The sequence below is a fragment of the Microcoleus sp. PH2017_24_DOB_U_A genome (genome assembly GCF_020738205.1).
Taxonomy (GTDB): Bacteria; Cyanobacteriota; Cyanobacteriia; order Cyanobacteriales; family Microcoleaceae; genus Microcoleus.
In genome coordinates this window covers 27,620-85,290 of sequence record NZ_JAEQCT010000071.1, presented here as the reverse complement: position 1 = coordinate 85,290, position 57,671 = coordinate 27,620, and the positions used below count along the sequence as shown (strand labels likewise).

Sequence of the window (57,671 nt, the reverse complement as noted above, 5' to 3'; positions counted from 1 at the left end):
CTCACTACGAACCGAACCTTCGTTGGAAGTATTAAATATGAAAAAAAATGATTTTTGGCGCCAGATTATAACTATTATTAGCTTGTGCTTGTATCTAATCCTAGCTATTAGCCCGCCCGCCTTCGCCTCAATTCACAAATATCCAGAAAGAGCAGACAGAGTAATGTTCCGCTCCGTACAAAGCCTGCGCGACACTCATGATAGAGCATGGCAAGTGGTTTTGTATAAGCGAGTACAGTCGGGATTGGTAAACTCCTTTAACCTGAGATTAGTAGGATTTCCCGGCACAGAATTGCAGCATCCTGTAGCGCTAACTGTTGCTGCGGGCGATCGCAAAATTGGTAAAGCCAAGGATATTTGGAGCGAGTCGGATTTGCCGATCAATGTCGGAGAATATGATTTTAAATCAATAATTATACAACTGGAAAGCAATCAACCTTTAAGGTTGAGTTTGCCTGTGAAAGGTGAAAAAGAAACTGGGTTGCTGGTTCCTCCTTTTGGTGTCAGAGAATGGCGACTGTTGTTAAATACCAAGTAAATATACTTGTTTTATCCGGTCTAAAGTTAAAATTCCTAGAGTTGTGTGTATCAAAAGCTACTACCCTCAAGTACGCCTTAAGGTAGATTTAACCGTATTTCAAGGTAATTTTGAAACAAACTCAATGTAGAGTTGGTCAAGTGATAAAACTCCATTGTTTATAACGTGCGTGTCTTCAGGGTGAAATTACTATGAGTTTAATCAGTACAATTGTCCGAAAAGCTTTGGAAACGGGTTATTTAACGGTTGAGGCCGAGGAACTGTTGCGCCAGCAGTTGCAGATGACTAAGTACGGTTTAGAAGATTTTGAGGCTTTTATTACCTTGCAAACTGAGGTGATGGAAGGTAGGGTAAGACAGCAGGCTTTGGAATTATTGCGATCGAATAACTGTTCTGCTGCTGTGGCTTGAGTTAAGGGCGATCGCGCTTTTGGGTAGATCGCGCTTTTGGATAGAATTAAGTGCGATCGATCTTCGTATATCAATAAGCCTTTTAGGGGCGGGCAAGATGTCCACCCCACAAGAAAATCCACTCTTTGTGGAACAGGCATCTTGCCTGTTCATAAAAATGATCCGCCAAGCCTTGAAAAATGTTTCTACTGCATTCCTAGCTGTTGCTTTAACCCTTCTGGCACATTAACGGTTATATCTAAACCTCGAATATTCTCCCACTTGGTATTTTCATCCCATTGGATATCTCCAAAAGTGCAATTGGTGAGGTTTGCGTGGCTGAGGTTTACCTCGCTAAGATTTGCGCGACTAAAGTTTACCTCGCTAAGATTTGCGCGACTGAAGTTTACCTCGGTGAGATTTGCCTCGATAAGGTCTAGGCCACTTAGGTTTGCACCAATGAAGTTTACCCCACTGAGTTCTGCGCCACGGAAATTTGCGTCGTGGAGGTTTGCGCGGCTGAGGTTTGCGTCGCTGAGGTCTGCGTCGCTGAAGTTTACCCCACTGAGGTTTGCGCCGATAAGGTTTGCGCCGATGAGGTTTGCACCACTGAAGTTTACCCCACTGAGGTTTGCGTGCCAGAAGTCTGCACCGACGAGGTTTGCGCCGCTGAGGTTTGCACCGCTGAAAAATATTTCAACAATTTGGAGAAAGCCAGAATCCCCAACACAACAGCTATAAGCGATGAGACGCAACAACCGACTTGCATCGTCGAGTTTACCTTCAGTATTAGGTTTCCCACAGGGATAAAACACCATTGTGTCTTTCAATTCATCTCTCTGCTGACCGTAACGGTGCAACTCCAACAGCAAAATCATCACATTCAAACCAGCGTAAATATCTATTTGTCGCTGCCCTAATTCTTGAGTTTTCAATTGTCCTCGCAGCAGCCGCAGCTTCTTTTGAGGCAAACTTTCCGGCAGCATATCAATAAATTCCCCATCGCACCACCGCTGATAAAAATCTTCCAGACGCTGGAATAACTCCATAGGGCGAAACCGACTTGCTTCCTCCGCACCAACCGGAGTTGTTAACAACCCCATCAAATATTCCACAATTTCTGCCGTCAGCGCCCCATAACCCAACAAATCATAAATCTCCCAATCCATATCAGAGTCTTTAGTATTAAATCCTCTACCTTTCTTTCCCGGTTCCGTCCACTCTTCCAGACTTTCTTTCAATCGTTCCGCACACAGAAATTCACCAAAACTCTTGTGTACAAACTCCACAGAACCTTCTTTACTGCCTTGCTGAAGATAAAAAACCGCCAAAGCATTTCTCAGCGGATTATCGCCAATCCGTTTTTGTGCTTCCTCAAGTAATGCTTTAACCGAGTTATCTGCTTTCAATCGTTCCTCAATCATCGCTACAGAAGCGCATTCCCCTCCCGACTGCACCACGCACAACCCTGCTTCTGTCAAGATGCGCCGCAAATCCTCTGTTTCCAATTCTGTCAAATCGCGATTGAGCAATTTAGACCGCTGTTCAGTGAGTACCCAATTCACCGCTTGATTGTAAATCAAAATTTTTGCTTGAGTGCTGTTAGTTCCTTGAAAATTTTCAACTTTCAAGATTCCATCCCGGTGCATCGCTGCTAACAGATAAAGCAATAGCGGTTCTCGCGCCAAGTCTGATTTCACCTGTTCAGGACAGCATTCATCTTCCAAAAACTGCTGAAAAGCTGAGGTTTTTGCAGCCCCAAATTGCACTTCCCATTTCCTCAACCACTGTTTCTGTAGTTCGTCATCCATCACCTGAATTTGGACTCGCTCCAAGTTGTCTGGCATTTGCCTTTCAATCCCTTGCAAAGCTAAAGTTCTGCCAGTAATCAAAACTCGGTGTCCCATTTCCGAACTCTGCTGACAATCACGCTGAAATTGCCCTACTTGCTTGAGAAATTGCTCTAAGCCTCCGCTGTTTCTCCCTTCCATCAGCAACTCGTCAAAGCCATCTAAGAAAAACAAATATCGCGTATTTCTATCCGTCAACCAGCCATTATCGCTAGTAAAACCCGCATTAACCGCATCTTTAAGCGTTTGCAGAAAACTATTTTGCAATTTGGGAATATCTCGCAATCGAATTAACACCGGAGTCCAAATTGGAAATAAATGTTGTCGTACCCAGTCAGCAAACATCCGACAAAAAACGCTTTTCCCGCGTCCTGGTCCAGCTTCGACGAACATCACCATATCTTGTTTCTGTTCATCCTCAAGCAATTGCTTTGCCCAAGTTTCTAAATCGAAAGCTGCTGCATCATTTATGGGCTTGCCATTTTTATCGATCGGCTTTGCCTTCAGCGGTACGTAGATATCCTTAAATGTAAACTCTTCAGCAAATACTTTTTCTTTTGGCTTATCGGCAATCTGCTCTTCCAGGTATTCGTCAATACTTTGATATTTCTGCTGTTCCTCCCGCCATTCGCTGAAAGAAGGCTGTCCGAGATGTTTCATAGCATCGCCGGAAACTGCCCAAGCTTCGATTAAATAACGGTGAGTATTAGCAGCAACTCTCTTTGTCAAAATCTTAGCTTGACTGCCTTCTAGTCCGGCTTGTTCCAGCCGCTGTGACAGCACTGCGTTAAATTCCTGAGCTAACATCGAATCGCGGAAGCAAATCACAGTTTCTTTAGCTGCTTTATCGCTCAATTCCAAATCCGCCAGTTTCTTAAGCAACTGTTTGACTTTATCAGAAACTGGAGTTTGCCCGATGCGATTTAACAAGCTTGCGTCTTGTTCAATAAATCCCTTAAAACTTTCGAGATAAGCCGCCTGACTGACGAGGAAAATGCACTCAGCTAAAGTCGGCTGCTCTTGAGTTTTTTCCATGAAAAATACTAGCAGTTTCGCCGCCATCCCGACAAATGGCAATCCAGTTCCCACAACTTGAGCTAAGGGAGAGTTCAAAACTTCTAGCAGCAAATTGCTATTATCTAGCCCTTGTTCTTTGAACATTTTCGCCAATTCTGCGGCTGCTTTTCCTGCTTCTCCGATTCCCTCGGCTGCTTCGGCGGAACACAGTTCTTTAATATCAGTAGTTAAGAGTTTAAATATGCGATTTGCCATTTTTACCCGCCGCGCTTTAGAATAGAGAGTCTGAGAAATTCTACATTCAACTCTCTAAACATTCCGTAAATAAATAAAATAGGACTTATGCACAGGTGGTCAGAAACCGGGTTTTTGCCCTTGATGTCGGCTGTAACGAAGGATCTCCGAAAAAACCCGGTTTCTTTGGTTTTGATGCGTAAGTCCCAAATCAGAAAATATCAAGTGCGTTTTAACTTGACAAAAATACCCGAATCAGCAATAATTGTAGATTGTCTGTCTAAATCCGGCTCGGATCAGGTTAAGACATTCCAAAAGCTGGAGAGCAGTCCACAGCCAAAAGTTATTAACAATTGACAACTGTCAACTGTCAACTGTCAACTGTCAACTGACTACTCAGCTACCTGTACGGCAATCTCAACAACCATCCCATGACTTACGCAATCATTGAAACCGGCGGCAAACAATTTCGGGTAGAACCAGGCCGCTTCTACGACATCGAACTGCTTCACGTCGAAGCTGAATCCAAAGTCACGATCGACAAAGTATTTCTGATCCAGCACGAAGACGATGTTCACATCGGCCAGCCTCTGGTAGAAAATGCCACAGTAGAAGGAACTGTGCTGCGGCATTTCCGGGGCCGCAAAGTCCTCGTCTACAAGATGAAGCCGAAAAAGAAAACTCGGAAGAAAAAAGGGCACCGTCAAGAAACAACTCGTTTTATGATTGACTCTATTACAGTCAATGGTGTTGTTTTGGCAGCGAGAGATTTAACTCAAGAAGTTGTTGAAGCTCCCCAAACCGGCGAAATTGAATCAGAATAAACAATAGTAAATACAGTTTGAGGATACTATGGCCCACAAGAAAGGTACAGGCAGTACACGTAACGGACGCGATTCTAATTCTCAGCGTCTGGGTGTCAAAAAGTATGGCGGTCAAGTTGTCAAAGCTGGCAACATTTTGATTCGTCAACGCGGCACGAAAGTTCACCCTGGTAATAATGTTGGTATCGGCAGAGATGATACTCTTTTTGCTTTGGTTGATGGTGTGGTGACTTTTGAAAGAAAGGGTAAGACTCGCAAGAAAGTCAGTATTTATCCTGTTGTAGCAGCACCTGTGGCTGAAGCTGTAGCAGTTTAATTTTATGCGTTCCTGGGTTTTGCCTGGGAATTCATAATATAGCCCTCCAAATTCAGGTACGTTGTTGGGCTTTAGCCCTCCAAATTCAGGTACGTTGTTGGGCTTTAGCCCTCCAAATTCAGGTACGTTGTTGGGCTTTAGCCCTCCAAATTAAGGTACGTAGCCAGAAATGGGGTTGTTAGGCTAGTAATTTGCTTTTTTTACAAGTCGAAAGAGGGCTGAAGCCCAACAACGTACCTGGAAGAGGGCTGAAGCCCAACAACGTACCTGGAAGAGGGCTGAAGCCCAACAACGTACCTGGAAGAGGGCTGAAGCCCAACAACTTACCTGGAAGAGGGCTGAAGCCCAACAACTTATCGGTTAGCCTCCTCCGACGATTGTCACAACTTCTAGGATGTCGCCCTCTTGTATTTTTGTGGTTTCCCAAAATTGTTTGTGCAGGATTTCGCCGTTGTACTCCACAGCTACTAAGCGCGGGTTTAATCCTAATTGTTCTAGTAATTTTGGTAACGGTGTGTCGATCGCACAATTGCGATTTTCTCCGTTAACTTGCAGCGCAATTTGATTTGTCATCACTCAAATATTATCAGTTTCAGGGCGGGTTTTGTACAAAAATTATATTTTATCCACAGAATTCGTGCACGAAACCCGCCCGATAAATCGCCAATCAACCTAGGTTGTCGCCTGCAAAGCTTTCTGAGCTTTCAGATGCTGCATCCGAATCAACTGCGAGATGAAAAATTGCGTGACTAAAGTAGGCTGTTCTGCATCCATAATCGATCGCACTGTGGCAACCCTTTGAGCTCCGGCATTCAACACTTCATCGAGGTTGTTGATGTCAATTCCGCCGATCGCAAACCAAGGAACAGGCGACTTACTAGCAGCATACCGCACGTAGTCCAAACCCGTCGCCGGCTTGTTTGCCTTCGTTGGAGTTTCGTAAACTGGCCCAACTCCAATATAATCTGCTCCCGCATCAATCGCTCGCTGCATTTCTTCGCTATTCGTCGTGGAACTACCGATGATCCGTCCCGGGCCGAGCAACTTGCGCGCTTCCGCTACAGACAAATCTTGCTGTCCTAAGTGTACGCCGTCAGCATCCGCGGCGATCGCCAAATCCACGCGATCGTTCACAATCAACAAAGCATCGTAGCGGTGACAAAGTTCGCAAAGCTGCCGCACATTCGCCAGCTTTACCCCGTCGTCTGAGGCTTTGTCGCGGTACTGCACCAACGTCACTCCGCCTTGCAAAGCAGCTTCCACGATTGTTAAAAAGTTGTATTTGGGGGAGGTTACAAGGTATAACTGCGATCGAAGTAACTGTTGGTAGCGCCGGTAAGCCAGCAAATCGCTTTCGAGAGTATACCGGATCGTAAACTTTACCGTACTCTTCCAGTACCCGCAAAGCTTCCTCCACCCGACAAAAATTCGCCGCCAGTAGCTGCTGAATGCTGCCACGCTGTTCTTCCTGCGGGTGAGTCAACTCCGTACCCGGATCTGCCGGCGTATCCCTAGCGCTGCGTAATTCTGGGGTGTGCCAAAAAGCCAATTCCTGGCGCAATTGCTTGCACACGAGGGCTAAATCGGCGCTGTTGAGACCAAACCTGCACCATTCTTCAATAATTCTCAACCCTTCGCGCGATCGATCTAGATTTGCATCTAAAATCCGGCAGAGGGCTGGCTGTGCCGGTAAAGTTCTGTTTTGTTTCTCGGTCATTCAGAAAAATTGGTAGAAACCCCGTCGTTCTACGACGGCTTTACAAAGATTTTACATTGAGTCTAGCGTAATATCACAATCGAAATGCTAGACTGTAAATATGACACTAAAAGCCTTCAGCTATCGATTCTACCCAACGCCGGAACAAGAAAGTTTGTTGCGACGGACAATGGGTTGCGCTCGTTTAGTATATAACCGTGCCTTGGCTGTAAGAACCGAGGCATGGTACAAAGACCAAAAACGAGTAGGGTATGCTGAGACTTCTAGTATGCTAACAGAATGGAAGAAAACTGAAGAACTAGATTTTCTCAACGAAGTTAGTTGCGTACCGTTACAGCAGTGTTTGCGTCACTTACAAACTGCTTACACTAACTTTTTTGATGGGCGGGCAAAGTATCCTAACTTAAAAAAAAACGAAACGGTGGTAGTGCAGAGTTCACCAAGTCGGCATTTAAGTTCAAGAATGGACAAGTCTATTTAGCAAAATGCGCGCAAGCATTGCCTATTCGCTGGAGCCGAACATTGCCGACGAGTGCGACACCATCAACTATCACCGTAAAGCTTTCCCCGTCTGGCAGGTGGTCGGTTTCTCTATTGGTGGATGTTGAGATTGAGGCGTTACCTCCTTCAGGCAATCAAGTTGGTATTGACTTGGGCATTACAAGTTTACTTGCTCTTAGTACGGGCGAAAAGATTGCCAATCCCAAAGGATTCAAGGTAAAATATCGCAAGTTGAGAAGAGCGCATAAAGCTTTAAACCGAAAGCTCAAAGGGTCAAACAACCGAGACAAAGCACGGATTAAAGTAGCGAGAGTGCATCAAGAAATCGCCGATGCAAGAAAAGATAACCTTCACAAGTTAACAACGCGGTTGGTGCGCGAGAACCAAACCATCGCCGTCGAGAATTTAGCTGTGAAGAATATGGTCAAGAACCGGAAACTAGCCCTAGCTATAAGCGATGCAAGTTGGGGTGAATTGGTCAGGCAACTTGAATACAAGTGCGATTGGTACGGTCGTACTTTAATCAAGATTGACAGATGGTTTCCGAGTTCAAAACGGTGTGGCAATTGCGGTCACATCGTTGAAAATCTGCCGTTGAATATCAGGGAGTGGGATTGCCCTCAGTGTAAAACGCACCACGATCGAGATATCAATGCGGCAAAAAACATTTTGGCGGCAGGACTTGCCGTATCAGTCTGTGGAGCGACCGTCAGACCCGAACAGAGTAAATCTGTTAAGGCTGGTGCGAAACCCCTCAAAGGGAAGAAGCAGAAACCTAAGTAGTGATGCTTAGGAATCCTCGCCGTTAAGAAGGCGGGGAGGATGTCAATCAGAACCACCTTGATTAAACTAAGTGCTAGCAGTCAAACTGCTACATTCTCCCATGCCCTCAAGATTGTGGTGAAGGCGATCGACCTAATTTTGCCATCAATGGATCTAAATTTGACAAATTTTTAAGTTTTATAGAATTTCAAGAAAACAAAGCATAATAGAGCAAACTCGATAAAAGTGGAATCCTTAAGTTGCCTACCACACTTCGGAGGAAAGCCGTTAGGTTAGCAGGACAAAACAAAAGATTAACAGCAGAAAACCCCAGCAGGTGGGTGACATTAAACTGCGATCGCGCAAACCCGACACGAAACACGGGATGCGAAATTTGGCTCAAAGATAAATTGTGTTTTTTTATGATCCTAAATTCCAAACAGAGCAAGTGCAAAAAAAGTCGATTGCCAAGCAAGAGTTTAAGTTCTTGCCTGCTCCTCGTCTTTGCCAGCACGGCTTTTTGCCACCCTCAATCCTCGGCGATCGCTGTCGAGACCGGCTCCGTGCAGCTACTTTCCCAAGCGCCAGACAGCGACATTAACATACTCTACGTGAGTTCCAGCGGTGGCAGCGACACAGCAGGTAATGGCAGCGATGGAGCGCCGTTCAAAACCCTCACCTACGCCCTCAGCGTCGCCCCGCCGAAAACCGCGATTTTACTAGCGCCCGGTACTTACAGCGCTCAAAGCGGCGAAAAATTTCCATTAATGCTCAGGCCCAGCGTGACTGTTCAAGGAAATCCCAACACTCGCGGCCAAAATATTGTCATCAAAGGCGGAGGAGAGTTTATCAGTCCGACTTCGGCTGGTCAAAATATCGCGATTTTAGGCGCAGACGGGGCCGGACTCAGCGGGGTGACGGTAACAAATACCAACTATCGCGGTTACGCTTTGTGGATCGAATCGAGTTCTCCGACGGTTGTTAACAATACTTTTTCAGGTAGCACTCACGACGGCATTTCGGTAGTTGGTACTGGAAGGCCGACGATTGGCGGGAATTTTTTCTCGAAAAATGGAGCTAACGGGATTACGATTTTTGGGGAGTCTCGCCCGGAAGTTCGAGATAATGTGTTTGAAGACACCGGATTTGGGGTGAATGTCGCCCAGAACGCTTCGCCTTTGTTAATCGGCAACAAAATTACTCGGAATAAAGACGGCGTGGTGGTGCAAGCTGATGCCAGACCGATACTTCGCAACAATTATATCGAAAGCAATCGCCGAGATGGAATTGTGGCGATATCCAGAGCTCTGCCAGATTTGGGAACTTCGGCGGAACCGGGGGGGAATGTGATTCGCAATAACGGCCAGTACGATATAAACAATGCGGCGAAAGGTCAAGTCATCCCCGCTTACGGCAATCAATTGTTGAGCAATCGGACGACGGGATCGGTTGATGTGGCGGGAACTTTTAGCCCGCCTCCACCCATTGCGGGAACTGCTTTGCAGCTAAGGGTCGATCGACCTTCGAGTATCGGCGGCCCAGAAACTTCTCTCCCTGCTTACACTCCCGGGCGGCTAACTCCCAGAGTTGAAAGAGCGCCAATTGCGCCACCAGCGCCAGTTTCCAGGCGACCGGCACCGGCCAGCACTCAGTTGCGGCCTCTGCTTCCTCCGAGAAACGCCGATTCTGCTGCTGAAGGAACAGGGGCGATCGCAATTCCTGTACCCGATCCAGATGCTAGATCGGTTCTAGAAAGTTCGGTACAGCAACCAATGATTCCGCCTAATTTTGATAGTTCGAGTGCGGTTACTTCTGAGGGTAAATTGCCGGTTCCGGGCCGCAACATTCCTCTAGGAAGGGGTGGCTACGTACCTGCTGGTTTAGGGGGGAATTCTCTGCCCGATTCCGAGAGTTCGCCGAGGCTCGATCGAGCTTCTGCTTTAGGTTTCCGGTATCGAGTTGTGGTGGATGCCGAGAGTTCGGGCGATCGACAAAAAATGCTATCTTTGGTTCCCGATGCTTTTCGGACTTTTACCAACGGGCGATCGGTGATTCAAGCTGGTGTTTTTCAAGAACGCGAAAAAGCTGAAGAATTGCTACAAATTCTCACCGCTAATGGCTTGAATGCTCGGATCGAAGATATCAAATGACAGTTGACAGTTGACAGTTGTCAGTTGTCAGTTGATATCTTCCAAAAATAACTAGGACGGGCAAGATGCCCGTTCCAAAAAAAATGTTTTTTCTTGTGAAACGGGCATCTTGCCCGTTCCAAAATTTTATTAAAAGAACTTTTGCAAGAGGTCTATTAGTTTGTCAACTGTCCACTACCAACTGTCAACTGTCAACTGTCAACTGTCAACTATTTTAGGGCCTAGCATATCGGATGCCAGACCCTAAAACATTTGTGAGTTAAATTGATTCAAGTGGGTTTTTAGCTCTGCTGAAATTCAGCAAACAACTACTACTAAGGTGGACTTTTTGGCAACTGCTCTGCGATCGAGCTAGCTATTAGCGGAGCCTATTCAGACTTCTGTGTTTGATTGTGCGATCGCAATTTTAACTTGATAACTGTCGATTTCTCAAATCGCCTCAAGCTATTTCACAAATTCCGAGCGCAATATCAACCTTTCTTTTATCTGCTAATAAACTACACGATTCAGGCGTTGCCTGCGAACTAGAGCCGAGCGGGACAAACACTCTAATTCAAATTTTTTATCCAAGTTTTTTGTGCTGCTTGGTTTCTGCCCCTCATGTATTTAAACTAACACCAATTCTGCACTAACTCTACTTTGTTTACGAAACTTGACACTTTTTGACGCACCGAAATACTTCAGAAATCGATTATTAACAATTTGTACGATCGCCAGATCTCCCAATGTGCATATCCGGCAAGATTTGTTTGCTCTCAACGCAGCAGGGCTTCCCAAGTAGCGCGGCCGACAATGCCGTCTGCTGGTAGTTGATATTTTCGTTGAGCAGCCTTGACAGCAACTTCAGTTTCGCGCCCGAACACGCCGTCAGCACTCGCGCGCAAAAATCCCTTGGCCCTCAGTCGCTCTTGCAACTCTCTGACTGCCGGCCCCCGCATTCGTCTTCTCAAAACAGGAAAATTGGTGGGCTGCGGTTGAGGGCTAATCTCCGAGTTTTCGGGGGTTGCAGGAGCGTTGGCGATCGGCTTTTCAACACTAGCCTCTGGAGTCGCTGGAAACAGCCGGTTCCAAGTATTTTGACCGACTATGCCGTCTGGGGCGATGCCTGCTGCTTCCTGAAACTGAGACACAGCTCTAGCGGTGCTTTGCGAGAAAATCCCGTCTACCTCGCCGTTATAAAATCCCAATAATTTAAGAGCAGCTTGGAGTTCGGTAACATCTGAGCCGCGACTGCCGATTTTGAGCGCGGGGCGGACGATCGCACCTGTTTGGGCGATCGGGCTGTTATTATTGCCTGGTTCAGATGTTGGTAGCTGTGCATTAGCAGGAGTAGAGGCGATCGCGCCCAGTGCCAATAAACCGCACAAACTCCAGCCGAGGAGTAAACTCGGAACTTCGCGGGCTTTATTCCAGCTTGCTGTCAGGTTTTGGGACATGGGAAATTCGACCGATACAAAACTTGGTAGCGATCGTACATCAAATCTGGCAAAAATTGGGCGGAGCGAAGCGGAGGGATGGGGCATGGGGCATGGGGCATCGGGCATGGGGCATGGGGCATCGGGCATCGGGCATCGGGCATCGGGCCCTCTGGGCCCAGAGGGCATTTTTGATTCCCAGTCCTTCCCTTTGATAAAAAAATTAATCCCCTAAAATAGCTGCAATTGGCAAAAAAACTGCTAGATTGCCGTAGAGCAAAGATTAAACCGCGTTCATTGGGCCCCACCAACACCATGACCGAATCCAGCAACCCCACCAGAACCGCTAGCCAAATAGACATCGGCAATGTCAACATCGGCAACTTCCAAGTCGGCAGCATCAGCGGCAACAAATACAACGACTTCAACGCCAACGGGCGGCCCGACGGCAGTGATGTGCCAATTCCCAACTGGCAAATCTACCTCGACCTCAACAACAACAACCGGATCGACGGCGGTGAACCTTCGACCCTCACCAACGCCCAAGGCAACTACATCTTTGCCAACCTGCCACCGGGAACTTATCAAGTTAGGGAAGTCCAGCAGCCGAACTTTCGCCAAACTACCCCGAATCCCGCACCCATAACAATAACCAGCGGGACAAATGCTAGCAATATTAATTTTGGCAATAATTTCAACGCTGGGACGATCGCAGGTACAAAATTCAACGACATCAACAGCAATGCTCGCCTCGATCCGGGGGAACCGCCCCTAGCTAACTGGCAGATTTACCTCGACCTCAACCGCAACAATCGGCTAGACGGTGGCGAACCTTCTACTATTACAAACCTTCAAGGGAATTACGCTTTTGTCAATATTCCTGCAAATACATATTTGGTGAGAGAAGTCCAGCAACCGGGTTTTCGCCAAACTACCCCCGACCCGGGCCCGGTTAACGTTACTTCCAATGTGACCACCACAGATATTAACTTTGGCAATGTGTTTTTTGTCGGCAGCATCAGCGGTCTCAAATACAATGACCTCAATGCCAACAGTGTCCGAGACGCGACAGATCCGCCTCTGGTTAACTGGCAAATTTACCTCGACCTCAACGCCAACAACAGGTTAGATCCGGGGGAACCCAATACCATCACAAACCCCCAAGGCAACTACACTTTTGCCAATGTTTCCCCGGGCCGGTATTTGGTGAGGGAAGTTCAGCAACCGGGATGGATACAGACTACGCCAAATCCAGGGTCGATCGACATTACGGGCAATACCAACGCTGTCGGGGTCAATTTCGGCAACAATTTCCCCACCGGCAGCATCAGCGGCTTTAAGTTCAACGACCTCAACGCTAACGGTGTCAACGAACCGACTGAACCGAGAGTTGCCAACTGGCCGATTTACCTCGACACCAACAACAACAATGTCCGAGATCCCAACGAACCTTCGACTTTAACAAACCCCCAAGGTAATTTCTCTTTTATCAACTTGCCCCAAGGCATTTATTCGGTGAGGGAAGTCCCGCAGCCCGGTTTCCGACAAACTACGCCAAATCCGACTCCGATCGCCGTGGGTAACGGCACAAATGCCACCAATCTCAGCTTTGGCAACGTGTTGGTGACTGGTACGATTAGCGGTGTGAAATTTAACGATTTTAACGCCAACGGTCGCCTAGACCCCGGGGAACCGCCGATCGCCAATACCCAAATTTACATTGACCTCAATAACAACAGCCGTTTAGATCCGGGCGAAGCCAGTAACTTTAGCGACAGTCAGGGCAATTACAGTTTCCGCAATGTTCCGGTAGGTAGTTACATCATTAGGGAAGTTCCGCCGCCCGGTTTCATTCAAACAACTCCGCCTGCGCTGGTAGTTGTCTCGGCAGATGTTCGGGCTAGCAGCATCGATTTGCTGACTGGAGATCCTGAAAGTCGTAGCGTAGCGGGGCGTAAGCCATCGGCTAAATCCTTGAAAGGCGACCCGCTGACGGATGCTAGCTATGGGGGCGAACCTGTAGGCAATATGGGGGCGGATACCTCGCTGGCGATCGCGGGTCGCGATAGTTATCAAATTAGCGATCTTTTGCTCGATCGACCTGCCGCGAATGTAGGCAATCTTCCTAACTTTGGGCAACAAAATGTCATTTGGGAGCCTAGTCCACAAATCGCCGGATTTGTCAAGACCAATGAATTAATTAATTGGGATCTGGAAACTCGTTCGGGTAGGTGATTTAGTTTTGAATAAAGCTCGATCGCCCGGAATGCCAAACTGCAAATAAAAATCAGGAACAGATTAAAGGGCGATCGCGTGATACCCTATTCTTGGCAGCGTCCAAGACTCAAGCGTAAGTTCCGGGAACCCCGAAGCTGGCTTGTTGTATATTGGGTGAAATATTTCAGAGGCTGTTGATACAAAGTAAATGATTTTCTAGAAACTTCTTGAATAATTAGGTAAAAGCTGGTAGTGTAGATTGAGAAAAAAAATGCTTTAGCGACTAAAACAGCTAAGAGCATGGTCACTTTGAGTCATTATCGTTTCCAGGAAATGTTGAAGCATCAAGCTGTTAAATATGGCAGTTTTGTAGTAGGCATAACGGAAGAATACATATCAAAAACCCGTTCAAAGTGTGGACATAAATTCAAATGGCGCTTTCAATATCTTGTTGAAAGCTTTGAGAGATACCTCCTTGACAGGAGAGCTTGCAGCTTTTTCTGTCTTGCCATACACGGTAGTATCAGGCTTAGTCCTGGATTTGCCGGGTTAAATGTATCTGTAGCATTGAGCGTAAGTCAGAAACTATCAGACAGTTCCCCTAACCCCGATCGGCATATTTTCAGGGAAAGCAAATCATATCCAGTCCGGTAGCTCGATCGGTCTAAAGCTTGTTGTGAAGAGCTTGTTGTGAAGAGGCAATCCCAGAGCCTGCGATCGTCTGTTTACAGCAAACCATGACAAACCTGAACGATGCCGCCCGACTTGCGATCGGCTGGAGCACTCAATCAAGGCCTTTTTAGAGCTCAAACCAGCAAGTATGTACGGAGAGAGAAGGCGTGCAAATCTTAAAGATGTTGCCCTCAAATTGCCAGGGCTCTTCAAAACCTGATATACTGGCCAGCGACAAAGCTTGAGGCATTGTTGTGTGAGATGGGGAACATTACCTCAAGCACAGACGTATGTAAAATCGAGTGGCAATTGTCAGCGACTAGCAAAAACTACTCAGCTATTGACAAACCCATACAGTAGTCTGTAATTTACGTGGATTTAGGTGTGAAGGAGAGAAATCATGGCAAATTTAACTAGCGAAGAGCGGATTGCCCAGCAATTACAGGTTGGGAATACAGGCCCGGCAATTTTAGGTATCAAGTTCAATGACTTGAACGCGGATGGGATCAGACAGGCAAATGAACCAGGTCTGGCAAACATTCCCATTCTCCTCGAACCTGCGATCGGCAGCAACGGCCGATTAGATACAGGCGATATCTCCGTCCTTACAGACGCTAACGGAGGGTTCTCGTTCATAAATCTGGTTCCCGGCAACTACGTAGTCACAGAAACAACAGTACCGGCTGGTTTCCGTACCACGACTCCGAATCCCCTCGCTGTCACTGTTGGAAACACAAACACCAACGTTTTCTTTGGCAACACCCAGCTTGTGGGCAGCCGGATTGTTGGATGCAAATACTTAGACATAGATGCCGACGGCTTTCGAGACGGGAATGAACCGGGGATTAAAAATGTCAGGATATATCTTGATGGCAGCAACGGCAGCGTCCCCAACGGCCGATTAGATGCAGGGGAACTTAACACATTATCAGACAAAAATGGTTCGTGGTCGTTTAATGTAACACCTGGAACATACAGAGTTCGGGAAGAACGAGTCAACGGTATCAACGGAGAACCCCTAGAAAGAGATTTCCCCCAAAGCACCCCACCCAACAACATCCCTGTACTGGACGTAACCGTAGGCCCCGGTCAAACCTTTGCCTGCGCTCAAGTTGGCGACACTCCGCTGTATCAAATTGAAATTAACAAATTTCGGGACATAGACCGCAGTGGCACGCGAAATTTGGTCAATGGAGTTTTTGAACCCCCCATTGCTAACGTACCCTTCATTTTAGATTTGAACGGGAACGGTCGCTGGGATCAAGCCTCAGAACCCATCGCTATCACCGATGTAAACGGAGTTGCTACCTTCAGGGATTTGAGAGCTGCCAATTACTCTGTCTTGGAAATTTTTCCAGCGACACTGCCCGGTGGCGGTGCCCCAGGCAACCTCAATGCTCCAGTGGCAACTACTCCTAACCCCGCTCTGGTTTCGGCACCAGGCCCGCAAGCACGGTTCCAGGGTACGATCAGCAGAGAGCAACCGATCTTGGTAACAGATTCAACCTATACACTGAAACCAAACGACCCTAAATTCGTAGATACCAACCGCGACGGCGTTCAACAGGCTGGGGAAAGATCGATCGCGGCAACTGGCGAACGGCCGATTTTTGCCAACACACCTTTTCCTTTCCCAGCGACTAACCCCTCACCAGCAGTTACCTTTACTCCTGTGGGAGCTAATACTGGGAATGACACAAATTCTGGTGTCGGAAACACTCTACCTAACATCACTGTATTCAAATACAATGACCTGAACGGAAACGGTCGCTTCGAGCCAACTCAGGGTGAAGCACCAATTGCCGGTGTCTCTGTCTTCCTCGACACCAACAATAATGGGACTCCTGACGCCGGAGAACAACAAATACAGACGAATGCTCAAGGAAGAGGAGCATTTACCAACTTGCAACTGGGTAATTACACAGTGCGGGAAGTCGTACCGGCTGGTTTTTCGCCTTCGACAACTGCTGGTGTTCCGGTAACTCTGGGCCTTCAGGACGCTAACGTTACTTTTGCCAATACACCGAATAGCAACATCACTGGTTGCAAATTCGAGGACTTTAACTTGAATGGCTATCGAGACGGAAACGAACCGGCGATTAGCGGCGTTACTGTTTTTCTCGATACCAATAACAACGGCGCCCTGGATGCAGGGGAAGCAACTACCACTAGCGATCAGTTTGGTACTTTTGCTTTCAGAAATTTGCGTCCCGGTACTTACAACCTGCGAGAAGTACCTCCTCCTGGTTTCTTCCAGACGACTCAACCGCTCAATATCGTTTTGGGCCCCAATCAAACCTTTACTTGCGCTTTGATTGGCAACTCTCGCCGCTATGATTTGTTAGTTCCCAAATTCCGAGACGACAACCGCAACGGCATACAAGACTCGGGCGAACCTCGTCTTGCTAATGTTCCATTTACTTTGGATTTGAACCGGAACAATCGTTACGATGCCGCCACTGAGCCTTTGGTGAGAACGAACGCACAAGGGATTGCTCTATTCCCGAATTTGTTCCCGGCTACTTACTCGGTTTTGGAAGTTTTCGACGATCCGAACGTGCCCAACCCGTTCCCGATCCGGACAGGGCCTAATCCTGTTACCTTTAACGTACCGGGCCCAAATACTACGCCTTCGGCGCCAGTACCGACTCCAGCAAGAACTGCTTCTAGCCTCGATCCTCTGACTGAAGGTGGACTTGATGCTACGGTTAAGGCCAGCAGCATTGATACCAGCTTGATCGCCAATGAAAATGCAGGTATCAGCTTTGTTGATGACATGAGCTTGAGCCGCACAGCGAGTGCACTAACTGTAGTGTTGCCTGAAGATAAGAAGGATTTACTGTTAGGTGCTCCTGCTACTTCTCCGACTGGTTTCTAATCTGAAGTTGGGTCTCTAGTTTGAGACTCAACTATTAGTAATTAGCTAGTTTAAGCTGCACGTCAAACATTGTTTTGGGGTGCAGTTTACTTTTGTGCCGCACAAACTGTCTTTAGTCGTAGACTGCGATCGGCAAAAAGAACGATTCCCCGCCGCCACAAAACCTTTATTTATATCACAGGTAAAATTTTGCATCCCAACGGCGGATCTGTAGTTAATGGTTAGGAAGGACTAAATTCCTTACTACAAACCTTGTTTTTAAGAAGGACTAAATTCCTTACTACAAACCTTGTTTTTAAGTTTGTACTGAGGACTTTAGTCCTCATATTTCTTTTTTCCTGCTTTTTAAAATAGTAATCCCGCCATCTTGGTGGCGGGATTGATAGGTTGCAGTTGAGCTGTTTTCTAGCTTTAGCTAGAATTGAAATTAGCTCGCTGCTCAATTAGCTAATGCCAGCCATTTCTTGCTGAATTGTACTCTTGGCTTCTTTGAATTGAGTAGCCATTTGTTCCATTTGTGCTTCGCTCAGGTTGCGGCGAATTTGAGGGAACATATCGTTTTCTTCTTCCTTAACGTGATCCTGAACCGCTTTTTTTAGCTGTTGGATTTGAGCTTTGAAATCAGAAGAACTGGGGTTGAGAGCCTTGATTTGGGCGAGCATTTGCTTCATTGCTGCTTGCTCGTCGTACAGTTCTTGGGTATCGCTGTAGTAGCTGCGAACTGCGGGATAGACAATTTGTTCTTCGGCTTCTGCATGAACGCTTAAGTCTTTGTAAAGTTGACCGAAGAATTCTTGCAGTTTTTGAGGATTGTCGGTTTTTTCGATTTCCATGAATATGGTATCGACTTTGCGGTGATCCATGGAGATGATTTCGGTGATGTTCATCTCCTCTTTGGTGCGGGTAACTGCACCACCGATAATGCCACTCATGGCCGCCATCGCATCTTGGACGCGGGCCCAAACGCCTTGATCGGGGTCTTTTCCGGTGAGTTCGCGCACTCCTAAAATTTCGAGAACTCCTTTGAGTTGTTCTTGGTGGGCGCGGTTTTCAAAGTTAACTGTGTTGAGGGGAGTAATGGCGGCTTCGATGTCGGCGCCAACTACTTGAGCGGCTTTGTGAATTAACAAGCCGGCCATTGTTTGTTTGTGTTTGAGCAGTTCGTGCTGACCGACTTTTTCAAACATTGTGAGTTCAGAACCTTCCATGAGTTTCTGAATTTCTTCGATCATTTTTGTGGTGGTTTCTTTGGGTTCGGATTGAATCCCGTATTGGACGATCGTGGTTTCCAATACGCCCATGTTTTTGCGATCGTCCTCCAGCATATCCCGGAAGCGATCGCACAGTTCGGAGTCGTTGCAGGAATTGATGAACAATTGCTCGTTGGCGATCAGCAGGTTTTGCAGTGCTTTCATGTCTGCTAATTTCATCGCGATCGCTTGGCGCTTGGTATCTTCAAGGGTAGCTACCATCTGTCGTTTCTCCTCTCGATGTCTTTAGTGTTCTTACATCTTTTAATTTATGGAAATATTCTGATTACTCCCTCTTTCTCCCGACTGATTCATTAATATCCCGCGCAACCTATTGACTTTTAAACCAAGAAATGGTAAGTAATTAAGGCTAAGGTCGTTTTAAAAAAAGCAAAAATTACTTCCTGAATGACCACAACCCACAGACAACAGCCCACTGACAACTGACAACTGACTTTTGTATCAATTAATCCCGATCGCACATCAGTAAAGCGCTACTATAGTTGAAGCCGAAGTTAACTGAAGTTTAAGAATAACTAGCTTGTCTCAACTGCTCACTGCTTTAGAGTTCCCAGCCAAGGTCTGGAAGCTGCACAATGGGTTAACGGTCATTCACCAGCGGATTTCGGCCACACCGGTGGTTGCGCTAGACGTGTGGGTGAGGGCTGGCGCTACGAAGGAGCCGGATTCTTGGTCGGGAATGGCTCATTTTCTAGAACACATGATATTTAAAGGGACGGATGCGATCGCCCCTGGAGAATTTGACCAAGTAATCGAAAATCGCGGCGGTGTCGCCAACGCAGCTACAAGTCACGACTACGCCCATTTTTATGTCAACGCTGGGGCAGATTATTTAGCAGAAACGGCGCAGCCACTGGCAGAATTGCTGTTGCGTGCTGGGATTCCCGATGCGGAATTCGATCGCGAACGAGATGTGGTGCTCGAAGAAATCCGACAATCTCAAGACGATCCCGATTGGCTGGGTTTCCAAGCAATGATGGAAACAGTCTACCAGCGACATCCCTACAGGCGATCGGTACTCGGTACGGAAGAGTTGCTGATGTCGCGAACTCCCCACGAAATGCGCTGTTTTCATCGATCGCACTATCAGCCGGAAAATATGACTGTGGTGATAGTCGGGGGAATTGAGGAAGAAGAAGCCAGAGATATCACAGGGAAAGCATTCGATCGGTTTTCTGACAGGTGGGATTGTCCTAAATTTGTCGCCGAAGCCGAACCGCCGTTAGTAGAAATTCGCCGTCAGGAACTCTGTCTTCCTCGATTGGAACAAGCGCGACTGATGATGGCGTGGACTGGGCCGGGAGTCGATCACTTGCAAAGTGCTTGCGGCTTGGATTTGATCTCTGTGTTGCTCGCAGATGGGCGGAGTTCGCGTTTAGTCCGGGAACTGCGGGAAGAATTACAATTGGTACACGCGATCGAAAGCTCTTTCTCGCTACAACGGGAATCGAGTTTGTTTACGATTAGTGCTGTCTTGGAAGCCGAGGATCTAGAAGAGGTGGAATCTCGAATTTGCGATCGGCTTTGGGAATTGCAATCTGAGCTGGTTTCGGAGACAGAACTGATGCGCTGCAAGCGTTTGCTGTGCAACGACTTTGCTTTCTCCCTCGAAACGCCGGGACAGTTAGCTGGTCTTTACGGATATTACAGTACGATCGCCACTGCCGAATTAGCGCTCAGCTATCCTACCAGGATTCAGTCATTTAAGCCATCAGACCTCCAGCGCCTAGCTCAACAATATCTCTCACCCCGGCGCTACGCGGCTGTGGCGATCAAGCCAGTCTGATGGTTAAGCTGGTCAATATCAATATCTTTGCTAACGGATAAATCTTGGTTTGTCCGGTGTTTTCTGTGTTTGGCCCGCACCCTAGGGGATAGATTTTGTTACATTTAGTATGATCGTGCATCAAGCTCTGCTCGGTCTGACAGCATACAAAATGCAAATGGAAAATAGCAAAATGGCGATCGATTCAGTTGACAGTTGACAGTTGACAGTTGACAGCACTTGACGAAGGAAGAAGATTGGAGTAATGAATAGTCTGATTTTAATTTCTCCCAATCAAGGTTCCGGCTTTCAACCAATTATTTCTGGTAATTACCAATTACCCATTACCAATTACCCATTACCGATTCCCCATTACCGATTCCCAATTACTAACTAAATTAATGATGAAAAATGAAATTCAGCGCACGGTTTTAGACAACGGTATGGTTGTCTTAGCATCAGAAAATCCAGCAGCAGATATTATTGCAGCTAGGATATTCCTGCGCGCCGGTAGCCGCTGCGTACAGCCGGAACAAGCAGGATTGTGTCACTTGCTGTCGGCGGTAATGACTAAGGGAACCGATCGCCTGTCTTCGCTAGAAATTGCCGAACGTGTAGAATCGGTAGGAGCGAGATTGAGTACCGACTCGACTACAGACTATTTTTTAGTGAGTTTGAAGACGGTTGTTGCCGATTTTCAGGACATTTTGGAGTTGGCTGCGGAATTGATGCGATCGCCCACTTTCCCGGAAGCTGAAGTCGAACTCGAACGCCGCATTGCGATATCGGCAATTCGATCGCAACAAGAACAACCATTTGCGATCGCCTTCGAGCAATTGCGACACGCCATGTATCAGGAACATCCCTATGCTTTCTCCACCTTGGGCACGGAAGCTACGATGTCAAAGCTCACCAGAAACGAGCTCGAACAGTTCCACAAAACCTATTTCCGTCCCGATAATGTGGTTATTTCGGTAGCCGGCAGAATATCTACCGAAGATGCGATCGCCCTGATCGATCGTACATTTGGTGACTGGAAAGCGCCTTTAACACCCCTCCCAACTTTAACCGTTCCCCCCCTCAAAGCCTCCCCGCAATCCGTGGCTAAGGCGCAAGATACCCAGCAATCAGTGATTATGCTGGGCTACCTCGCGCCCTCGGTCAAAAATCCCGACTATGCAGCGATTAAGTTACTGAATACCTATTTGGGTAACGGTTTGTCGAGTCGGTTGTTTGTGGAATTGCGGGAAAAGCGGGGCTTAGCTTACGATGTTTCGGCACTCTACGCGACGCGCCTGGACACGGCTCAGTTTGTAGCGTACATGGGTACAGCACCCGAAAATACGGTGACTGCTTTTGAAGGATTGCGTACAGAAGTCGATCGACTCGCCAACACCCAACTAAGCGAAGAAGAATTGCAAGCTTGCAAGAATAAAATGCTCGGTCAATATGCTTTAGGAAAACAAACCAATTCGCAAATTGCCCAAGTTTTAGGTTGGTACGAAATCCTGGAATTGGGAATTAAATTTGACGAGCAGTTTCAAGCAGAAATTGCGGCAGTTACTGCTGCTGAAGCTAGGGAAGCTGCTCACAAATACTTCGTCGAACCGTATATTTCTTTGGTGGGCCCGGAGGCGGCGATTACAGAGTTGGGCGTGGCTGCTGTTTGTTAAGGAGGAAATGGGCGATCGAACTTTTCACAAGTTCGATCGATCTAACCAGTTTGTCCATCTGATAGACTAAAGGAATTGATTGGGCTAAGTTGAGCTATGACCATTGCGATCGACCAACCAATACAACAGAAACCACTCAGCTTTGACGAGTTTATCGCCCGTTATGGTGGCGATAATCGCTATGAGCTGATCGATGGAGAGGTATTCGACTTGGAACCCACAGGCCCCCATGAGGAGGTTGCAGCCTTCATTACCACAAAAATATGTGTCCAGATCGACGGAACAGGCTTACCTTGGTTTGTCCTTCAGCGGGGACTATTGCGCCCTTCAAATATTGGTATGACAGCATTTCGACCTGATGTTGCAGTTGTCGATCGAAATGAACTTACTAAAGAACTGCTTTGGTCTGGTGAGTCGATTCTAACACTGGGCAGTTCGATTAAATTTGTGGCGGAAGTTGTTAGTAGTAACTGGCAAAATGACTATTCTCGTAAAGTTGAAGACTACGCAGTTTTAGGTATTCCTGAATATTGGATTGCGGACTACGCAGGATTAGGTGGTACTCAACACATTGGAAAGCCTAAAAAACCCACCCTTTCTATTTGCACTTTAGTGAATGGGGAATATCAAATTCAACAGATTCGGGGCAATCAGACCATCGTCTCTCTAACTTTCCCAGACTTAAAACTGACTGCTGAACAGGTTTTGATGGCTGGCAGGTAAAATCATTAAATGCCTTACCGCTTTTCCGGAGCTAAGCTGCCAATTACCGCCACAAGCTTTGCATAAGCCTCTAGATCCACTGGCCTGTATTTGACTTTGGCGATCGCCGGATCGTTGCTAAGATAGTTGTTGTCTCTCCAGTTTTTTGATGGCCTGATTGGTCTCAGAACAAAGCCACCACCACAATTCGGACAAATATTTTTACCCAAAATGCTCTCCACACAGGTAGCGCAAAAAGTGCATTCATAGGTACAGATGCGTGCATCAAGCGAGTCTGGTGGCAACGCCTTGTTGCAATGCTCACAGGTTGGTCTGAGTTCGAGCATATTTTCTCCTATTTGTGACGGCTTTATAACTCTTTCTAGGAATATGTAACCGATGTTTCGCGTTGCGGTGTCATAGATGAAAAGGTTCCTTCACTATAAACGCAGAACAGGGGTGGACGGCGATCGTTTGGTTTCCAGCCGTTAGCAATACCATGCAAGATAGCTGTCCGAGCAAATTTGCTAGTGACGATCCAGGCTGCTTTGTGCAAATGGAACACATTACCGCCATCGGTTAAATGGAAACCGTTGATTGGCAACCACGGATAACGCATGATAACAATTAACTGCTCGCCAGATGAAACACTCCCTTGCAAAGTCAAGTAGTCGTCGTCAAAAGAAGGGCGGAAATGCCAACGGAATTCTTGCCCTTCAACATTGATGGTGCGGAAACCTTTTTTCTTCTTAGGGTAAGTCATAGCAACTGTTACCTCGAATGACGATCTTCGCCATAATTATATCAGATATGATATAATATGACACGGATATAGAGGACTAATGTTATGGATCAAGCGAAAAAGAAGCGTCTAGAAGATCGAGGCTGGAAAATCGGATCTGCCTCGGAATTCTTAGAACTTTCACCAGAGGAATCGACCTTAATTGAGATTAAGTTAGCCCTCAGTCTTAATCTCAATTAAGGTCGGCAAAAATTGATGACACAGGCAGAGTTAGCCGATAAAATCAACTCCAGTCAACCTCGTATTGCCAAGGCTGAAAATGGCGAAGATTCGGTTTCTATTGAACTGTTAATACGCGCAATCCTGGCAACAGGTGCAACGCCTCAAGATATAGGGAAAATTATTGCTCAAGCAGGATAGAAATGATGGCGCAGGTTTCGAGCATATAATTGACTATCGGTAATATCAGGTCGTGAGTTGATGACTCCTTCACTTTGCCAGTAAGCAACAAGTTCTGCTCCAGTTTTAGGTGGGTTACTCAGAACTTCTCTGATCGATAAAACACGTAGTATGTACTCAGATAAAGGTAGGTTTAGTCGTAAGGCTTCAGTAGATAGTTGACTTTCTAACTCCGGCGGTAACTCTAATTGAATGCTCATGTCTGCGTTCCTCATCGATCGAGATTCTCAATTGATCGTAGCTGATTTCATTATTATCCAAAATAATCCGACACAACACCACAACCAAAAAAAATTAGCCAGACTTAAATTGAACCTTTTCGGTTCCCGATCGGTCAAAATGAAGCAGACGCCCGATCGGTCTAACTTATATGTACTTCCTAAAGCAGTTTCAGATTAAAAAAGGGCTGACTCCCTGGTTAAGCGGACTCCTCGCTGCCTCCCTACTCGCCGGAGTCGGCTACACAGCTTACAGCCAACTCGCAGTCAAATCGCGCCGTGAAAGCAGACGCAAGGAAAAAACCGTTGCTGTAGAAAGGGTGAATTTGCCGATCGCCATTTCCGCAAATGGCACAATAGTACCCGAAAGGAGTGTTAACGTCAGCCCCAAAACTTCAGGAGTGCTCAAAACTTTACTGGTTAAAGAAGGAGACACTGTTAAAACAGGGCAGATTCTCGCCCAAATGGATGACTCCAACCTGCAAGGACAATTGACTCAAAATCGCGGACAACTCGCCTCAGCCGAAGCCAACTTGCAAAAATTACTCAATGGTAATCGAGTCGAAGATATTGCAGTAGCAAAGGCTCAATTAGCTGAACAACAAGCCAGTTTGGAAAAATTACTTAACGGTAATCGCACTCAGGATATTGCCGCCGCCCAAGCCCAAGTAAATGAACAACAAGCAAACCTGCAAAAATTGCTCAATGGGAATCGCAGTCAAGATATTGCAGCAGCAAAGGCCCAATTAGCAGAACAACAAGCAACTCTTCAAAAATTGCTCAAGGGCAATCGCCCTGAAGATATTGCCCAAGCGCAAGCTAAACTTAGGGATGCTGAATATGCCAAAAAACAAGCAGAAGAAGACTTTCAAAGAAATCAGGAACTCTACACATCGGGGGCCATTTCTCTTCAAATTGTGAATACTTCTCGCACCGCGCGCGATCGAGCTCAAACTCAAGTCAGACAAGCTCAACAAGCTGTAGCTTTGTTGCAAGCTGGTTCGCGCCCGGAAGACATCGCTGCTGCGCGGGCCGCAGTTGAACAAAAACAGCAAGCTTTGGCGCTAATTCAAGCTGGTGCTCGCCCGGAAGATATTGCGGCTTCCGCAGCAGCAGTCGAGCAAAAACGGCAAGTTTTGGCAGGAGTGCGATCGGGGGCGCGATCCGAAGACATCGCCGCTTCCGAAGCCGCAGTGGAGCAAAAACAGCAAGCTTTGGCACTAATTCAAGGTGGTGCTCGGCCGGAAGAAATTGCGATCGCCCGGGCTCAAGTTCTCTCGGCTAAAGGTAGTCTCCAAACAGTCCAAGCGTTGATTAATGATACGAAAATTCGCGCTCCTTTCAGCGGTACTGTCACCCGCAAATATGCCGATCCAGGAGCTTTTGTGACACCGACAACAGCAGGTAGTGCGGTGACATCGGCAACTTCTTCTTCGATTTTGTCTTTAGCTTCAAAAAATCAGGTTGTGGCGAATGTGGCAGAAAGTAATATTGCTCAAATCCGCCTCGGCTTAAATGCGTCTATTCAAGCTGATGCTTATACGGGAAAGACTTTTACTGGGAAAGTTAATCAAATTTCACCTCAGTCAATTGTCCAGCAAAATGTTACCAGTTTTGAGGTAAAAGCTTCAATTCTTGATGATGCTAAAAAACTATTGCGATCGGGAATGAATGTGAATGTGGAGTTTAAGGCGGGTGAGTTGAAGGATGTTTTAGTTGTACCGACTGCGGCGATTGTTCGTCAAAAAAAGGAAACGGGAGTGTTTGTGACTGGTGGTGAAGATGGGAAGCCTTTGTTTGTGCCGATTAAGACGGGGATGACGGTTGATGATAAGACGGAAGTGCGATCGGGCTTGAAGGGAAATGAAAAGGTTTTTATTAGTTTCCCCCCTGGCTTGCGGCCTAAATCTCAAACTCCATCATCGGGTGGAATTCCAGGTTTGCAGCCGGGTGGTGGAAGTCGTTTGCGTTAGATCGGATATTTTGCACTATTTGGAATAATCTTTTCTGGGCGGGCTAGAAGCCCACCCCACAAGCAGAAAATTGATCTATTGTGGAACAGGCATCTTGCCTGTTCATAAAAAGAGATATTTTGCACTATTTGCAATAATCTTTTCTGGGCGGGCTAGAAGCCCACCCCACAAGCAGAAAATTGATCTATTGTGGAACAGGCATCTTGCCTGTTCATGAAAAAGTACAAGATTTGAGTAGTAGAAATTTGCCCGCTCAATAACAAATAACAAATAACAAATAACAAATAACAAATAACCGATAACATGAAATTAAAGACTCCCCCAGTTATTAACAAAATCTCGAACGTTCAAATTATGTTCATGGCGACTGAGGCGCTGTGGAATAATAAGTTGCGTACCAGTTTGACGATGCTGGGCGTAATTATTGGCATATCTTCGGTGATTGCGATTACTTCCGTGGGCCAGGGTGTACAAAAGTCTACTGAGGAACAGTTGAAGGCTTTGGGTACTAATGTGCTGTTGGTTTTATCGGGTGCTTCGCGATCGGGCGGTGTTAGTCAGGGTAGTGGTTCTGCTTCTACTGTGACATGGGATGACGCTAGGGCGATCGGCAAACAAGCACCGGCAGTTAAGGCGATTTCGGCGTTTTTGCAGCGCCAAGTGCAAGTTGTTTATGGCGGACAAAATTCATCTACTTTTATATTAGGAACTGATTTAAATTACCCCGATGTGAAGAACATTCAACCTCAAGCAGGACGGTTTTTTAATGAGGATGAATTGAATGCTGCTGAACCAGTTGTTGTCCTTGGTTCTAAGGTGCGAGACGAGCTTTTTGGAGTTGGTGCTAATGCCCTATCAGCCGATGTTCGCATTCAGGGAGGGCGCTACAAGGTAATAGGAGTGATGGAACCCAAGGGTTCGGTAGGGGGTACGGATCAGGACGATCGCGTGTATATTCCCCTGAAAAATATGTCAGCTCGAATTGTGGGTAGAAATTCTTTGGCTGGAATTGCCATCTCTGGTTTTTGGTTACAAACTACGGGGGAATCGGATTTAGCTGATGCTCAATTTCAAGTAGAAAATATCATGCGTTTGCGCCACAATATCTATCCGCCACAACCGGATGATTTTCGAGTGATTAATCAAGTTGATATTGTGAATACTTTCAGCAATGTGGTAGGTTTGTTTACAGTGATGGTAGTGGCAATCGCCGGAATTTCCCTGGTAGTTGGCGGCATCGGGATTGCTAATATTATGTTGGTGTCAGTTGTGGAGCGCACTAAGGAAATCGGGATTCGCAAAGCTGTAGGTGCTACCAATGCAGCTATTTTGATTCAATTCATGGCTGAATCGATTTTAGTTTCGACTGTGGGCGGTACGGCTGGTATTGGGTTGGGAATTGCGATCGCCTTTGGGGCCGCGACAGCATTTAGTTTTCCGTTTGTAATTTCAGTATGGTCGATCGCAGCCGGTTTTGGACTATCCTTTACAGTAGGCTTATTGGCTGGAGTATTGCCGGCACGGAATGCCGCTCGCTTAGATCCGATCGCAGCTTTGCGGAATGATTGAAGTTAGTGGCGATGGTCTGTCATTGTGCTATTATTTCTACTACAATAATCCTCATTATGAAACCTGAGCGCATTGTTTCTGCTAAAGTTATTGACGATAATACCTTGATGGTTAAGTTTGCTAATCTTGAAATCAAAAAATATGACATCTCTAAGTTATTAGAGAATCCGATGTTTGCGACGTTACGTAATCCTGGGTTTTTCAGAAACTTTAAAATTGAGCCTGGTGGTTATGCACTGGTTTGGAATGAAGATATCGATCTCAGTGAATATGAAATTTGGCAGAATGGAATTACTTGCACGGATGCGGAAATTGAGTGGATGTAACAGTATGTAAACAGGCTTAAGTCAGCCAGTAGAAAGCATTTGGACACTTTACAATCGTTTACATAGTTGTGTTTTAAAGCGCCGACTTACTTACATTAAATCTATTCATCATTTTGCTCTATGAACAACCAACCTAAATTAGACAAATACAAGCAAGAAATCGCAGATTTGTACACCCGCAGAAGTCAAAATTATGACAATAGCGATTGGCATTTGCAGATTGCTCAGCGTCTCGTTGAATACGGGCGAGTCAGTCGCGGACAGCAGGTTTTAGACATTGCAACGGGAACGGGTCATGTGGCGATCGCAGCCGCTCAAATTGTCGGTACTGAAGGTCTAGTTATTGGCGTAGATATTTCGCATGGAATGCTCGATGTAGCCAGAAAAAAAGCTCTCGAATTAAAGCTTAATAATACAGAATTTTTGCTAAGGGATGCCGAAAATATCGACTTACCACGTAATGTTTGCGATCGCATTTTTTGCTCTTCAGCCTTCATTTGGATGTCTAATCTGCACGCAGCCCTCACTCACTGGCATCGATTTCTCAAACCAGGAGGAATAATTGGCTTTCATGCCTTTGCCGACACCGCTTTTGTAGGCGGAGTTGTGACGCAGAAAGTAGCCGAAAAATACGGCATTTCCTTCAATATGAGCAAACCCACAGGCACTGTTGAAAAATGCCGAAACCTGCTCGAAAAAGCAGGATTTAAACAGATAGAAATTAAAATCGAACAAGATGGCAGCTATATCAGTTTAGAAAAAGCAAAAGCAATGTGGGCCGGAAATTCTCATCCCGCCCCTGGACAATATCCGCCGCCGTTATCAACACTTTCAACCGAGCAATTAGCACAAGCCAAGGCCGAATTTGAAGCAGAAATAGAAGCATTGCAAACCCAGCAAGGAATTTGGAACGATATCACCACTTTTTACGTATTCGGTCAAAAATAGCAGAACTATACTCATCCGCGTGCATCTGCGGTTACAAACTCCGAATCTGCCAGCAGTGCCAGATTCAGACAATTTAAGACACTCGATTTGATCGGACGCTTTTCATCCCAAAATACGATCGCAGAATAAAACTTAATTGCAGCCGATGAATTCAAAAGCTCAAAAGTTTGACGTGCAACTCCCTCATCATCAAAACTTAGGAAGTAAACAGTATCATCAAAAACTACAGGTTTATTAGCGATTTCGCCGATTAACCTAAACTCCAATTTTTTATAAAGCCCGCCGATCGCAATTTTCCAAGGTTTGAAGGTATAATCGCCCACTCCAAAAATCGCAAATCTAGGGTTATTTTCATAAATTTTGCTTTTTCGATTATCTAGATATTGCCCGCGAGACTCCAGATATCGCCCCGTTTTAGGGGCAATTTTTTGGATATTTTCCGTTGATTCCCCGATATTTTTTTGAGTAATTAGCATATAGCGATCGGTAGCATTAATTCGATTTTGAGCAACACCAGATCCTTTGATCATGGGAAACAGATAAGTTTCCTCAATATCAGCAACTTCTCCCAATTTATTTACAAAATAATTGTCAATTTTCTTAAATTCCATTACACTAGAACAGTTATGCTTTACACCCGATCGCCATTTTGTCCCTGAATCCACCGCATATAAATTACTCAATTTACTGAAAGCATCGATATCCTTAACCAAGAGATTATTATGATATCCAATTCGGTGACAGTCCGAAGTTTCTAAACTGCTAAATACATCACAGAAGTAGTTTCGCGAATAACTGTCAAATTTGCAAACTAACAAACAAGCATCAACATTTGCATCAAAATATTTTTTGGCATCTATTGTGTAAGTTGCACAGTCAGCGAGATAGAGTTTTTGAGAGTGAATGTAATTCAATAACTTTCTAGCAGTAGAAGTCTTGCAAAGCATGGCCAGATAAGCATCGCGCTTTTGCAGCCATTGCACCGCCTGAATCAGCATCCATTCTGAGATATCAAAGTTACTCTTACCTGTGAGAGCATCTAAGCCTTTGTGATTTTGAAAGTTGTTTTTTTTAGGTAAATTTTCGCTACCAAAAGTTCCTTGTTGTGAGTTTGTCACCCAAGGAAAATTGCCGAGTACAAGCAGTCTATCAGTGGATTGATTGATTAATAATTCCCAATCAAATTCAAAGAAATCTCCGTGCCAAATATCACATCTCTCATCCTGAAATAATTGGTTATTGAGTCTAATTTGTGTTAAGTAATTATGATTTATTTCAACCCCGATAATCTTGTCTGCGGATGGAAACGAAAGTGCAGCAGCTTGAATAAAATTACCGACACCGCACGTCGGCTCAATTATGGTGCGAGGATTGATATTAAGTTCTACTAATTTTCGACATACCATCTCGGCTAATGCCGGCGGTGTCTGAAAATCGCCATATTCTAGTTTTGTTTTGCGATCGTTGGAACTCATCGGTTAGATTTATAAACTGCGATAACGCCTTCCTGTTGTCCAGCGCGCTCAATGACTCTTCCATACTGAAGTCGCCACTGCAACGCATTAGAAATAGTCAAAAATCCTTGCAATGGTGGATTTCTCAGTATTTCGTCGTCTCATCTACCTTAAGATAATCAAACAAGTCTTCTCTAACATTAGGAAAAAGCTCGGAAGTTAGTAGGGTGAAAAGAACTTTTCTTGCTAAATTGTATTCCTTTTGCTGGATTTTTAGATAATCAGTGTCGGTGTCATCTTTCACAATGTGAACATGAACACGATTTCTAATCTGACGGAGATATGGAAGGTTCTTAAAGAATTCGTCATTTCCCAATGCAACAAGCTTTTTTGACTCGACGCGCTGGCACATTTTATCAAAACTCATTTCTTGGTAAATTTCTGGCTTAACCTTTTCAAAGATTTCCATATTAATTTTTTTCTTCTTCCCATCAGAATCTTCAAACTCCTGCCCTGATAACTTGCGATAGGATTTCCATGAAGTAGTTGCAGCTTTACCGCGTGCGCGAAGTAGGTAAAAAAATAGAGCCTCAATAATTGAACACGCTACTATGATGAACGTTTTCGCGTTTTGATTCCAAAGAACGGAAGTAAGATTTAAGTCTTCGCCACAGCGATGTATAAATTCGAGGTGTTGAAGCGAGTAAGCAATATTCTTTTGCAGCCCTCTACACTCTTTCTCTTCATAGTGTGGTATTGGAACCATGAATTGTTTAAGATAATTTTCCAAATCCGATACTGACTTTGGAAGCCATTTATTTCCCTGTTTCTTCAGTGTAAGCATTGTTTTCGTTAAGCATTTTTCATTTGAGCTACTATCCCTATTCTAGATGTCTTATTGACAACTTTCCGATGCAGGCGATCTCTGCTACTGCTCGTGCACTGCGCTGACATGGCCTACGACAATTTGCCAGACTGCGGGTCCATGGGTGTTGTTGTACCACTTATGCTGTAACCATTTCGGGTTTGATATTAGGTGATGCTGGCTCGAAGTACAAAACCATGATTTGCTCTGGATTCAGTCCGACAGATTCATAAGTGCGTCCGTTGCGATCGCAAAATTCAACCTCAAACGCTGCACCATCAGCCAACAGTTCAACCACTGTCCCAACTTGTCCGCGCCAGAGATTGTATTCAGGAATATCAACGGTCAAGGCAACAACATCTAGTAATTTAATTGTATTATTTACCACTTTTATTACCTCCCGGCACTACAAAGGATAGCAGGTTGTTAATCTCGGAATTTCCGAATCATGCTCAATAATCCAGCCACTCCGAAGGGTTGCACTTCTATTTTGCCATTCAATCGTGAAATCTAGGGTGTACCGTTGCCCGAACCCATCCCGCCTCCCTAACTGAGCTTCATGACTTTGAATTACTTCAAGCAAAATTTGGCGCAATTCCTCCGCATTGTCAGGCATCATCCCCAGAATTGACGAAAACAGCCGCGCTTTGTGTTTACCATCATCGTGTTCTGGATTTAGGCAGTAGTCACGAAGTTTACGAATATCAACAACTGCATTTCCTGCATTTGGAATGAGCATAGAAAATAGGAACCAGTTAATGAAAAAAACAGAGGGCGAGTTTTGCATAAAACTTGACTGCAAAAGTCAAATTTTATACTCTAAACCCGCCCTCGCAAAACTCGCTTAATAAGCGTCTTGCAATTCGTAAAAATCAGGCGAAATATAATCTTTCCGCAGCGGCCAGCCCACCCAATCTTCGTTCATCAAAATCCGTTTCAGATTTGGATGTCCTTCGTAGACGATGCCGTACATATCGTAGGATTCCCGCTCTTGGAAATCTGCTGCTTTCCAAATCCAGTAAACTGATGGAACTCTCGGATCTTCGCGGGGAATAAATACTTTGACGCGGACTTCTTCGGGATGGGAAGCGTTATCTGTCAATTTAGCCAAGTGGTAGACGCTGACTAAATCTTGTCCGGGGCCTTGGTCGTAGGCGCACTGGTACTGCATATAATTGAACCCGTAGGCGTACAGTGCTGTTGACATCGGAATTAGGAATTCTCGATCGACCTTTAAGATCTCCACACCCAAATTATCAGCAGCTAAAGCCTCGTGATCGAAGCCATTCTGAGTCAACCACTGAGAAACCTTCCCAGCTTCAACAATCGCAGATTCTGTCTCAGCCACGTTGTACCTCCTGTTTTTGTCCTGCAAGCAGGGCGGGCGGTACGGGCATTCCCATTGCTTCCGTCAACTCCTTCGGTGGGGCTATCCGCCCGGGAATTGACAAATATTTGCCATCCAAAATGTCGTCTACTACTTTCATTTTGTGGGGTCTGGTGTAGTAGCGGTGAGTCGGTAACAAGTTAGCCCTTTCTTGCATTGAGTCGTTGGCGATTTTTTTCCGCAGTTTGATAATTGCGTCAATAATCGCTTCGGGACGCGGGGGACAGCCGGGGATGTACACATCTACGGGGATAAGTTTGTCAACGCCTCTGACTGCTGTGGGGGAGTCTACGCTGAACATTCCACCGGTGATCGTGCACGCGCCCATGGCGATCACGTACTTGGGTTCGGGCATTTGTTCGTACAGCCGCACCAAGATGGGGGCGTACTTCATGGTAATTGTACCTGCGGTGATTAACAGGTCAGCTTGTCTGGGGCTCGATCGCGGTACTAAGCCGAATCTGTCGAAGTCAAAGCGCGAACCAATCAAAGCTGCAAATTCGATGAAGCAGCAAGCCGTGCCGTAAAGCAACGGCCACAGGCTGGAAAGTCTCGCCCAGTTATAGATGTCATCAACCGTGGTTAGGATGACGTTCTCTGATAATTCGGATGTGACTTGCGGCCGCTCTGCCGGATTGACAATTAGGGATTTTTGTGATGTATCAGAACTTAAGACCATTCTAAGGCTCCTTTGCGCCATGCATATACAAGAGCAATAACGAGGATCGTGATGAAAAACAAGGCTTCGATGAAAGCCAAGAGTCCTAGCTGGTTGAAAGCAACCGCCCAAGGGTAGAGGAATACGGTCTCTACGTCGAAGATGACGAAGACCAGGGCGAACATATAATATCGGATGTTGAACTGAATCCAGGCTCCGCCGATCGGCTCAACGCCAGATTCGTAGGTAGTGCGTCGGTCGTAGGGACGACTTTTGGGCCGCAGTACCTTAGACGCCGTGAGGGCGAGGATAGGCACTAGGCTCGAAATTAACAGGAAGCCTAAAAAATACTCGTAGCCGCTAAGTGCAAACACGGTGAATAATTACTGCCTCTGTGAAAGGGTTATTTGACATACTCCCCAACCTAAAGGCATGGGGATTGTGGATTTAAACAGCAAAAGCAAGCACGGCTTGTCTGATATTGCCTAGCACGATAGTTGATGCCCCAACTTATTTGAGATTTTTTGGATTTATACAGTTGAGACCGGATTTTTACATCTCGCGAATCAACAATACATAAATACATAACTTATCATAAAAGCCGTCCGATCGGGACACGGGGCTTTAGGCCCAATTTTTCGGTAACAGAAATTACTGGTCGATCGAGATTAATTGTCCATCTTCTGCAATAATTTTTAATGTATATTTTAATAAAACCGCAATCTCAGGATTGGGTAAACGATATTCTAACTGCCTGTGGAAGACGGGCGGCTGCCTGTGGACGCTGAGTAAGACCATCATCGACGCTTTGTGTCGAACACCCTTGTGGTGTCCCTAACGTGGTATCGGCGGTTGAGACGGGAAACCTCGAAGACGAATAAGACCGTCCTAATCTGAGTGTTGGTTGGCAGCCCCAACTATAACGAAGCTTAGTTGAGGTACTTCACCAACAAAATGGGTCTGAAGCCCCGTCCTTCTAGGACGGCTTCGCGTTAGAAGATCTAGAAAGGCAAGTAAGAACAACCATCTACGTGTTGAAACAATATCAAAAGGTGTAACTCCTGATTTAGCTCGCCTCGACTCGATCGTAGCGAGAGTTAAACAAGCAATAGTGAATTGTTGAGCGTACCTAACTGGCGGGCGTGATGGACTCTGAAAGTATAAAAAGATCAAAGTAAGCGCAATTGCAATACTTCTGGTGTTAGTAGTTGTTTTGAGCGTGTAGAGGCGATTTGTCAGCGCCTTTAAGACTCAAATTGTGGTCTTAAGAATCTCCGTGGCTAAAGCCCGGAGAGTGTCAACTGACCTACTCTTTTTGGAACTATGAGCGATCGAGCCACTGAGACTAAGACCCTCGATCGGCACGAGTGCCGCGCCTGCGGCTACGTCTACGATCCGAAAAAAGGGAATCCTAAAAATGACATTGCCCCTGGCACAGCTTTTGAAGATTTGCCCGCTACTTGGGTTTGTCCCGTTTGCGCGGGCCGCAAGTCGGTCTTTCAAAATCTGGGTCAGATGGAAGGAGTATCGGGATTTAAAGCAAATCAGCGCTACGGTGTCGGCGTCAACGGCATGACCGAAGGTCAAAAAAGTTTGCTGATTTTTGGCGGCTTGGTCGTTGGTTTCTTGTTGTTACTTAGTATGTATGGTTTGCAGTAAAACGATTGTGAGATTTTGGCAACGAATTGTAATGTTATTGGCGGCTGCACTCATCTGTACGAGTTGCAGCACGATCGGTTCTGTGAGTTACAACCCTTGGCAAGTGATTTCCTTGCCAACAGAAGCTAATTTACAGGATATTGCCTTTACGGGAAATGCCCAGCACGGCTGGGTTGTTGGTTCTGAGGCGACTCTGTTTGAAACGATCGACGGCGGGACTAACTGGAAGCCAGTAGCACTGGATATAGACGAGCCGAGATCGCGTTTTGCGTCGGTGAGTTTTTCCGGTTCCGAAGGCTGGATTGTCGGTCAGCCTTCGGTTTTGCTCCACACAGAAGATGAGGGCAAGTCTTGGACGCGGATTGCTTTAAGCTCTCAGTTACCAGGTTCTCCGAGTACGATCGCCGCTATTGGCCCAAATACGGCTGATATGACGACGGATGTCGGGGCGATTTACCGGACTTCTGACGGTGGCAAAAATTGGAAAGCGATCGTGCAAGATTCTTTTGGGGTAGTTCGCAATATCAACCGCTCGGAAGACGGGCAGTATGTTGCGGTATCCTCGAAAGGTAATTTCTACTCCGTGTGGAGACCAGGACAACAAGCTTGGGAACCCCACAACCGCAATAGTTCTCGCCGCTTGCAAAACATGGGCTTTACCAAGGACGGGCGTTTGTGGATGCTCGCCCGCGGCGGTCAGATTCAGTTTAGCGATCCGTCCAATCCTGAAGGTTGGGGAAAACCGTTTTTTCCCGATCGCAAAGCGAGTTGGGGTTTGCTAGACATGGCTTACCGGACTGATAATGAAGTTTGGGTAGCCGGCGGCGGCGGCAATTTGCTGTGCAGTTTGGATGGCGGGAAAACTTGGCAAAAAGACCGCGAAGTTGAGGACGTTCCTGCTAATTTTTACAGGATTGTCTTTATGGGCCCCGATCGCGGATTCGTGATTGGTGCGAGCGGTACTCTACTTAAATATCAAGGTTCAGCGCAAGCTGCTTGATAGTAGAATAGTAATAGAGATTGTCTGTCGATTTGTTGTTGAAAGGAGGATTCTAAATGGCCGGTACAACTGGAGAACGTCCGTTTGGGGACATTATTACAAGCATCCGTTATTGGGTAATTCACAGCCTCACCATTCCAGCTTTGTTTATTGCTGGATGGCTGTTTGTGCAAACTGGTTTGGCTTACGATGCTTTCGGAACTCCTCGCCCTAACCAGTATTTCACAGAGCAGCGCGAAGAAGTTCCGATTATCTCGGATCGCTTTGAAGCTAAGAAACAAGTAGATCAGTTCATTGGCAAGTAATTTTACAAGGATTTGGAAAAATGACGAGCAGAACGCCAAACAATGAGCCAATTTCGTATCCGATTTTTACGGTACGCTGGTTGGCCGTTCATACTTTAGGTGTCCCAACGATTTTCTTTTTGGGCGCGATCGCAGCAATGCAATTTATTCAACGATAGGAGTTTATAATGCCTGAACGCGCCCCTAATCCCAACGAGCAGCCAGTCGAGTTAAACCGGACTTCTCTTTATTTGGGTTTATTGCTGATTTTTGTGTTGGGGATTTTGTTCTCCAGTTATTTCTTTAACTAACTGGTGGTTCAGTTCAATCTCTGTGATTCAATCCAATTTGTTTAGCTGTGAATTAGTGAGGTGATCGCTATGTTTAGTGAAAGTGGCAGAATTCCTTTGTGGCTGGTAGCTACTGTCGCAGGTCTCGGTGCTCTGAGCATTTTGAGCCTTTTCTTCTACGGTGCTTATGCCGGTTTGGGTTCTTCGATGTAAGGACAATATTGCGTATTTTACGCCTAAAACCTCCCTTGAAAAAGGGGGGTTTTAATTAATTCAGTCTTAGACGCAACCGTCACACTAAATAAAGGTACGTAGTTGCGCTCTTTGCGCTCTTATCGCAATCCTCGCAGGATTTTCATGAGTACCTGTAGGGACTTAGGTCAAGCCGTGTCCCTGATTGATTTAGGCGAAATCACATTTATGTTCGCCGCCCGTGATAATGATTTAGGATGGCTATATATATTAAGATCGGAGCGCAAAGAGCGCAACTACGTACCTAAGAATTAGCCTCGATCGAGGTCGATCAAACAATCCGAACAATTGTTTTGTAGCAAAAGTTTTGATAAATGATATAAATCGAGGATAAATGTTAGATAAACAGTTCATTGTTTAGGAAAATTATAATATTTTGCTGGGAATCGCTAGTAGGACTAAAGTCCGAACGATCGAACCTTTTTAATTTTAGGTAATTGACAGGACACGGTATAAATCTAAAATCTAAAATCTAAAATCTAAAATCTAACATCGACGGTCGATCGCCCAAAGTATGGGACAGATCCTGAAAATAGCCAAAAGTTGCGAGTAGAATGATTCAAGAGCCGATCGCTCGATCGTAGTCCATAGCGAAATATGACCCCACCGCAGCCGCCCCGCAAACCTCAAACCGTCTTGGGTGCGATTACCCAAGCAGTCCAGACAATTGCCAAGGTTAATTTTAACCAGCTAGCCCTGAAACCAAATGCCAAAGTACCCGAACTGTGGGTACAGGATGCAGGTGCGGCTAAAGCTGAGGTTTATCCGCTATTGGGCGATCGATATCTGTTAGGTCGATCGTCCAAAGCTTCAGATATTGTAGTTCGCAATCCCGTTGTCAGTCACGTACACCTATCCCTGTCGCGGGATACTCGACGGCGAACACCTTTTGTAATTAAAGACGAAGACTCTACCAACGGCATTTACAGAGGGAAAAGACGAATTAAAAGTATGTCCCTCCGTCACGGAGACGTGTTCACATTAGGGCCGCCGGAACTCGCCGCCGCCGTCAGAGTTCAGTACGTAGATCCGCCACCTTGGTATTTAGAATTTTTGCGTTACAGCTTTTACGGTGTTAGCGGAATCACCACTCTGATAGCTATTTTGGTTGGTGTTGAATCGACCAAGTTTCAAGTGCGGCCTCTACCGAGAAGTATCAACGGCCCTGTGATTGTTTACGCCCGCGACGGACAAACTCCGCTGCGTCCCCCTCAGAATAACGCTCACTTAGAATTGAAGCAATTGCAGGATTTTTCGCCTTATTTATCCAAGGCGGTACTTGCTTCGGAAGACAGCCGCTACAATTGGCATTTGGGCGTAGATCCGATCGGCGTTTTGCGGGCGCTGTTGACCAATGTGCGCGGGGGAGGAATTCGCGAAGGCGGTAGCACTCTGACGCAGCAGTTAGCGCGGAGTTTGTTTCGAGATTATGTAGGTACTCAAGATTCGGGCGGACGCAAATTCCGGGAAGCAGTAGTTGCTTTGAAACTAGAGAGTTATTACAGCAAAGATGAGCTGTTGCTGACTTATTTAAATCGCGTGTTTTTGGGAATTGACCTCTACGGTTTTGAGGATGCGTCTCGATTTTATTTTGCCAAGTCGGCGAAGGATTTGACTTTGTCTGAGGCGGCGACTTTGGCGGGGATTTTGCCTGGGCCAAACAGTTTTAATCCGATTCAAAATTATCAGTTGGCGGTGCAGTATCGCGATCGAGTAATCGAACGGATGCGAGCCATGGGGACGGTTTCTCAGGAAGAAGCCGATCGCGCGAGGCGATCGCGAATTGACATCAATCCCAAAGCCCGCCAATACCTGCAAAGTACGATCGCGCCTTATTTCTACAATTATGTATTTGACGAATTGGAGTTTTTGTTGGGGGAGCAGTTAGCCAGAGAAGGCAATTTTATTGTAGAAACAGGCTTAAATCCAGGTCTGCAAAAAGTAGCTGAATCTTCCCTCAAAAATGCCGTAGAAAATGCCGGAGCGAATGCAGGTTTTTCTCAAGGAGCTGTAGTAACTCTCAATTCTACAACCGGGGAAGTCTTAGCATTAGTTGGGGGTGTAGATTACTTGCAAAGTCAGTTTAATCGGGCTACCCAAGCATTGAGACAGCCCGGTTCTACATTTAAGATTTTCACCTATGCCGCCGCCCTAGAACGCGGAATCCCACCCAGTAAGACTTATTCTTGCGAGCCGCTTTCTTGGGGAGGACAAAGTTACAATGGCTGCGCCAGAACCAGCGGTAGCACTGATATGTATCGGGGTTTAGCACAGTCGGAAAATCCCATTGCTTTGAGAGTCGCGCAAGATGTCGGTTTAGACAATGTAGTGGGCATGGCCAGACGTTTGGGGATTACATCTCCCCTGCGTTCTTCCCCCGGTTTAGTGTTAGGTGAAAGTGAAGTTAACGTATTGCAATTAACGGGTGCGTTCGGGGTTTTGGCGAACCGGGGTTTGGGGAATCGCCCCCACGTAATCAAGCGAATTATTGACAGCAGCGACTGCAAAGATCGAAATGATTTTAAAAGTTGTCGGGTGATTTATGACTATCAAAAAGATGGCGTTGCCAATCGACAGTTAGTTTCTGAAGGCGTCGCGGATACGATGACTGATATGCTGCAAGGAGTTGTTCGGGGAGGTACGGGTAGCAGTGCTGCTTTGGGCTTGGGAGAAGCTGGAAAAACAGGCACGACTAATGATAATAAAGATTTGTGGTTTGTCGGTTATATTCCCAGCCAGCAACTGGTGACAGGAGTTTGGTTGGGAAATGATGATAATTCTCCGACTGGCGGAGGTAGTGCAAATGCGGCTCAGTTGTGGGGGGAATATATGCGGCAGGTAGCACGTTGAACATAGGTTTGTAGAAAAGACACGGCGGTTAAAACCGCGTCTACACAGACAAAACCCGCCTCCGCGGGTTGAAGACAAAGATTGTTAAATTTAATTTGTTTTGTTCAGTCTGCGGAGGCAGAAATCGTTTGTGTAGGTGCGGTTTCAACCACCGTCTGATGTGGCCGACAGCCAGACAATATAGAGTGCAAATTAACGACATTTCCGATTACGGCGATCGCAGGTGCGGAAAATCCAGTCGCCTCAACTTGCTCTACAATTGTACTCAAAGTGCCAATCAATTCCTCTTGTTCCGGCCGCGTTCCCCAGCGCACTAAGGCTACGGGCGTTTCTGCGCTCAATTCGGCTGCTGTTAACTGGCCGATGATATAAGGCAAATTGTGGATTCCCATGTATACTACAATAGTTTCGGAGCCGCGGGCGATCGCCTGCCAATTAACCTCCGGCCGATATTTTCCCGCCGATTCGTGGCCGGTGACAAAAGTGACTGACGAACTGTACGATCGATGTGTCAGAGGAATTCCCGCATAAGCCGGGGCCGCAATTCCCGAAGTGACACCGGGTACAACTTCTACCGAGACTCCAGCTTTTACCAAATCTTCCATTTCTTCGCCGCCGCGCCCAAAAATAAACGGATCGCCGCCTTTGAGACGAACTACGATCGCATTATCTTGAGCTTTGTCTATCATTAACTGAGTAGTTTCGTCCTGCATTAACGAGTGACGGCCTTTGCGTTTCCCGGCATCAATTCGTTCTGCTTGGGGGTTGATGACTGCCAAAATTTGAGGGCTGACTAAAGCATCGTAAATCACCACATCCGCGCACTCTAACAGCGCTTTTCCCTTCAAAGTCATCAAACCCGGATCTCCGGGGCCTGCACCTACTAAATACACTTTACCTAAAGACATTTTTCTTGCTTCCTTGACCTCTTCTGTGTCTTTGCGATTCATTTTTGAATTAAATCCCGAATTAAGTCTGCTAATTCTACACTGGCGCCTAGAGGATTTGCGAGATGAAGTTCTGCCGTGGGAAATTGCTGCTGTAGCTGCTCGACATTTTTGGCGATCGCATCTGTAATTCCTCCATTAAATAAGAAGTATGGCACAATTCCTATTTGCTGATGTCCACCGCGAACCAAACTGTCAATTCGTGCTTCCAAACTCGGCTTTACCGACCAATAAGCAGTCTCTGCACCGAGTTGGCTGGCGATTTCTTCAAATGTCGAGTTACCTCCGGGGCGGCGGCTGCCGTGAGATAGTACAATCCATTTTGGTAACAGCAAATTGGGGAGAAAAGCTAGCTCTTGCATCTGAGTTTTGAGCAAGTTTGTTAAGCCTGCTACTTGGGAACCTAAATGCGGGCGCACTTCTATGTTTAACCGGGAACCAAAAGTTTTCTGGGCAATTTCCACCTCTGCCGGTATGTCGTCGGCGACGTGAACTCCCGGTAATAAAAATACGGGCAGGATTTGCAAATGAGTCAGTCCGAGGGAGAGGGTACGTTCGCCAAAACTGCAAATTTGTTCGTGGAGTGGCGCGGGGCCGAGTTCTAGGGTGGCGGTGGCGACTGCGGGGAAGGAGTGGGCCAAATTATCAGACAGCAGTTGAGCCAGGTTTTCCAAAGCTACTTGCGGTCTGGGGTCGCGGCTGCCGTGAGAAACTAATAGGTAAGTCGATCGCAATTTCAATAGGGATTTGATGTTAATGGTCGATCGGGATGTTGAATAATTCTAACATCAGGGAGCCGCAACTCCTAAAAAAAACCGAACGCCGAAATCCCCGACTTCTTTAAGAAGTCGGGGATAACAGTTGCCGAATATTCTGATTAACCTTGAGGAGTAGGCTCGGCGACGTACTTGAAAGTAGGTTCAGAGTTCAAAGCAGTTGGTTGGTCTTTGCCATCACTAGACAAATTAAAGAACAAATCTACTGTTGAATCTGGCGCGATATTTCCGAAGAACGGATCGGTAAGTTTGCCCATCGCTTCCAAAGCTTTCATGAACATTTGAGTGTGGGAAATTTCCCGAGTCAGCAAGAAGTGCAGCGTCTTTTTCGTTCCCGCATCCGGCGCTAGTTCAATCAATGCTTCGTAGGTTTGGCGAGCTCCTGCTTCCGCACCGATATTAGCGCGCAAATCGCGGACAACATCGCCGCCTTCGTTGACGTAAGCAGCACTCCAAGCTTGACCTTGGCTATCCAACAAGTGCGGGCCTACACCTCTGACTGCAAACAAAGTGCTTTTGTAAGCTTCTGTTTGGTCAACGTTTTTGGTGTGAGCTTCGATCAGTTTGCCAACCATTTCTAAGTGGCTGAATTCTTCGATCGCAATATCTTGGAGCATATCCTTAATCTCTGCATTTTCACAGTGAAAGGACTGCACCCAGTATTGCAAAGCTGCTGTCAGTTCTCCGGTTGCTCCGCCAAACTGTTCTAGCAGCAGTTGGGCAAAACGGGGGTTGGCTTCGTCTACTGTTACCGCAGACATTAGTGGCTTTTTGTGAAAAAACATCGATCGATACCTCTCTTTAGTTCGGTTGTTACAGTCGTCAGATTTCCGACTGTATCTGTGTTTACCTTCAGCATCCATTGTGCGACAAGCAATCGCACTGAACCTCGCTCGTTGGATACATCTAGCGGGAGCCATTGCTCTGCTTTCAGGTAGAGTTAAGTTATTGGGCATCGGGAATTGGGCATCGGGAATTGGCCAAACAGGGCAGTGGCCAAACAGGTCATTGGGCATTAGTCATTAGTCATTAGTGCTGTCCCTGCTCGCGAACGCTATTAGTCATTAGTTATTGGTTATTAATTATTGCGAAATATTCAAAAATAACAAATAACAAATAACAAATAACAAATATCAATAGTCAATTGTTGTTGCATTCGGTTAGCTTTGCTGACAAGGCATCGAGGTGTCGCAGCCACTGAATGCCGCCTACCCAACTGCGAGATGGCAGGTGTCCGATTGGTGCTTGCTGAGTAAATTTAAGTTGTCCCGAAGCAGTAGCAGAGTTGTAGGTTTGCCAGTTTACCCGATCGCAAAATCTGACATAATCTCCCTTGACGCTTTCATAGATTTCCTTTTGGACGCTGAAGCCAAACCGACCTTGACTGTAGTGCAACCACAGGCGATCGACTATTTGCAAATCTTCGCATGGTAACTTGTAAATTTGGCTGATTTCTAGCTGAATTCCCGGTGTCAGCGATAGAGATTGACACATCACGGCCCAAGTTTCGCGATCGGCTTCTTTCCACTTTTTAGTTGACAAACAATCCCGCAGTTTGGTATAATCAACTCCCGCTGCTGAAATCATGGTAGAATCGAGATTTGAAATCCTTGATAAGGACAAAGTTTCTGCGGAATTGGCGGTAGTTTTGGTCGGTGAAATCGGAGGCTCAGGAGTTGGCAGGGTTTTGAAATAAGGCGAGTTGTCGGTATTAATGAGAGTTTGGGCGATCGGCTTTTTCGGCACAACCAAATTTTGCTGGCGAATATCTAAAACTGCATTGATATCTTGCAAAACTTCCGCCGCAAAACTGTAGCGCTGACAAAGATGAGTTTGTAGCAATTTATCTAAAATCTCACCTAACTCGGCGCTAATACTCGTGCCTTTGGGGAGAAACTCGCGCCACCACCAGCGCTCGGTTTTACAGTCGTACATATCCAACGGCGGAACTTGCGTCATCAGGCGAATGCAAGTAACACCTAAACTGTAAAGATCGCTAGCAGGAAATACTTTACCGCGCATTTGTTCGGGAGCTATATAATCTTGACTCCCGATCAGCGTTGCTGAACGGAGTATAGCTGAATCAGTCAGCAGTTTGGCAATGCCGAAATCGATCAATACGAGTTTGTTGTCCGACTGGCGGCGGATAATATTTTCGGGTTTGATGTCGCGGTGAATGACGCGGTTGTCGTGGATGAATTGCAGCACGGGTAATAAGTCTTGCAGCAGTTGCCAAATTTGATTTTCATCGCAGACACTTTGGTCTAATTCTTCTTTGAGAGTCGGCCCGTCTATAAACTCTTGAACTAAATAAATATGACCTTCTTGTTCAAATGCAGCTAATAAAGTGGGAATTTGCGCGTGTTTTCCCAGTTCGTCTAAACGGACTGCTTCTTGGTGGAATAATTCAAGGGCTTTGTTGAAAATTACTGGATCGCGATCGCGAAAATAAAATTGCTTGAGGGCACAGCGCGGTTGCGAGGGGATGTCTTCATCAATGGCGAGGAAAGTTTTGCCAAATCCACCTCTTCCTAAGAGTTTAATCGGGCGATACCGCTGTCTCAACAATAGGTTAAAGCCGCAGTTCAAGCAAAGTTTTTCTGTGAGTGAATTTTCGGGATTTTGACATTCTGGGTTAATACAGTAGCTCATAGGGATTTGAGATTTTATATTTGAGATTTTGGATTGTGAAGAAGTTTTTTAAATGCACCGCTTTCATAGTCTCCTTGCTTCGCGGGGCGAAGGAAGAGAGATAAGAGAAGAAAATTAGTTGACAATAGACGCACACATGGATATAAGGCTATTCTATTCCGCTGGGCCCGATCGCGATGTTATACAATGTGCACGGCGCCCCAAGCTGACACAGATCCGGGCGCGCGACAGCTTGCTGCGCGGGCGTTTCATTTACATTCCGAGACGCAACTGGCACATTAACCAAAGGTATGCGGTTGCGCTGTCTTCACTCTTGGCGCCACAATCTACCTCAAAAAATCTTTAACTATTGTCACACTTGCGTCGAGGACTTATCTCATCTCCGGTAATGAAAGTCCGCACTACGAACCAATTTTATTGTGCGATCGCCCAAATCGAAAATTGTGCTAAACTCGGGCTGTGCGCTGAATTTCAGGCACAATTGATGCGATCGGTTTAGGGAGGCTGAAAAATATTTTGAAATTTTTTTGCTTTACCCCTAGACTTGTGCTGAGATGTTATGTTATAGTTGAAAACGTTATGGCGAGTGTAGCCAAGTGGTTAAGGCAGTGGTTTGTGGTACCACCATTCGTGGGTTCAATTCCCATCATTCGCCCTTTTGATTTTATTGTGCAGAATTAACAAAGGTACGTTGTTGGGCTTCAGCCCTCTTTAGGCGTATATATAAAGAGGGCTCGCATCCCAACAACGTACCTAATTCTCTGATGACTGTAAAACCACCTTGGGTTTCGCCTGTATAGACGCGGTTTCTAACCGCCCAGTCTTCCAATATGCTAATCTTAAATCCAATCTCAAATCTAAAATCCAAAATCTAAAATCAAAATATGCCATCTTTAGTAGCAGAAGATTGGGGATATAAATTTAGTGGCGATCGCACAATTAGTAAATTTATTGGTCAAGTTGAAGGAGAAGCGGCTTTAGCGAAATATTGCGATTGGGAATGCAGAGATCGGGCGGAAGTTGTGATGTCGGAAATAGCCGGTAAATCCCCCAGTCTTTTCTACGTGCGGCGCCAAAAGGTAAATGAGAGATTTTCTGAGGAAGAAATCTGGGAATTGCTGGTTGCTACGGATCGAGATGATTTTAAATTACCGGAATTGTTGCAAAAAGCCGATCGCACTTTACGCTTGTTAGCAACTGTACGGATAGAAGACGGAATCGGCGGCTTAAAACTGCTGGATGCTGGTTTGGTGGCGCTTCCTAGAGGTAGAAAAGATGGCTATGCTTTGCCGGTACAGTTGCGACTTTTGCCGAAAAGTAGATCGCCAATTCCTGCAAAGTCGATCGCCCGCGTCCAACAAATGCCATTTTGGGACGAGAGACACATACCGACAACTGAACAATTAAAAGTTTGGCACACTTTCTTAAATGTCGAAAAACGCATCGCCGAAGCGCGTCAATTTTGTGTACCTTTCCGCGCGCATAACTATGGTTCCGGCTTCAAAATCGTTACTTTTGAAATCGATCGCAATTCGGCAACTCTTGACGGCTACGAGGAGAATCCCTTACAAGTCGGCGACTTTCGCGAAAGGCTGAAACAAGCCAGAAATGAAGACATTATTTTGTTTGATTCGCCGCCGGGAAGCAGAAGCAGCCGCGATGGCGAGACTTTGGGTAGCATTGCGGAAATTGAATTTGAACGTGGTATGTTACGGATTAAGTTGGATGTTGATTTGGGCGATCGCATGGCGGGCGGTAGATATCAACTTCCCAAACAAGGATTTTTGTATTTCGAGGCGGCGGGCGATATCAGTCAGATCGATCGCAAAAAGAAAGCTTTAAAGATGCTGGCGGATGGCCGCGCTCAAAATCCCTATTTAAGCGAGTTTTTATTTGACTCTTCCGAGGCGAGAATTCCCGACAAGCTGGTAAAATTGGATCGGGAAAATTTATTAAATCGCAATGCTAACGACGATCAACTCGCTGCCGTAGAAATGGTGCTTTCGGCGCGGGATTTAATTTTGATTCAAGGGCCGCCAGGAACCGGGAAAACGACGGTGATTGCGGAAATTTGCTATCAAATTGCGCGTCAAGGCGGGAAAACTTTGATTGCTTCCCAAGCTAATTTAGCCGTTGATAATGCTTTGAGTCGGTTGGTTCACAATCCGGCGATTCGGGCTTTGCGAAAGGGAAAAGCCCATAAGGTACAGGAGGAAGGCCAGCCGTTTTTAGAGGAAAATGCGATCGGCACTTGGCTGCAAAATACGGCGACTGATTGCGAACAAAAACTGTCGCAGCGTCAGATTAATGTCACATCTTTACAGCGGTTGCTGGCAGATTTCGACAGATTTAATGCCTACTCGGCCGCCGAGAGAGCTTTTTTTAAGGAACAAAAATACCTGCACGACGGGAAGGCGGAGGTTGAGGAAAAGTTGACCGCGCAATCAGCAGCGTATCAATTAAGTTTAACTGCTAAAAGCGAGATTGCATCTTTGGTTGATGGGCTGGCAAATTTACTGGCGGCGCCGGAGATTAACTGGGAATCTTCAGAAGTTTCCGAGTTTATGCCGAAACTAAAACCTTATTCTGAAGGTAATGTTTTAGTGGAAAACTTTATGGCAAATGTGCGGATTTGCGTCAACCATACTATTCAAATAGGATTGGATCGCCCTAGTTGCGGTGCGTTTGGGATTGCGGTTTGGTTGCGGGAAACTGTAGCACCGCAATTATCCGAATTTGAGACGGCGGGCGATCGCGCCCAGGAGGTTTGTCACGCCATGTCAGGGGTTGCGGAGTCGTTGCGGGTGTCGCGGCAGTTATCGGATGCGGTGAATCAACTCGAGTTGGGCGACAAGCAAAATCAGACACACCGCCACAATCTCGAACAGAAAATCAGTAATTTGGAACTGCGAAAAGCAGAAATTGCCGCCGTTGTCGTCGCCGTTGCAGAGTGGATTGAGACGGCGGATACCCGACTTTATACTGTTGTGCAATCTTGCTGGGAAACGGGCGCAATTCTGACAGATGATATGGTAGAATTGCCCGCAGGACTTTTGAAAATTGCCCGATCGCTCAAATTGCCGATCGTCCCGCCGAAGTGTAAAGTCAGTTTGCCCGATTTGGAAAGACTGCAAAAGGCGATCGCCCATGAAGCCAGCGCGGGTTTCAAGGACATTCAAGGGCAGCAGTTCCGGTTTAGCGAGTTTTTGCACCTAAATTTGACTCAAATGCCGATCGTGCTCGCTGCGGGCGATCGAGCGCAATGGCAACAACTAGCCAAAGACTTCGCCAGCTATTCCCAAGTCAGTCAAAGCCAGCGCAAATTCATCCTCGAAAAAGCTGACACTTTCTTAGCTAACATCCAACAATTTTACAGTCAATCATTGCAGCCAAATCAAATTCAAGAAACCTTCGATCGGCTAGTCAAAGAATTGCTGCATACTATTCTCGGAAACGCCCGCCAGTGCATAGTTCCTCTGAAAACCGAAACCGAACAACAACTAATTAAGCAGCAACAGTTATTAGATAAAATCGGTCAAACCGTCAGCCAGCAGCAAATATCCGCCGCCCAAGTTCAAGTAGAAGCCGCGCAGCAAGAAGCGAACTTAAAAATTAGCGAAGTTACGAATCAATTGCAAGCAATTGTAGAACAGTCAAAGGTTCCAGACAAGTTGCGGATTCTCGCCCAACAATATCTCGCGCAAAAGTCGAATATTTGGGAACAACCGCAGCAGTTTTTCAAGCAAGTTGATAGTTGGAAAACCAGTGTGATTCAGCTTAAAAAATCCCTGGCTGACTTAGATCCGTTCGGGATTTTGGAAGTTGTCAAAACTACTCTTGACGAGCAATTATCCCCACTGCAAATTGCCGCTACAACTGCACAGGAGGAACTCGCGACACTTCAAACAGAATTGAGCGAGATTACGGCTAAACTGCAACAGCAACAACCAGCGCCAGAATTAATCGTAGAGAGAAGTTGGTGGGAATCAGCATGGCAAAATATCCCGACTAAATACCAAATAGAAGTTCCCAGTACCGGATTATTCAGCGTAGATTTTTTAAGCAAAATCAAGCGTTTATTCAAGCATTGGCAGCGGGAATTAGAACGAGAAGAAACTGCCCTCAATCGTTCTCAAAACTTCGTCACAGATTGGATTGAAAAACTCCGCCATCCGTCAGAAAAAGACCGTCAAGATTTAAAGCAAATTTATATTGACAACGCGAACGTCATCGGCATTACCTGCGTGCAAGCTGCCAGCTTTGATTTTAGCAAAAACTTTCCCAGCTTTGATGCAGTCATCATTGACGAAGTTAGTAAATGCACTCCGCCCGAGTTATTAATCCCCGCTTTGAAAGGCAGAAAATTAGTATTAGTCGGCGATCACAGGCAATTGCCGCCGATGTTTAATCAAAGTACGATCGACGACATCGCCGAAGACATCGGTTGTACCGGAGACGAACTTAGCTTTATCAAAGAATCGCTGTTTAAAATATTGTTTGAAAAAGCTGACGACGGTATTAAAAAAATGCTGACAACTCAGTACCGAATGCACCCGCAAATCATGGGCGCAATCAATCAGTTTTACCAGCAAAAGCTCAACTGCGGGATTTTGGAAGCAGACACGAGACGCGCGCACCATCTCGCAGGTGACACCATCAAAGAAAACAATCACATCCTGTGGGTGAAAACGCCCGTGGGACAAGGGTTTGAGGAGGGGAAACAGGGTACTTCGCGGTTGAATGTCAAGGAAATAGATGCGATCGAGCTTTTGTGCGAACAGATGGAAACCGCTTGGCGGCCTAAAATGGTAGAGGGTGAACCGCCGAAGGAAATCGGGATTATCACTTTTTACGGTGCTCAATTGAACGCAATTAAAGATAGAATCGCCGCCGAAAGATTCCCATCTTTGAGTATCCGCACTGGTACAGTTGACATCTTTCAAGGAATGGAAAGACCTGTGATTATTGTCAGCACTGTGTGCAATAATATTAGAGGCGATATTGGATTTGCTAAGGAACCGGAACGGGTGAATGTGGCTTTTTCTCGCGCTCAAGAATTGTTAATAGTTGTCGGCTGTCACGATTTATTTACGCAACAAACAGGTACTGTCGGAAAAATGTATCAGGAAGTTTCAAAAACGGTGCGTCACTGCGGAGGTTTTGTAGATGTTGCTAGCGTCATCGGCTAAACAAATTGATGCGAATTTAAGTTCGCTAGCGGCACAAATTGAGCAACAAAACCCTGATTTGTCGGTGTTGGCGGCGCGTGAATTCCGCTTTGCAATTCGCCAAACTCCGCTGGAAGTGACGATTAGCGAACCTCGCGAGTTTAATGTATTGGAAGAGTTCATTTTGCGGGCGGGTGTGGAGTTCGATCCTGCGCCAACTTTGCAGGAGTTGGCGGATTTGTTGGGGTTGGATCGGGTTTTTGTGAAGACTGCGGCGACGAATTTGGTTAATTTGGAGATTTTGGAGGTGGCGGAAAATGGTAAAATTGCGATCGCGAATCCCGCCCTTACGGGGGCTACGCCAACGAAGACGATCGCACCTCTAGGCGAAGATTTTTTTGATAAAGGTGCAGTTAGTCGATCGCAAATCCAATCAATTTACGCCATTTCCGATCCATTAAACCAAACTCTCACCTTCAAATTCGACGCTGTAGCAGCAGAATCAATCAACTTACCAGATTTAGCAGACTTCGTATCCCTCGAACATAAAATTACCGACCTTGCGGATTTAAGCATAACAGAAATCCAGCCGCTGATCCAAGCTTCCGGCTTAGGGATTCACGTCCCCGAAAACGGCAAAATCGTCTCTCAGTGCGATGTCATCGGTGATGATTTAGATATTTGGCAAATTGTATCAGTTTTTGTGTTGCAGGATGCGATCGAAAATAAAACTACCATCCAACTCCGACAGGGAAAGCACATATTAGAAACAGCCTCAAACTTGCTAAACGAACTCGAATCCCAACAAAAATTTTCCTTAAACGACTTGTGTAAATTAACCGAAGAAGATGTTATTTTGGAAGAACCAGAAATAATTGCTACTCCAAAAACTCGGAAATCGGCAGCTAAGAAGAAAGGCAAGGAAACGATATGATCGGGACTAAAAAAGACTTTATATCAATTCCGGCTGCGCCGGAATGACAAGCGAGGAGACGGCAGTGCCGTGTCCCTACGCCAGATTAATTGTAGGGAAACGGCACTGCCGTCTCCTGATTTTGGGTAATATTAATTCCGATGTAACCCGAATTGATATTAGTCCTGATTAACCAACAAATGAGGTAATTGTGCAATGGATAAACTAGCTCAATACCGTCAATACGTTCAGACATTAATCACCCGTTATGCCGAAGATGATGTTTCCGATGATGAAGTCGAAGTGCAACTTATCTGCGACACAGAACGAGATCATTATCAGTGGATGAATGTCGGCTGGGAACACCTTAACCGAATTTATCGAAGCATCATTCACATTGACATCAAAGATGGAAAAATCTGGCTTCAGCAAAATTTAACCGACCAAAATCCAGCGGAGGAATTAGTTGCAATGGGAGTGCCAAGAGAGGATATTGTTTTGGGATTGCAACCCCCATACAAACGACCGTATACTGACTACGGTGTAGCGTAAATAGTTGACAGTTGACAGTTGACAGTTGACAGTTGACCCCTTCGACTACGCTCAGGGCACAGCAGTTGACAGTCTATTCTTATGGTGCGCCAGTCTTAAGATTACTAAAAAAACTTAGGGTTTCCCTACTGACCGAATAGCAGGGGTTTGAAGCACCAGCATGAAGGCAGATTGTGATAAGAACGGAGTTTAAATCTCCATTCTTATCAATTCGCTGTCAACTGTCAACTGTCAACTGTCAACTGTTTATTGAGCCTTAACGCATTTCAGCATCCGCAAAGTAGCCGCGGCTGCGTAATTGCGCTTTGCAGAATCATCGGGAGCAAAACGAGTTCCAACTTCGTTAACAGCGGAAGCAACAGAACAATAAGCAGACATTTGAGTAATAATCGCAGCAGCCCAATGATTTTGAGTGTCTGAAAAAGTTTTAGGCGGTTCTTTTCCAACTAAATTTGGCTGCATTCCCCGCGCCGACAAACCAAATTCTGATGCTCTCCGCAGCACCGCCATCAATTCAGCGCGAGTCACTGACTGCATGGGTTTAAAAGTTCCATCTTGATAGCCACTAACTATTTTATTGTCCCGCGCAAATTGCACTTTTCCGGCACTCCAGCGCGTGCTATCAACGTCGCTATAAGGACGAGTAGAAACATTGTTAGGAAATGTGATGTTAGCACCTTGGATTCCTTTCAATGATTCCAATACTAAAGATACCAATTGCTCTCGCGTAACGGCAAGCTGCGGCCGAAATGTATTATCTTGAGCAAAGCCGGCGACAAACCCAAGGCCCACAGCTTCTTTAATTTCGGAAGCGTAGATATCGCTAGCAATATCTCCGAATGTAGAAGAGCCAGTATTGCCTCCGGTATTTCCTCCGGTATTTCCGCCAGTATTACCTCCGGTATTTCCGCCAGTATTTCCGCCAGTATTTCCGCCAGTATTTCCGATTTGTCCCGGTGCGGCTTGACTGCTAGTGAAATAAAAGTGACCTAATACTTTCCCTTGATAAGTTCTTTTACTAAAGCGCCAAGCGGGATCGAGAGTGATTTTCATAAAGCCGTTAGTATTGCCGTTGGTGCGGCCGATAATTATCGGTTGAGCGTTAGGATCGCTGGGAATTCCCATTAATACCACATTGCCATCAACATTTTGCAATATTAGGCTGTATTTTAATGCTAAATCGGTGCCGGCCATGCGAATGGAAAAGCCGTTGCTGTCTGTGGCGCGGCCGCAAATGCCGGTGAAGTCAAAAGTAGCTAATAACGGATCGACTGTCACGGGATTAGAACCGCTTTCGCTCCAGCACTTCCGTCTGTCTGTGACTTGTTCTACAATAAGCAATTGGTAGCCGGTCAAACCGCCCGGTTGGGCGATCGCAATTACTCGATCTTGGTTAATTTCGGTTTCGTCAAAAGTATATGCTTTCGCCGGAGCGATCGCCCCGAGTGTTAAAATTGCTGAACCGACAAGTGCGGCCGCTGCTCGTACCAGTGAATGTTTCATAGTTTTTCCCTATTTACCCCTTATTTTGGTCAGACATCTCTAGAAGATGAAAAGGTCGCGGTCTTAAGACAACAAGATAGAATTTTACCATTTGTTGTTCCAGCGATCTCAAGTGCGATCGGACAAATATTATAAAATTCAATAGGGTACAGTTAAGTCTGATCCCGCCTAACCCCCCTTAATCAGCAGGAAAACTTTATTCTCATCATGCAAAAAGGTACGTAGTTGGGCTTTAGCCCTCTTTACGCATATATATAAAGAGGGCTAAAGCCCAACTACGTACCTATGTCTGTCCCGATCATAAAACTACCCTGCCTTAATAAGACGGGGGACAGGGGATATCCGATATAAAAAACGGTGCGTTAACAAGCGTGTAACGCACCCTAAAACAAATATTGAAAACGTGCTTTCTCTAGCTAGCGGAACATACTGCTAACAGAACTATCTTCGTGAATCCGCCAAATAGTTTCGCCCAGCAAATTCGCTACCGAAAGCACCGTCAACTGCTTGAATCGGTTCTCTTCAGGTACGGGAATTGTATTTGTAACAATTACCTCTTCCAAAACTCCGCTAGACAAACGCTCGATCGCCGGAGGTGAAAAAACCGCATGAGTAGCACAAGCATATACCTGTCTCGCACCCTGGCGGCGCAACAATCTCGCGCCTTCGGTAATCGTCCCCGCAGTATCGATCATGTCGTCCACCAACACGGCAGTTTTGCCTTTGACATCCCCGATGACGTTCATCACTTCAGCGACGTTGTGAGCTTGGCGGCGCTTGTCAATAATTGCTAGGGGAGCATCGCCAAGCTTTTTCGCAAAAGATCTCGCCCTGGCGACTCCGCCCACATCCGGCGAAACGACGACAATATCTGTCAACTTCTTGCTCGCGAGATAATCCAACAGCACTGGCGAACCGTAAACATGATCGAAAGGAATGTCAAAATAACCTTGAATCTGAGCTGAGTGCAAATCCATCCCTAAAATGCGATTTGCTCCAGCTTCAGTAATCAAATTAGCTACCAGCTTTGCAGTAATTGACTCTCTGCCGGCTGTTTTGCGATCGGCTCTAGCATAGCCGTAGTAAGGAATCACAGCAGTAACTTGTCTTGCTGAAGCGCGGCGACAAGCATCGATCATAATTAATAATTCCATGAGTCGATCGTTCACCGGACAGCAAGTAGGCTGAATCAAGTAAACATCGCAACCCCGAATCGATTCTTGAATTTGAACGTAGAGTTCCCCATCAGCGAACCGCTTGCGAACCATCGGCCCCAAATCGATCCCCAAATAGCGAGCCACCTCTTGGGCGAGGGGAACATTAGCAGAACCGGAGAACAGCCGCAGACGGTCGTGAGCGGAAACCGGCGGCTCGGGAAACGGAAGCGGTAAAGTAGCAGAACGGATCACAGCAGGCCTCTTGCAAGACGTTTATTTAACCGCCATCTTACCATCGGAAATTAGAAATGTTCAGCCAATATTTGGAGAGATTTAACTTTCGGGGCGGCCGCAAGTGTTAACTTAGGCGAACTGAATAGAAGTTGCACAAATATGTCGGATAAACAGGGTTTATGGCTGGCTGTGTGCAGGCAGAAGCGCGATCGCACTTCTGTCTCAATACGGTTCACTTAAGGTTTGTTTGTCATTGCTGTCCTCGCGACGCAAACGAGCGCGTCTGTTTGTCACATTCTTTTTCCCCGTGGACTATCAGTGAACCGTATTGACTTCTGTCTGTGCGTCTCAAAATTGTGCCGACAGTCTATTTGGGGCCCAGACTTGAAGTGCAGCCGCTCAAAATTCGGTCAAAGGCCGAAAGCCACCGGCTTCAAGGTGATAAAAATGCCACCAACAGGCAATAAACTTGCAAAATACTGTAAAAAAAGTTAAGAATCGGAAGCATACTCCTGATTTTTGATATAGCAAAGCAAGGTAAAAATCGATGAGCTTAAGAGAACGGATTGACGCAGAAATCAAAGCAGCGATGAAGTCCAAGGACAAAGTTCGCTTGGAAACTGTTCGCGGCATCAAGAAAGTTATTCTGGAAAAAGAAGTCAGCCTCCGTCCCTCGGGGCAAGAGACGCTGACAGAAGCTCAAGAATTGGAAATTTTGATGCAGATAGCGAAACAGCGCCGGGATTCGATCGACCAATACCGCAAAGGTGGCCGCGAGGACTTAGTGGCACAGGAGGAGGCGGAGTTGGCAATTCTGGAAGAGTATTTGCCGGCGCAGATGTCTGACGAAGAGGTAAGTCAAGTGGTTGACGAGGTGATTGCTTCGGTGGGCGCTACTTCTGCCAAAGATATGGGCAAGGTGATGGGCAAGGCTATGCAGCAGCTTAAGGGCAAAGCAGACGGTAACAGAATTCAAGAGATGGTAAAAGCAAAGCTTAACAGTTGACAGTTGACAGTGGACAGTTGACAGTTGGTAGAAGTCATTAGTCAGCAGTCAACAGTCAGCAGTCAGCAGTCAGCAGTCAACAGTCAACAGTCAACAGTCAACAGTCAACAGTCAACAGTCAGCGGTCATTAGGAAGAATGTAGCAGCCTGCTAATTTTTCGCCTTTGCGATCGCCCAAAAAAACCGCAACTATGGGGCAAACCCCTCCGGGGGAACCCCTGATTTTCGATCGCCCGCTTGCGCCTAATTTCTCAAAGTTGCTCAAAAAGAAGTAAAATGCTAACTTTCATCGGGACTGGGAACTACAGACAGTGAAGTACGATCTTGAGCATTAAAGATTTAACATTCTAAGTCTGCCAGCGATCGTCTATTTTTTGACAGTTTCTACTTAAACTTATGCAGCCACCTATTGCTATTGGAACTCTCCTACAAAACCGCTACCGCTTGGTGAATATTTTAGGTCAAGGGGGATTTGGCCGGACTTATTTAGTAGAAGACGAGGGGCGGTTTAAAGAACGCTGCGCCCTCAAGGAATTGATTCCGATGCAAAGCGGGCCTTACGTTTTGGAAAAATCGAAGGAATTGTTTCAAAGAGAGGCGGCAATACTTTACCAAATTGCCCACCCGCAAATTCCCCAGTTTCGGGCAATATTTGAAGAGAATCAACGTTTGTTTTTAGTGCAGGATTACGTGGAAGGGATGACTTACCGCGAACTGTTGCTCGATCCTTCTACAAGCCGCACTTTCAGTGAAGCAGAAGTCTTAATATTTATCCGGCAAATGCTGCCGGTACTGGCTCACATCCACGCCCGGGGCATCATCCACCGCGATATCTCGCCAGAAAATATCATCCTCCGTGAAAACGATAAGTTGCCGGTACTGATTGACTTTGGAGTGGTGAAAGAACTCGCTACCAAAGTTCAGTCTCCCGAAGGAACAGCCCACGCGACAACTGTGGGTAAAATTGGCTACGCGCCGATGGAACAATTGCAAAGCGGGCGCGCAACGGCCAGCAGTGACCTGTATGCTTTAGCTGTAACGGCGATCGTCCTGCTGACGGGCAAAGAACCGCAGGAATTGCTGGATCAAACAACGCTACAGTGGAATTGGCAGCAGCAAGTACAGGTGAGCGCTGGTTTGGCTTTGGTGCTGAATCGGATGTTAAATCGCTCTCCGGGCGATCGATATCAATCTGTCAGCGAAGTCGCTCAAGCACTCGACACCCAAACTAATTCTAACCCTCAATCTAACGCGCCAACTGCACCACCAGCATCAGCAGTCGTCCAGTCAAATCCTTCGCTAATCGCAACGGTAGCGGTGGGGAGGCCACCCGAACCCGAGCCGGTGGTGCCCCTAAGTCCCGGCCCGCAAAACCAGCCAGATCCGCTAATTGAGCCTGCTGGTGGCTCTTTGTGGGATAATCCGGTTGCTGCGATCGGACTGCTAACAGGCTTAGTCATCTTGACAGGCTTCGGTTCCTGGGCATTAGTAGGCTCATTTCTCAACAGCAAACCGAAGCCCACAGCCACTCCGACAGCGCCATCAGTCATAACTCCGACGCCGAGACTAACTCCGCTTCCAACCCCGGAACCTTTGCCAACTCCAACCCCGGAACCTTTACCAAGCCCAACTCCAGAACCTTCGCCAAGCCCAACTCCAGAACCTTCGCCGGAAATCACACCAGAACCTTCGCCGGAAATCACCCCAGAACCTTCGCCGGAAATCACACCATCGCTACCACCTGAACCAACGCCAGCGCCAGAACCCACGCCAACACCTGAACCGACACCTGCGCCAACTCCCGCGCCGAAACCGACACCCGCGCCAACTCCCGCGCCGAAACCGACACCCGCGCCGACTCCCGCACCCAAACCGACTCCCGCACCGACTCCCGCACCCAAACCGACTCCCGCACCAACTCCCGCACCAACTCCTGCACCAACTCCTGCGCCGTCACCAACTCCTGCGCCGTCACCAACTCCTGCGCCGTCACCAACTCCTGCGCCGGAACCCGCACCGACTCCTGCGCCTTCACCGGAACCCGCACCGACTCCTGCGCCTTCACCCTAGTTCTGGCAAAATTCCTCTAGACTTAAGTTGAAGCCAATTACTTACTAGCTTTTGCCAATGAACTCGCTGCTGATTGCTGGAACTGATACTGACGCGGGCAAAACTGTTTTGACCAGTGCTCTGGCTGCTTATTGGCAAATGTATTTTCCCGATCGCAGTTTGGGAATTATGAAGCTGTTGCAAACCGGCACGGGCGATCGAGAACTCTACACCCGTTTATTTAGCCTCGACCAATCCCCCGAAGAACTCAATCCGCTGCACTTTAGCGCGCCTCTAGCACCACCGATTTCTGCCGAACGCGAGGGGAGAGCGATCGAACTCGAAAAGGTCTGGACGGCGCTGCAAAGCCTCACTGAGCGCAAGAATTTTGTGCTGGTGGAGGCTTTGGGAGGGCTGGGTTCCCCTGTAACGCGGGAACTGACGGTGGCGGATATTGCCCGAGATTGGCGGCTGAGGGGCGTTTTGGTGGTACCTGTGAGGTTAGGTGCGATCGGGCAAGCTGTAGCGAATGTTGCCCTCGCCAGACACACGGGCTTTCAGCTTAGAGGCATTGTCCTTAATTGCCCTCAAGCTTGTTCCGAACAAGAAATTGCCGATTTTGCGCCGATCGATTTAATCGAGTCTCTGACTCAAATTCCAGTGTTGGGTACTTTGCCACATTTAGACGATCCAAATGACTTGACAAAATTAGCAGCATCAGCATCAGAATTAGATTTAGAGCGGTTGTTACATGGAGTTAATTTGGTTTCTCAGACTGCTAAATAACCCCATTCTCAACACCTCTGTTGCTCAATCTTCTCTTTCTCTGTGTACTCTGCGCCCTCTGTGGTAAAACATCTTAGATTTTATTTTAACCGCAGAGAGCGCA

General features: G+C 46.4%; 51 protein-coding genes, 1 tRNA gene and 2 pseudogenes. 33 read left to right on the top strand and 21 right to left on the bottom strand.

Features of this window, described 5'->3' with window-relative positions:
- The first annotated feature begins 37 nt into the window (after nt 1-37).
- Nucleotides 38-538, top strand: coding sequence for a DUF3122 domain-containing protein (locus tag JGK07_RS20505; protein WP_293175719.1), 501 nt, complete (start codon nt 38-40; stop codon nt 536-538).
- 191 nt (nt 539-729) lie between these two features.
- A complete protein-coding gene (locus tag JGK07_RS20500; protein ID WP_293175722.1) occupies nt 730-948 on the top strand; it encodes a hypothetical protein in 219 nt (72 codons plus the stop codon).
- 185 nt (nt 949-1,133) lie between these two features.
- Here JGK07_RS20500 and JGK07_RS20495 read toward each other — a convergent pair whose 3' ends face one another.
- The gene (locus JGK07_RS20495; protein WP_293225669.1) at nt 1,134-4,049 is read right to left on the bottom strand and encodes a pentapeptide repeat-containing protein; all 2,916 of its coding nucleotides are present in this window, start codon (nt 4,047-4,049) and stop codon (nt 1,134-1,136) included.
- Nucleotides 4,050-4,459: 410 nt separating this feature from the next.
- Between JGK07_RS20495 and rplU the strand changes: the two genes are divergently transcribed.
- The gene (rplU, locus tag JGK07_RS20490) at nt 4,460-4,852 is read left to right on the top strand and encodes a 50S ribosomal protein L21 (protein WP_293175726.1); all 393 of its coding nucleotides are present in this window, start codon (nt 4,460-4,462) and stop codon (nt 4,850-4,852) included.
- Nucleotides 4,853-4,880: 28 nt separating this feature from the next.
- Nucleotides 4,881-5,168 (top strand): 50S ribosomal protein L27, encoded by a 288-nt coding sequence (rpmA, locus tag JGK07_RS20485; RefSeq protein WP_193973153.1) that lies wholly within the window; start codon nt 4,881-4,883, stop codon nt 5,166-5,168.
- Nucleotides 5,169-5,528: 360 nt separating this feature from the next.
- On the opposite strand, the gene thiS is transcribed toward rpmA, so the two are convergent.
- Together thiS and JGK07_RS20475 are read right to left on the bottom strand one after the other, a co-directional pair.
- A complete protein-coding gene (gene thiS / locus JGK07_RS20480; protein ID WP_293189766.1) occupies nt 5,529-5,741 on the bottom strand; it encodes a sulfur carrier protein ThiS in 213 nt (70 codons plus the stop codon).
- Between the two features lie 99 nt (nt 5,742-5,840).
- Nucleotides 5,841-6,885 (bottom strand): annotated as a pseudogene (locus JGK07_RS20475) (thiamine phosphate synthase).
- A 100-nt stretch (nt 6,886-6,985) separates the two neighbouring features.
- Here JGK07_RS20475 and JGK07_RS20470 point away from each other — a divergent pair.
- The 3 genes and pseudogenes from JGK07_RS20470 (at nt 6,986) to JGK07_RS20460 (ending at nt 10,298) form a co-directional block, all read left to right on the top strand.
- Nucleotides 6,986-8,169, top strand: a pseudogene (locus tag JGK07_RS20470) (RNA-guided endonuclease TnpB family protein).
- A 39-nt stretch (nt 8,170-8,208) separates the two neighbouring features.
- On the top strand, nt 8,209-8,343 hold the full coding sequence (locus tag JGK07_RS20465; RefSeq protein ID WP_293189764.1) for a hypothetical protein: 135 nt from the start codon (nt 8,209-8,211) through the stop codon (nt 8,341-8,343).
- Nucleotides 8,344-8,408: 65 nt separating this feature from the next.
- Nucleotides 8,409-10,298, top strand: a complete 1,890-nt coding sequence (locus JGK07_RS20460) for a DUF1565 domain-containing protein (RefSeq protein ID WP_293242708.1) — start codon at nt 8,409-8,411, stop codon at nt 10,296-10,298.
- Nucleotides 10,299-11,053: 755 nt separating this feature from the next.
- On the opposite strand, the gene JGK07_RS20455 is transcribed toward JGK07_RS20460, so the two are convergent.
- Nucleotides 11,054-11,902 carry a peptidoglycan-binding protein gene (locus JGK07_RS20455; RefSeq protein WP_293231112.1) on the bottom strand — a complete coding sequence of 283 codons (849 nt, stop codon included), beginning with the start codon at nt 11,900-11,902 and terminating at the stop codon, nt 11,054-11,056.
- A gap of 126 nt (nt 11,903-12,028) precedes the next feature.
- On the opposite strand from JGK07_RS20455, the gene JGK07_RS20450 reads away from it, so the two are divergent.
- Nucleotides 12,029-13,948, top strand: coding sequence for an SdrD B-like domain-containing protein (locus JGK07_RS20450; RefSeq protein WP_293211137.1), 1,920 nt, complete (start codon nt 12,029-12,031; stop codon nt 13,946-13,948).
- Nucleotides 13,949-15,002: 1,054 nt separating this feature from the next.
- Nucleotides 15,003-17,480, top strand: a complete 2,478-nt coding sequence (locus tag JGK07_RS20445; protein WP_293231115.1) for an SdrD B-like domain-containing protein — start codon at nt 15,003-15,005, stop codon at nt 17,478-17,480.
- Nucleotides 17,481-17,923: 443 nt separating this feature from the next.
- Here the strand turns inward: JGK07_RS20445 and JGK07_RS20440 are convergent, their stop codons facing one another.
- A complete protein-coding gene (locus JGK07_RS20440; RefSeq protein WP_293225401.1) occupies nt 17,924-18,952 on the bottom strand; it encodes a hemerythrin domain-containing protein in 1,029 nt (342 codons plus the stop codon).
- Nucleotides 18,953-19,271: 319 nt separating this feature from the next.
- Here JGK07_RS20440 and JGK07_RS20435 point away from each other — a divergent pair, with 319 nt between their 5' ends.
- The 4 genes from JGK07_RS20435 (at nt 19,272) to JGK07_RS20420 (ending at nt 22,912) form a co-directional block, all read left to right on the top strand.
- Nucleotides 19,272-20,537, top strand: coding sequence for a pitrilysin family protein (locus JGK07_RS20435; protein WP_293189760.1), 1,266 nt, complete (start codon nt 19,272-19,274; stop codon nt 20,535-20,537).
- 244 nt (nt 20,538-20,781) lie between these two features.
- Nucleotides 20,782-20,913, top strand: a complete 132-nt coding sequence (locus JGK07_RS20430; protein ID WP_293175745.1) for a hypothetical protein — start codon at nt 20,782-20,784, stop codon at nt 20,911-20,913.
- A gap of 7 nt (nt 20,914-20,920) precedes the next feature.
- Nucleotides 20,921-22,189 carry a pitrilysin family protein gene (locus JGK07_RS20425; protein ID WP_293175853.1) on the top strand — a complete coding sequence of 423 codons (1,269 nt, stop codon included), beginning with the start codon at nt 20,921-20,923 and terminating at the stop codon, nt 22,187-22,189.
- 96 nt (nt 22,190-22,285) lie between these two features.
- Nucleotides 22,286-22,912 (top strand): Uma2 family endonuclease, encoded by a 627-nt coding sequence (locus JGK07_RS20420; RefSeq protein WP_293175747.1) that lies wholly within the window; start codon nt 22,286-22,288, stop codon nt 22,910-22,912.
- A 14-nt stretch (nt 22,913-22,926) separates the two neighbouring features.
- Here JGK07_RS20420 and JGK07_RS20415 read toward each other — a convergent pair whose 3' ends face one another.
- Both JGK07_RS20415 and JGK07_RS20410 read right to left on the bottom strand, forming a co-directional pair.
- Entirely contained in the window at nt 22,927-23,238 is a 312-nt protein-coding gene (locus JGK07_RS20415; RefSeq protein WP_293175749.1) for a DUF1272 domain-containing protein, read from the bottom strand.
- 35 nt (nt 23,239-23,273) lie between these two features.
- A complete protein-coding gene (locus JGK07_RS20410) occupies nt 23,274-23,654 on the bottom strand; it encodes a hypothetical protein (RefSeq protein ID WP_293175751.1) in 381 nt (126 codons plus the stop codon).
- Between the two features lie 84 nt (nt 23,655-23,738).
- On the opposite strand from JGK07_RS20410, the gene JGK07_RS20405 reads away from it, so the two are divergent.
- The 6 genes from JGK07_RS20405 to JGK07_RS20380 all read left to right on the top strand — a co-directional run bounded on the left by JGK07_RS20405 (nt 23,739) and on the right by JGK07_RS20380 (nt 29,126).
- Nucleotides 23,739-23,873 carry a hypothetical protein gene (locus JGK07_RS20405; protein ID WP_293175753.1) on the top strand — a complete coding sequence of 45 codons (135 nt, stop codon included), beginning with the start codon at nt 23,739-23,741 and terminating at the stop codon, nt 23,871-23,873.
- Between the two features lie 15 nt (nt 23,874-23,888).
- Nucleotides 23,889-24,053 carry a helix-turn-helix transcriptional regulator gene (locus JGK07_RS20400; protein WP_293175755.1) on the top strand — a complete coding sequence of 55 codons (165 nt, stop codon included), beginning with the start codon at nt 23,889-23,891 and terminating at the stop codon, nt 24,051-24,053.
- Nucleotides 24,054-24,462: 409 nt separating this feature from the next.
- The gene (locus tag JGK07_RS20395; RefSeq protein ID WP_293175757.1) at nt 24,463-26,283 is read left to right on the top strand and encodes an efflux RND transporter periplasmic adaptor subunit; all 1,821 of its coding nucleotides are present in this window, start codon (nt 24,463-24,465) and stop codon (nt 26,281-26,283) included.
- A 303-nt stretch (nt 26,284-26,586) separates the two neighbouring features.
- Nucleotides 26,587-27,852: an ABC transporter permease gene (locus JGK07_RS20390; protein WP_293175759.1), complete on the top strand. Its 1,266-nt coding sequence runs from the start codon at nt 26,587-26,589 to the stop codon at nt 27,850-27,852.
- Nucleotides 27,853-27,908: 56 nt separating this feature from the next.
- Nucleotides 27,909-28,178, top strand: coding sequence for a DUF2442 domain-containing protein (locus tag JGK07_RS20385; protein ID WP_293291023.1), 270 nt, complete (start codon nt 27,909-27,911; stop codon nt 28,176-28,178).
- Nucleotides 28,179-28,298: 120 nt separating this feature from the next.
- Nucleotides 28,299-29,126 carry a methyltransferase domain-containing protein gene (locus JGK07_RS20380; protein WP_293175763.1) on the top strand — a complete coding sequence of 276 codons (828 nt, stop codon included), beginning with the start codon at nt 28,299-28,301 and terminating at the stop codon, nt 29,124-29,126.
- An 11-nt stretch (nt 29,127-29,137) separates the two neighbouring features.
- On the opposite strand, the gene JGK07_RS20375 is transcribed toward JGK07_RS20380, so the two are convergent.
- From JGK07_RS20375 to JGK07_RS20340, 8 genes are all read right to left on the bottom strand, one after another.
- On the bottom strand, nt 29,138-30,601 hold the full coding sequence (locus JGK07_RS20375) for a class I SAM-dependent methyltransferase (RefSeq protein WP_293225399.1): 1,464 nt from the start codon (nt 30,599-30,601) through the stop codon (nt 29,138-29,140).
- Nucleotides 30,602-30,725: 124 nt separating this feature from the next.
- Entirely contained in the window at nt 30,726-31,424 is a 699-nt protein-coding gene (locus JGK07_RS20370; protein WP_293197844.1) for a hypothetical protein, read from the bottom strand.
- A 160-nt stretch (nt 31,425-31,584) separates the two neighbouring features.
- Complete coding sequence (locus JGK07_RS20365) at nt 31,585-31,833, bottom strand: DUF4926 domain-containing protein (protein WP_293197847.1); 249 nt, start codon at nt 31,831-31,833, stop codon at nt 31,585-31,587.
- An 18-nt stretch (nt 31,834-31,851) separates the two neighbouring features.
- Complete coding sequence (locus tag JGK07_RS20360) at nt 31,852-32,184, bottom strand: DUF6883 domain-containing protein (protein WP_293197849.1); 333 nt, start codon at nt 32,182-32,184, stop codon at nt 31,852-31,854.
- Nucleotides 32,185-32,289: 105 nt separating this feature from the next.
- The gene (locus tag JGK07_RS20355) at nt 32,290-32,793 is read right to left on the bottom strand and encodes an NAD(P)H-quinone oxidoreductase subunit J (RefSeq protein ID WP_293175773.1); all 504 of its coding nucleotides are present in this window, start codon (nt 32,791-32,793) and stop codon (nt 32,290-32,292) included.
- Complete coding sequence (gene ndhK, locus JGK07_RS20350; protein ID WP_265233759.1) at nt 32,786-33,511, bottom strand: photosynthetic/respiratory NAD(P)H-quinone oxidoreductase subunit K; 726 nt, start codon at nt 33,509-33,511, stop codon at nt 32,786-32,788. Before ndhK ends, JGK07_RS20355 begins: the two co-directional genes overlap by 8 nt.
- On the bottom strand, nt 33,502-33,864 hold the full coding sequence (gene ndhC, locus JGK07_RS20345; protein WP_006635500.1) for a photosynthetic/respiratory NAD(P)H-quinone oxidoreductase subunit C: 363 nt from the start codon (nt 33,862-33,864) through the stop codon (nt 33,502-33,504). The genes ndhK and ndhC overlap by 10 nt, the downstream gene beginning before the upstream one ends.
- A gap of 277 nt (nt 33,865-34,141) precedes the next feature.
- Nucleotides 34,142-34,291, bottom strand: a complete 150-nt coding sequence (locus JGK07_RS20340) for a hypothetical protein (RefSeq protein ID WP_293175776.1) — start codon at nt 34,289-34,291, stop codon at nt 34,142-34,144.
- Between the two features lie 522 nt (nt 34,292-34,813).
- On the opposite strand from JGK07_RS20340, the gene JGK07_RS20335 reads away from it, so the two are divergent.
- The 7 genes from JGK07_RS20335 (at nt 34,814) to JGK07_RS20305 (ending at nt 39,825) form a co-directional block, all read left to right on the top strand.
- Entirely contained in the window at nt 34,814-35,149 is a 336-nt protein-coding gene (locus tag JGK07_RS20335; RefSeq protein ID WP_293175778.1) for a rubredoxin, read from the top strand.
- Entirely contained in the window at nt 35,136-36,149 is a 1,014-nt protein-coding gene (locus JGK07_RS20330) for a photosynthesis system II assembly factor Ycf48 (protein WP_293175780.1), read from the top strand. The genes JGK07_RS20335 and JGK07_RS20330 overlap by 14 nt, the downstream gene beginning before the upstream one ends.
- A gap of 56 nt (nt 36,150-36,205) precedes the next feature.
- Nucleotides 36,206-36,454 (top strand): cytochrome b559 subunit alpha, encoded by a 249-nt coding sequence (gene psbE, locus JGK07_RS20325; protein WP_293144446.1) that lies wholly within the window; start codon nt 36,206-36,208, stop codon nt 36,452-36,454.
- 20 nt (nt 36,455-36,474) lie between these two features.
- Nucleotides 36,475-36,612: a cytochrome b559 subunit beta gene (psbF, locus tag JGK07_RS20320; RefSeq protein WP_006635504.1), complete on the top strand. Its 138-nt coding sequence runs from the start codon at nt 36,475-36,477 to the stop codon at nt 36,610-36,612.
- A 9-nt stretch (nt 36,613-36,621) separates the two neighbouring features.
- Entirely contained in the window at nt 36,622-36,744 is a 123-nt protein-coding gene (locus JGK07_RS20315; RefSeq protein ID WP_293175782.1) for a photosystem II reaction center protein L, read from the top strand.
- 69 nt (nt 36,745-36,813) lie between these two features.
- Nucleotides 36,814-36,936, top strand: coding sequence for a photosystem II reaction center protein J (locus JGK07_RS20310; protein ID WP_293175784.1), 123 nt, complete (start codon nt 36,814-36,816; stop codon nt 36,934-36,936).
- A gap of 636 nt (nt 36,937-37,572) precedes the next feature.
- Nucleotides 37,573-39,825, top strand: a complete 2,253-nt coding sequence (locus JGK07_RS20305; protein ID WP_293175786.1) for a transglycosylase domain-containing protein — start codon at nt 37,573-37,575, stop codon at nt 39,823-39,825.
- A gap of 104 nt (nt 39,826-39,929) precedes the next feature.
- Here the strand turns inward: JGK07_RS20305 and cobA are convergent, their stop codons facing one another.
- From cobA to JGK07_RS20285, 4 genes are all read right to left on the bottom strand, one after another.
- The gene (cobA, locus tag JGK07_RS20300) at nt 39,930-40,775 is read right to left on the bottom strand and encodes a uroporphyrinogen-III C-methyltransferase (protein WP_293175788.1); all 846 of its coding nucleotides are present in this window, start codon (nt 40,773-40,775) and stop codon (nt 39,930-39,932) included.
- Complete coding sequence (locus tag JGK07_RS20295) at nt 40,772-41,506, bottom strand: sirohydrochlorin chelatase (RefSeq protein ID WP_293175855.1); 735 nt, start codon at nt 41,504-41,506, stop codon at nt 40,772-40,774. Before JGK07_RS20295 ends, cobA begins: the two co-directional genes overlap by 4 nt.
- Nucleotides 41,507-41,649: 143 nt before the next feature.
- The gene (locus tag JGK07_RS20290; RefSeq protein WP_363319084.1) at nt 41,650-42,564 is read right to left on the bottom strand and encodes a manganese catalase family protein; all 915 of its coding nucleotides are present in this window, start codon (nt 42,562-42,564) and stop codon (nt 41,650-41,652) included.
- 124 nt (nt 42,565-42,688) lie between these two features.
- Nucleotides 42,689-44,200: a serine/threonine-protein kinase gene (locus JGK07_RS20285; RefSeq protein WP_293242713.1), complete on the bottom strand. Its 1,512-nt coding sequence runs from the start codon at nt 44,198-44,200 to the stop codon at nt 42,689-42,691.
- A gap of 582 nt (nt 44,201-44,782) precedes the next feature.
- Between JGK07_RS20285 and JGK07_RS20280 the strand changes: the two genes are divergently transcribed.
- The 4 genes from JGK07_RS20280 to JGK07_RS20265 all read left to right on the top strand — a co-directional run bounded on the left by JGK07_RS20280 (nt 44,783) and on the right by JGK07_RS20265 (nt 50,833).
- Nucleotides 44,783-44,855: transfer RNA gene (locus tag JGK07_RS20280), tRNA-His, on the top strand.
- A gap of 229 nt (nt 44,856-45,084) precedes the next feature.
- A complete protein-coding gene (locus JGK07_RS20275; protein ID WP_293225391.1) occupies nt 45,085-49,389 on the top strand; it encodes an AAA domain-containing protein in 4,305 nt (1,434 codons plus the stop codon).
- Complete coding sequence (locus JGK07_RS20270) at nt 49,367-50,302, top strand: hypothetical protein (RefSeq protein WP_293242716.1); 936 nt, start codon at nt 49,367-49,369, stop codon at nt 50,300-50,302. The genes JGK07_RS20275 and JGK07_RS20270 overlap by 23 nt, the downstream gene beginning before the upstream one ends.
- A 195-nt stretch (nt 50,303-50,497) precedes the next feature.
- A complete protein-coding gene (locus JGK07_RS20265) occupies nt 50,498-50,833 on the top strand; it encodes a XisI protein (RefSeq protein WP_293175798.1) in 336 nt (111 codons plus the stop codon).
- Nucleotides 50,834-51,079: 246 nt separating this feature from the next.
- On the opposite strand, the gene JGK07_RS20260 is transcribed toward JGK07_RS20265, so the two are convergent.
- Nucleotides 51,080-52,336 carry a DUF3747 domain-containing protein gene (locus JGK07_RS20260; protein ID WP_293242719.1) on the bottom strand — a complete coding sequence of 419 codons (1,257 nt, stop codon included), beginning with the start codon at nt 52,334-52,336 and terminating at the stop codon, nt 51,080-51,082.
- Nucleotides 52,337-52,752: 416 nt separating this feature from the next.
- Nucleotides 52,753-53,745, bottom strand: coding sequence for a ribose-phosphate pyrophosphokinase (locus JGK07_RS20255; RefSeq protein WP_293175802.1), 993 nt, complete (start codon nt 53,743-53,745; stop codon nt 52,753-52,755).
- A gap of 529 nt (nt 53,746-54,274) precedes the next feature.
- Here JGK07_RS20255 and JGK07_RS20250 point away from each other — a divergent pair.
- From JGK07_RS20250 to bioD, 3 genes are all read left to right on the top strand, one after another.
- On the top strand, nt 54,275-54,733 hold the full coding sequence (locus tag JGK07_RS20250; RefSeq protein WP_293175804.1) for a GatB/YqeY domain-containing protein: 459 nt from the start codon (nt 54,275-54,277) through the stop codon (nt 54,731-54,733).
- A gap of 396 nt (nt 54,734-55,129) precedes the next feature.
- Nucleotides 55,130-56,803 (top strand): serine/threonine-protein kinase, encoded by a 1,674-nt coding sequence (locus JGK07_RS20245; RefSeq protein WP_293242722.1) that lies wholly within the window; start codon nt 55,130-55,132, stop codon nt 56,801-56,803.
- A gap of 57 nt (nt 56,804-56,860) precedes the next feature.
- Nucleotides 56,861-57,568: a dethiobiotin synthase gene (gene bioD / locus JGK07_RS20240; protein WP_293189752.1), complete on the top strand. Its 708-nt coding sequence runs from the start codon at nt 56,861-56,863 to the stop codon at nt 57,566-57,568.
- The last annotated feature ends 103 nt before the right edge of the window (nt 57,569-57,671 follow it).

Excerpts from the sequence above, each read along its gene's own strand:
- JGK07_RS20505 (WP_293175719.1), top strand. The coding sequence starts at position 38 with ATGAAAAAAAATGATTTTTGGCGCCAGATTATAACTATTATTAGCTTG.
- JGK07_RS20500 (WP_293175722.1), top strand. The coding sequence starts at position 730 with ATGAGTTTAATCAGTACAATTGTCCGAAAAGCTTTGGAAACGGGTTAT.
- JGK07_RS20495 (WP_293225669.1), bottom strand. The coding sequence starts at position 4,049 with ATGGCAAATCGCATATTTAAACTCTTAACTACTGATATTAAAGAACTG.
- rplU (WP_293175726.1), top strand. The coding sequence starts at position 4,460 with ATGACTTACGCAATCATTGAAACCGGCGGCAAACAATTTCGGGTAGAA.
- rpmA (WP_193973153.1), top strand. The coding sequence starts at position 4,881 with ATGGCCCACAAGAAAGGTACAGGCAGTACACGTAACGGACGCGATTCT.
- thiS (WP_293189766.1), bottom strand. The coding sequence starts at position 5,741 with ATGACAAATCAAATTGCGCTGCAAGTTAACGGAGAAAATCGCAATTGT.
- JGK07_RS20465 (WP_293189764.1), top strand. The coding sequence starts at position 8,209 with ATGTCAATCAGAACCACCTTGATTAAACTAAGTGCTAGCAGTCAAACT.
- JGK07_RS20455 (WP_293231112.1), bottom strand. The coding sequence starts at position 11,902 with ATGCCCTCTGGGCCCAGAGGGCCCGATGCCCGATGCCCGATGCCCGAT.
- JGK07_RS20450 (WP_293211137.1), top strand. The coding sequence starts at position 12,029 with ATGACCGAATCCAGCAACCCCACCAGAACCGCTAGCCAAATAGACATC.
- JGK07_RS20445 (WP_293231115.1), top strand. The coding sequence starts at position 15,003 with ATGGCAAATTTAACTAGCGAAGAGCGGATTGCCCAGCAATTACAGGTT.
- JGK07_RS20440 (WP_293225401.1), bottom strand. The coding sequence starts at position 18,952 with ATGGTAGCTACCCTTGAAGATACCAAGCGCCAAGCGATCGCGATGAAA.
- JGK07_RS20430 (WP_293175745.1), top strand. The coding sequence starts at position 20,782 with ATGAATAGTCTGATTTTAATTTCTCCCAATCAAGGTTCCGGCTTTCAA.
- JGK07_RS20425 (WP_293175853.1), top strand. The coding sequence starts at position 20,921 with ATGAAAAATGAAATTCAGCGCACGGTTTTAGACAACGGTATGGTTGTC.
- JGK07_RS20420 (WP_293175747.1), top strand. The coding sequence starts at position 22,286 with ATGACCATTGCGATCGACCAACCAATACAACAGAAACCACTCAGCTTT.
- JGK07_RS20415 (WP_293175749.1), bottom strand. The coding sequence starts at position 23,238 with ATGCTCGAACTCAGACCAACCTGTGAGCATTGCAACAAGGCGTTGCCA.
- JGK07_RS20410 (WP_293175751.1), bottom strand. The coding sequence starts at position 23,654 with ATGACTTACCCTAAGAAGAAAAAAGGTTTCCGCACCATCAATGTTGAA.
- JGK07_RS20405 (WP_293175753.1), top strand. The coding sequence starts at position 23,739 with ATGGATCAAGCGAAAAAGAAGCGTCTAGAAGATCGAGGCTGGAAAATC.
- JGK07_RS20400 (WP_293175755.1), top strand. The coding sequence starts at position 23,889 with ATGACACAGGCAGAGTTAGCCGATAAAATCAACTCCAGTCAACCTCGT.
- JGK07_RS20395 (WP_293175757.1), top strand. The coding sequence starts at position 24,463 with ATGTACTTCCTAAAGCAGTTTCAGATTAAAAAAGGGCTGACTCCCTGG.
- JGK07_RS20390 (WP_293175759.1), top strand. The coding sequence starts at position 26,587 with ATGAAATTAAAGACTCCCCCAGTTATTAACAAAATCTCGAACGTTCAA.
- JGK07_RS20385 (WP_293291023.1), top strand. The coding sequence starts at position 27,909 with ATGAAACCTGAGCGCATTGTTTCTGCTAAAGTTATTGACGATAATACC.
- JGK07_RS20380 (WP_293175763.1), top strand. The coding sequence starts at position 28,299 with ATGAACAACCAACCTAAATTAGACAAATACAAGCAAGAAATCGCAGAT.
- JGK07_RS20375 (WP_293225399.1), bottom strand. The coding sequence starts at position 30,601 with ATGAGTTCCAACGATCGCAAAACAAAACTAGAATATGGCGATTTTCAG.
- JGK07_RS20370 (WP_293197844.1), bottom strand. The coding sequence starts at position 31,424 with ATGCTTACACTGAAGAAACAGGGAAATAAATGGCTTCCAAAGTCAGTA.
- JGK07_RS20360 (WP_293197849.1), bottom strand. The coding sequence starts at position 32,184 with ATGCTCATTCCAAATGCAGGAAATGCAGTTGTTGATATTCGTAAACTT.
- ndhK (WP_265233759.1), bottom strand. The coding sequence starts at position 33,511 with ATGGTCTTAAGTTCTGATACATCACAAAAATCCCTAATTGTCAATCCG.
- JGK07_RS20340 (WP_293175776.1), bottom strand. The coding sequence starts at position 34,291 with ATGATGGTCTTACTCAGCGTCCACAGGCAGCCGCCCGTCTTCCACAGG.
- JGK07_RS20335 (WP_293175778.1), top strand. The coding sequence starts at position 34,814 with ATGAGCGATCGAGCCACTGAGACTAAGACCCTCGATCGGCACGAGTGC.
- JGK07_RS20330 (WP_293175780.1), top strand. The coding sequence starts at position 35,136 with ATGGTTTGCAGTAAAACGATTGTGAGATTTTGGCAACGAATTGTAATG.
- psbE (WP_293144446.1), top strand. The coding sequence starts at position 36,206 with ATGGCCGGTACAACTGGAGAACGTCCGTTTGGGGACATTATTACAAGC.
- psbF (WP_006635504.1), top strand. The coding sequence starts at position 36,475 with ATGACGAGCAGAACGCCAAACAATGAGCCAATTTCGTATCCGATTTTT.
- JGK07_RS20315 (WP_293175782.1), top strand. The coding sequence starts at position 36,622 with ATGCCTGAACGCGCCCCTAATCCCAACGAGCAGCCAGTCGAGTTAAAC.
- JGK07_RS20310 (WP_293175784.1), top strand. The coding sequence starts at position 36,814 with ATGTTTAGTGAAAGTGGCAGAATTCCTTTGTGGCTGGTAGCTACTGTC.
- JGK07_RS20305 (WP_293175786.1), top strand. The coding sequence starts at position 37,573 with ATGACCCCACCGCAGCCGCCCCGCAAACCTCAAACCGTCTTGGGTGCG.
- cobA (WP_293175788.1), bottom strand. The coding sequence starts at position 40,775 with ATGAATCGCAAAGACACAGAAGAGGTCAAGGAAGCAAGAAAAATGTCT.
- JGK07_RS20290 (WP_363319084.1), bottom strand. The coding sequence starts at position 42,564 with ATGCCCAATGACCTGTTTGGCCACTGCCCTGTTTGGCCAATTCCCGAT.
- JGK07_RS20285 (WP_293242713.1), bottom strand. The coding sequence starts at position 44,200 with ATGAGCTACTGTATTAACCCAGAATGTCAAAATCCCGAAAATTCACTC.
- JGK07_RS20275 (WP_293225391.1), top strand. The coding sequence starts at position 45,085 with ATGCCATCTTTAGTAGCAGAAGATTGGGGATATAAATTTAGTGGCGAT.
- JGK07_RS20270 (WP_293242716.1), top strand. The coding sequence starts at position 49,367 with ATGTTGCTAGCGTCATCGGCTAAACAAATTGATGCGAATTTAAGTTCG.
- JGK07_RS20265 (WP_293175798.1), top strand. The coding sequence starts at position 50,498 with ATGGATAAACTAGCTCAATACCGTCAATACGTTCAGACATTAATCACC.
- JGK07_RS20260 (WP_293242719.1), bottom strand. The coding sequence starts at position 52,336 with ATGAAACATTCACTGGTACGAGCAGCGGCCGCACTTGTCGGTTCAGCA.
- JGK07_RS20250 (WP_293175804.1), top strand. The coding sequence starts at position 54,275 with ATGAGCTTAAGAGAACGGATTGACGCAGAAATCAAAGCAGCGATGAAG.
- JGK07_RS20245 (WP_293242722.1), top strand. The coding sequence starts at position 55,130 with ATGCAGCCACCTATTGCTATTGGAACTCTCCTACAAAACCGCTACCGC.
- bioD (WP_293189752.1), top strand. The coding sequence starts at position 56,861 with ATGAACTCGCTGCTGATTGCTGGAACTGATACTGACGCGGGCAAAACT.